Below are 57,671 nucleotides of genomic sequence, written 5' to 3'. Positions count from 1 at the left end.
CATCCAATCGTACGTGGCTTTATGAACGGCGGCTGGGAGAAAATCGTCCAAGAAAAACTTCCTGCTTATATCGAGGCTTAAGATGCCAGTCGCTGAATCTGGACATGATGTATTTCAAGCGATAGCAGATCCTACCCGCCGCAGTCTGCTAAAGCTGCTTGCTAATAAGGAAATGTCCATAGCATCCATCTCGGACTGCTACCCGATCAGTCGAACCGCTGTTAACAAGCATTTACAAGTATTGTCCGATGCGCAGCTTGTTAGCAGTCAGAAAGTCGGTCGGGAGACTCGGTACAAGCTTCAGCCAGAGCCTCTACTGGAGCTTCAAGATTGGCTTACCTTTTTTGAACAATACTGGGCTAATAAACTGTTTGCACTTAAAGAATATGTTGAAGCAGATCATAACAAGGAATGATAAACCGGGAGGCGTGAGATCGCGCTTCTCGGTTTTTTTGATGCATTGTACAAAAATATTTAAATGAAGCAGATATAATGGATTCGTATATACATATGAACTGCTATTTGCTCATTTTGAGGAATTTGGGGCGAGTTGCGGACTAGAGAGACGTTAATCATCATTATCAGGGGCAATATTGTGTACTTTCAGTCCGATAAAGCTCCATGGAGTCCGTTAGCATTCCAGATGAACATAAGGACAAGGCAGAAGCATTTTTGAAAGAAATAACGGCGTAGCATTGAGCTACACCGTTATTTCTGCATTTACAGGATAGCTTTCAACGGAAAGCATATCTCATTTATAAACTCAGTTTAAACCTTCGTTTAAATTCAGTTTATAAAAGGGAGTTAGCATCACAATACAAACTAAAACGTTGGAGGAATTGTAATGGTTAATGAACGCAAAAAAATAATTGAGCCCAACCCTGGAGATTGGGCCGTCGAGGCGCGTGGACTGGTCAAAACCTTTGGTGACAATCGCGCGGTGGATGGCGTGAATTTGAACGTGAAAGCAGGTACGATCTATGGCGTACTTGGTCCGAATGGGGCAGGAAAGACTACCGTCATTCGGATGCTGGCAACCTTACTTCGTCCCGATGCAGGTACTGGGCGAATCTTTGGCCATGATGTGGTGAAGGAGTCGCAGATTGTTAGGCAATTAATTGGTGTGACAGGACAATATGCCTCAGTCGATGAGTCATTAAGTGCTACAGAGAATCTTATTATCTTCTCTCGGCTATTAGGGCTTGGGCGCGCAGAGTCGCGGAAAAAAGCAACAGAATTACTGGAAGAGTTTGGTCTGACTGAGGCGGCTAAACGGCCTCTTCGAAATTTTTCTGGCGGTATGCGTCGCCGTCTGGATTTGGCAGCTAGCCTTATTGCACAACCACCTTTAATTTTCCTGGATGAACCGACTACAGGGCTTGATCCTCGCACTCGTTCACAGATGTGGGATACCATTCGTCGATTGGTGAATACGGGATCAACAGTTCTTTTAACGACGCAGTACCTTGAAGAAGCAGATCAACTTGCAGACCGGGTGGCAGTTATTGACCGTGGGCAAGTCGTCGCCGAGGGCACTGTGGATGAGCTGAAATCATCCGTGGGTACCACATCTTTACTATTGAAGGTCCGAGAGCTAAAGGATTTTAAACAAGCTCGTCAGCTTGTAGAACATGTTCTGCATGTCCAATCCAATGTGTCTTCGTTCGAGGAAGGGCAGATTTCTGCACCGATGGCGAACGCGGATTTAGTGACTGACCTACTTATTGCTCTGCGCGAAGCAGGCATTCCACTTGCAGAGGTGAGTGTGCAGAAACCAACACTTGATGAAGTATTCTTAACAATCACGGGTCAGGGTGTAACAGATAACGCTTCAAATGCGTCTGGGCAGTCAAACAAGAAGGAGGCAGTAAGAGTATGAGTACAAGAACTTCTGCAATAAACTCAGGAACTACAAGACAATTGAAAAACCATACGAGTCTCAGACAGAGTATACGAAATTCATTCACAATGGCGTATAGAGGTATACTAAAAATACGGCGAACACCTGAGCAATTATTCGATGTTACGCTTCAGCCTATTATTTTTACTCTGATGTTTACCTATATTTTTGGTGGAGCCATCTCTGGTGACATTGCTAGCTATTTGCCTGTTATCATTCCTGGTATTCTCGTTCAGACCGTAATTACTACTTCGATCGTTACTGGAGTTCAATTACGTGAGGATATGGATAAAGGTGTGTTTGACCGATTTAAATCACTGCCAATTGCAAGGATAGCTCCGTTAGCAGGTGCTCTATTAGCAGATACGATTCGGTATACGATAGCGACTGTGCTCACTTTCACCATGGGTTATATTATGGGATTACGGCCCGAGGGAGGGCTGGGGCATGTTGCTATAGCGGCACTTCTTGTAATTGTCTGTGCTTGGTCGATTAGCTGGATCTTTGCTTTCTTTGGTGTCATTGCAAGAACAGCCTCAAGTGTACAAGGGATCTCGATGATTGTGCTGTTCCCGCTTACGTTTCTGTCTAACGCATTCGTACCGGTAGATACAATGCCTAGCTGGCTTCAATGGTTTGTTAAAGTCAATCCGATCTCACATTTGGTGACCGCGGTGCGGGAGCTTACTAACAATGGTACCGTAGGCTGGGATTTCGTAATCTCTCTGATCGGAGCAGCTGTCATCGTTGCGATTTTTGCACCAATTACAGTTCGTGCTTATATGCGCCGGACATAATATGAAATGAAAAAACGGCAGAAATGCCGTTTTTTTGTATTAGCCGCAAAAAAGCTTCTTTTTTAATTATCGCTTCTAAAGAACGTATGGATTAAATTGGATACTGATCTATCATACAATGTTTTAGCAGCTTCCTCATTTTGAATATGTCCCCCCAAATGCAGATGAATGACGCCATGCAACGATGCCCACACCAGATTCACAACAAGGAGGGGATCTTTCTCCTCAATAAACCCTTGTTCGATGGCTTCTGTAATAAGGGCTATTACTTGTCGAAGTGCCGTGAAGATAGCATGTAAACTTTCTTCCTCCGGTTTGAACTCGCTAAAAGCCCCTCCAAACATAACCATATAATAGCTGGTGTGATTCCGTGAGAAATCCCAATAAGCTTGTCCAAGATCGCGAAGATATAAATTTAGATTGTCTTGTTTTGGAACCGCTTGAAAGGCAGCGGCCAACAATTTACACCCTTGCAGAAAAAGCTCCTTCGCTAAACCTTCCTTGTTTCCAAACAAGTTATAAATGATTTTTGTGGGACATTCCATTTTTTCAGCAACCTTGCGAATGGTTACACCTTCAGGTCCGGATTCATGCATAATGGCCGCAGCGGCTTCGATAATATTCAGTCTTAATATTTCTGCATGCTGTAGTTTTGCTTTTGGGTAGGTTGTAACGGATTGAGCATCTATAGAAGATATTTTGGACGATTTTTGCATGTAGTTTCACTTCCTTAGAACTTTACTTTAGCTTTTTCAAATAGCCGTTATTTCTAAACCTTATTTTACTGATGTAGAAGAGAAATAGCCAATAATTAAATGTAGAATTTTATTTGACAACGCAACCTCACTTGGATACAATGATTCATATTGAAACGCTGTTTCTAGATGGTCATTAAAGGGAGAGATGATAGCAATGATTACAATTCAAAATAAATGGACGTTGATTACAGGTGCTTCTTCAGGAATAGGTGAAGCGTTTGCTCGAGAACTTGCAGCCAAAGGAAGTCATTTGATATTAGTCGCCCGTTCCGAAGATAAATTGATTGCTTTAGCGGAAAAATTACAAAGAGAATTTCATATTCAAGCGGAGGTTATCGTTGCTGATTTATCGCAAGAAGGTTCTCCTAACAGGCTCTATCAACAATGTATGGAACGTGGTCTGAACGTTGATATTCTTATTAATAATGCAGGTTTTGCTACGTATGGGCTTTTTGAACAACTGTCTGGTCCAAGACAACATGAAGAGGTGATGCTAAATGTTTTGGCGGTAGTAGATCTAACCCATTTATTTTTGCCAGAGATGTTAAGAAGAAAAAGCGGAGTGATTATAAACGTTGCTTCAACAGCAGCATTTCAACCTCTCCCTAATATGGCTGTATATGGAGCGACAAAAGCTTTTGTATTATCATTTACACAAGCACTATGGGAGGAAAATCGGAAACGGGGCGTACAATTTCTTGCATTATGTCCGGGGTCTACGGAAACAGAATTTTTTAATGTTGTGGGAGCTGATGAAGCTTCTGTAGGGAAGCGAGATACTCCAGAAAATGTGGTTCAAGTGGCTCTTCGGTCGCTTCAGGCAAAGAAAATATTTGTTGTCCCAGGATTTTCAAACTATATTTCAGCTCAAATGTCACGGTTTTTCACACGTAAACAAATGCTTTATTTAGTTGGACGTATGCTCCGTACTAGACATTAATAAGTCAACATTTTGCTTCGATGATGTAAAATAAAGAGCCGTTATCTATGGATTACTCCATGATAGCGGCTTTTTTCAAAAGTTAATTGCCTAACTCCGAATTTTAACCCTACTTCTTCATGTCCTTCGATGGTACTATGATATAAAAATAGAATGATGCATATAGAAAGGACGACAGTATGAGAAACTATCTAATTTTGGGGGCAAGTAAAGGTTTGGGAGATGCATTTGTGAAAGGTTTACCTGAGTATGGTGATCGAGTGTGGATCGTCTCCAGAAGCAGACCGGGCAGTCTGGATCTTAATGATGGCATACAGCGGGTATGGATTGCAGTAGATCTATCGCAGCCAGATGCCGCACAAGTCTTATCAAAGGGAATTCAAACGGAGAAGATTGATGTTTTAGTTTATAACGTGGGTATTTGGGAGAAAGAAGGTTTTGAGGATCACTATACTTTTGACAAGGATGAGACGAGTGACATTGCCAACATTATTAATGTGAATATAACTTCAACAATTACCTGCATACAGGCTGTACTGCCTAATCTTCGCCAATCGGAAGCAGGAAAAATTATTCTAATTGGCTCCACAGCAGGACTGGATCATACCAATAACGCCCAGGTATCATTTGTAGCTTCCAAGTTCGGTCTTCGTGGCATTACACATGCATTACGTGAGCATGTTCGTAAGGATGGCATTGCAGTAACTTGTGTAAATCCGGGTGAGCTGGCAGCAGAAATTCCTTATGAGGATGGCGCAGAAAAAGCGATTGCAGAATATAGCGGCACAAGAATTCCTGTTCAGGACATTGTCTCCATTGTGAAATGTATCGTTAACCTCTCTAGCGCTTCCTGTGTCAAAGAAATTCATATTCCAGCAATGGCGGATTTGAATGCATAATAAATCTCATTTATCCGTTAAGATTTCATTAAGATTCAATACGAAGATAAATCATATAATTGGATTATAGAAAGGTTATCAAAAAAATGCTACATAAGCGCGCCAACTAGCACGACGTATTATTAGGTAGTAGTAAAAAGTGAATATATAAGGCTGTCTACCAGTAGAATCTTACTAGTAAACAGCCTATTTCTGTTGGGATTTAATAGAGAGTCGGGTGGATTTTTTTAAAAGAAGACTTATAAATTCCCAACTTTTTTTGGACATATATTGGGCTAACGAGAATATAACTATACAATAAAACACTTGTTGAAGAAGAGGAAAATACATTAACGGTTAGGAGAAATGAACGATGGAATTCGAACTAGGCAGCATTTTGAAACTAGTGAAACGTAGGCTGCTGTTCATCATTGTATTATGTATTGTTGCGGTCGGAATTGCTAGCTTCGTTAGCTACTATGTCTTAAAACCGAAATACGAGGCGACGGCTTCTATTCTTATTCAAGGGGATAGGCAACAGAAAGCAATCAATGACATTATGGCTGGGCAAAAACTAGTAACCACTTACGGAGAAATTATCCGAAGCAGTAGAATCGCTGAAGAGGTCGTTAGAAGACTGCAATTAAATATGACCCCTGAAAAACTATTAGAAAAAGTGAAGACAAGAACAAGTAGCGAGTCACTCGTGACGACGGTAATTGTATCGGATTCTAATGCTCAGAGGGCAACGAATATCGCGAATGGCTTTGGTGAGGCCTTTAATGAGAACATCCAAGCGATTATGGGGGTAGAGAATGTTGTGCTTCTTGACCGAGCCAAGGTTCCTTTCGAAGCGATCTCACCCAAGCCAGTATTCAATATGGTCGTTGCTTTCGGACTTGCATTGATTGCTGGGATCGCATTTTCCATTCTACGGGAATTGGCGGAGAAACCTGTGAAAAGCGCCAAGAATATTCAGTTGGATTTGCAGCTTCCTCTTCTGGGAACGGTGGGAAAATTGAAGCCGCGGAAACGGCGGGAGAAGACGAAATCCAATTCAGTAGAAGGAGCCAGCAGACATGAAGAAGAAAACGCCAAGATTGTATTGCCTGGAACAACCGAAATCATCTAATGGTGATCAATTCCGAACGATACGATCTAATATTCGTTATACCCGAGTTGGTGGAGAAATTCGATCTTTATTAGTTACAAGCTCACTTCCGAATGAAGGTAAATCAACAGTGGCGATGAACTTGGCCATAGCGATGGCAGAAACGGGAAGAACTGTGCTGCTGATCGATGGGGATTTGCGTACACCAACGGTGCATAAGGCATTCGATCTACCCAATTGGATCGGATTAAGTAGTATCCTAGTGGATCAAACCCGTGTGGATGATTGTATTTTCCCTATTGAGGGATCAGAAGGACTTTTTGTAATGACATCGGGTCCAATCTCCCCAAATCCAGCTGACTTACTAGGATCAACAGGAATGAAAAGGTTATTTGCAGAGCTTAGTGAGAGATTTGATACGATTGTCATCGATTCTTCTTCGGTGTTAATGCCTTTTTCGGATGCCCTTATCTTGGCAAAGATGACCGAAGGGGTACTGTTAGTCGTAAAATCCGGGAAAGTGCTCTTAAAGCATACCAACTCTGCAAAACAGATCCTTGAGCAGCAAGGAGCACATATTTTGGGAGCGGTTTTGAATTATCGAAAAAGTAGCAAACGTTACAAGATTCGCGGTGAAGATTTTGCCGATTGGGCCTCAACTTCAGGGTTGGTCTAACGCATTATGACACTTGCTTCTCTTCGTTATTTATTCGGAAATATCACATACGCAGGCGCTCAATTCGTGATTGTAATTTTGCTTAATAAATTTGGCTCATCCGAAATCGTTGGGCAATATTCGTTAGGGCTTGCGGTGACTGCTCCCATCTTCATGCTGTCGCATCTGCATCTGCGTTCGGTCTTGATCGTTGATACATCTGGAAAATATCTTTTTGGAGATTTTTTTGGCCTTCGTCTCGTGACAACCGCAGTTGCATTCACGGTTACAGCAGGTTGTTGCATCCTTAGTGGTGCTGATTGGAATACAGCTTTAGTCATATTTTTCATAGGATTGTATAGAATTGTTGAGTCGGTCAGCGATATTTTATTGGGTATCGTTCAGAAGCAGGAAAGGCTAGATCAAATCTCTTTCTCGAGAGCTGCTAAAGGATTGTTCTCCATACTTGTCTTCGCCCTCGTATTTATCCCTACTCAGAGTCTCATTCTAGCGTTATTAGTCATGATTATCGGATGGTTAGCAATAACCATTGGATATGATGCTCGCAAAGCGAGAGTGCATACGTCGCTCAGGCCACTTTTTAACAAAAGACGATTATGGGGCTTGCTGCTCGTAAGCTCACCCCTTGGCGTGGTGCTGGCGTTGATGTCACTAAATACAAATATCCCACTATACGCGATTTCATATTTTAAAGGAGAACATGACTTAGGCATATACGCTACGCTCTCATACATGATCGTTGCCTGCAATGTTGTTGTGACTGCACTCGGTGAAGCGATAACACCACGTCTTGCCCGTTGGCACGCTAGCGGACGACATAAGGAGTTCATCTCTTTACTCAGTCGAATGATTGCCATGGGTATAGGAATTAGTGCGATCGCTTGTTTGATCGGGTGGATCTTTGGTCATCAGCTACTAACTCTTCTATTCAGTCCAGATGTGGCTGCTGAAATAGGTTTATTTCATTGGTTGCTCGTTTCTACCCTATTGGTATTTGTAACGTCTTACCTGTGGTATGCCATAACGGCTACCGGGAAGTACAAAGCGCAGATTCCCTTGTTTCTGTGTTCCGTGATCACTAATGGGCTTTCTTGTCTAATGTTCGTGCCTATTTTCGGGGTGATAGGTGCTGCGGTGGGGGCTAGCTTGGCCTTATTCGTTCAGATGATAGGTAGTGTGATCGTACTTTTCTTGGTAATCCGTCAGGCAAGGAAACAGGTACAACGGGAATTGGCCGCATAGAGGCAATTTCTCATAGGAAAGTAGGGGCTTGTATGACATCTGTACTCGTTGTAGGGAAACCCTACACCATGCGTAATTTATTTCTGTTTGCGGTTATGGGTTACATCATCTGCCTTCCGGCTCAAATTGATTTCGGTGGCGCATTTCGAATCGCACCCTCTGACCTTTTCTTAATGCTTGGTTTGTTTGCAGCAGGTTTACACCTCAAATTGGACCCGAGGCAGTTCAGTTCATGGCATTGGGGGATGTTGTTTATTTTCGTCCTTGCTTCATTTGTATCCATTTGGCGCAATGGATTCATTACGCAATACGCTCTATTGCAAAAAGATTTTGGGTTTATACTCCTACTGCTCACTTACATCATGCTTGTTCAGGCTGTAGACAGCTGGGATCGGTTATATAAAATGCTACGAGCTTTTTTGATCAGTGTGCTGATCTTCAATGGCGTCGCTTTGTTCGATTTTTTTAGTGGAGTGAAGGTTCCGTTTATGGTGCAAGACGGTCGCCTCTCCGGGATGCTAATTGATCCGAATGCATACGGCGGATTACTAGTTACGGCTTTTGCCATTCATATCATGACGAGTGGAGACGGGGTGAAGCTGCTAAGGGGATGGGTGAGTACGCTAGCGACGATCACCTTAGCCGGGGGCATAATAATGACTTTTTCGCGTTCGTCATGGATAGGTTTGTTCCTTGTTCTGCTTACATTACTGCTGACTAATCCTTCTCGACTTCTCAAGATCGGCATGGGGTTTAGCGTCGCGTTTGGAGCATTGCTGTTGTATAAAGGTACAGCTTATCTGGATGTGCTTGGGAATATGGCCAGCAGACCCTCGCAGATTCAGTCGCGTCTAGACATCATTGGGAAGGCTGTGGAGTGGATCGCTCAAAGTCCATTATTAGGGATTGGACTCGGTAGCTATAACTATGAACTGCGGATTATTATCCATAATACTCCGATCTGGTTTATGACAGAATTTGGCTTGTTGGGCTTGATTGTGTACGGCGGATTCATGATCTGGTTCTTCATCGTTGGGATCCGTTCTTATCGCGCGGCAGATAGGGTGAACAGACCGATCATTATGGCATTATTGCTGTCTCACGCAGCGATGATTGGACTTTCGATGGGTATTGAAGCCTTATTCCAGCGGTATTGGTGGTTCATGATGGCTATGAACGCAGCTTGCATCCGATTAACGAATACGGGATGGAAAGGAGTGAAGCGATATCGAACCAAGGGCACTGAAAAGTCAACGGGTCGTAACCTACGACAACAAACAGAACAAGCGCAATAATAAGAGGTTCGGGAGCATACCTGCTGAAGACTGTGGGCCGGTAAGAGTTGCTTTTGTAGCCTCCATTTTTGGGCATTTTGAGAGTTTCCATCTACCTTACATGGCGTTATTGCAGCAAAAAGGTTGTGAAGTGCATGCTTACGCGCAGCCCGGGGAAGCGAGATTGCGATTAGAAGAGAAGGGGATCGTGTGCCATGATGTGCCCATTCAGCGTAGCCCTTTACAGATGCAGAACTGGGCAGCGCTAGGGATACTAACGGAAAGCTTCAAGGAGGAGGGGTTCCAGTTCATCCATGTACATACGCCAGTCGCTTCGATTCTCGGACGGATTGCGGCCCATAAAGCAGGTGTACCTTGCACATTGTATACAGCGCATGGTTTTCATTTTTTCAAGGGAGCTCCTTTTCTGAACTGGATGCTTTATTATCCGCTCGAGAGGTTAATGGCCCGCTGGACAGATGTGCTAATCACCATAAATAGAGAAGATTATGAACGCGCCCAGAAATTTTCTATACGGAAAAAGGTGACTTATGTGAGTGGTGTAGGACTTGATCTCCAGGTTTACGGCAGTGAACAGGATCATCCTGAAACTGCGTCGGAGAAGGCAGATAGGCGACGCCAACTGTTTGATCTGCCGAAGAGTGAGCATGATGAACCTCCCTTCGTCATCCTATGCGTTGCTGAATTGAACGCCAACAAGAACCAGAAGCAGTTGATCGAAGCGCTGGGTCAGTTGGGGTCTCAAGCAGGCAACATCCATCTGGCTTTTGCGGGTACAGGACCGTTCGAGCAGACTCTATTGGAACTTGCTAATCGGCTGGGTGTCAGCGATCGGGTGCATATGCTTGGGTACCGTAGAGATATTCCGGATCTACTCAGAGCATGTGATGTTGCTGCACTTGTGTCTTATCGCGAGGGGCTACCTCGGGCGATTATGGAGGCGATGGCAGTAGGAAAACCCGTTATCGGTACGCATATTCGGGGGATTCATGATTTGATCGAACATGAGTCAACAGGCATGTTGGTTCCTGTTGGTGATATTACCGCTACCGCTAAGGCTTTTACTCAATTACGTGATGATCCAGCATTAACTACGGCAATGGGAGAAGCAAACAAGGAGAGGATCATTCGTTACGGGTTGCCTGCGGTGCTCCGTGAAATGGACTCGATCTATATAGAAGCGCTAAACAAGGAGGAAAGAAAGCGGGTTCCGTCTGAAATGCATGCCAGCCTATCGGGGGATTGAATATTCACTCTCACTTAAAAGGCGAGTAAATGAATTTTTAGTTAATTAGGGAGAAAGAAGTGATGAAAATGCGGATCGTCCGTTTGGTCATGTTGGATGCAGGGATTATTGCGGCTTCAGTGTGGCTTGTGTTTTTACTTCGGTTTGATTTTCAAATCCCTGAGATGTACGTGTGGATGCTTCCGTGGGCAATATTGATTCACATTGCGGTGTATGCGGTCTTCTCATTTGGATTCAAAGTGTATAACAATATCTGGCGATACACCGGAATGAGAGAGTTACTGCAGCTTCTAAAAGTGAGTGTATTAACCCTCGTTGGAGTGATTGCTGTCAACGTATCCACCCATGCAGTAATTCCTTCCTATCGACTACCGATTTCTATCTATTTTGCAGCGGGTTATGTGTTTCTGGGCATTGTGGGGTTACGAATGGTTAAACGTCTTCTAAATGATGGATTTGAGACAACGGGTGTGAAGGATGCCTTCGAAGGTAATCTTCTAATCGTTGGGGCTGGTAAAGCTGGAATCCTCGTTACGAAAGATATCAAGCATTCAAGGTTCAAATTTATGCATCCCGTTGCCTTCATTGATGATGATGCATCTAAACAAAAGCTGGAAGTAATGGGGCTGCCGATTGTGGGTAACCGAAATTTCATTCCCGAGGCCGTGAAACAGCTGGACATTGCATTCATTATTATTGCCCTTCCGACAGCGCCACATAACGACTTAATGGAGATTATTGAGATCTGCAAATCAACAAAAGCACAGATTAAGCTAATGCCTAGTATGACAGAAATTTTGGACGGGAAAATGGCAGTCAATCGAATTCGTGAAGTGTCCGTAAATGATTTGCTGGGTAGAACTCCTGTTGAGATTAATACTGAAGAGATTCGTGAGAATTTAGGGAGTGAGTGTATTCTCATCACGGGTGCAGGAGGCTCCATTGGCTCAGAACTGTGCCGTCAGCTAGCTGCGTATCGTCCGAAGGAAATGTTGCTGCTTGGTCATGGTGAGAACAGCATTTACCTGATTGAACAAGAGCTACGCCAGTTATATCCCGATCAGAAGATTCAACCTATCATAGCTGATATTCAGGATGTGTCGCGGATCGATAGTGTTTTTCAGAATTTCCGACCTACGATTGTGTATCACGCCGCTGCGCATAAACATGTGCCCCTTATGGAGATGAATCCGGTGGAGGCGGTAAAGAACAACGTTATCGGAACAAGGAATGTAGCGGAAGCGAGTGCCAAATATGGTGCTAAGCGGTTCATTCTGATCTCTTCGGACAAAGCGGTTAATCCAACAAGTGTCATGGGAGCTACAAAGCGAGCGGCAGAAATGATTATTAATGATCAGAATTCATCTAGCAAGACGGTTTTTGCTGCTGTCCGTTTCGGTAATGTTCTCGGTAGTCGGGGAAGTGTTATTCCGTTATTCAAAAGACAGATCGAGAGTGGTGGCCCGGTTACGGTTACCCATATGGATATGGTGCGGTATTTCATGACGATCCCTGAAGCAGTGCAATTGGTTATCCAGGCGAGCGTACTGGCACAAGGTGGCGAGGTGTTCGTGCTTGATATGGGTAAGCCGGTTCGGATATACGATCTAGCAAGAGATTTAATACGTCTGTCGGGCTTAGAACCCGATAAAGATATCCCTATCGTGGTCACGGGCATTCGTCCCGGAGAGAAATTATTTGAGGAACTCCTGACAGAAGAGGAGGGATTGATGGTCACCAATAACTATCGCATCATGATCAGTCGGCCTCAAAGTGTTTCCAGATCCGAATTGAATTTGGTCCTTGGTGTGCTGGAGAATTTGTGCAAACGGTACGAATTTGTGCCAAGCAGTTATCAGATTAAGAAATTATTAAAGCAGCTTATTCCAAGCTATTCGGGCTTTCAGGAAGAACCACAGGTGGCTACTCATGAGCTTGAACGGATCAAATCCGAAGTTCATGCGGGGATCTAAGTGATGAAGTCGTTTATGAGTAGATGGAACAAGAAATTGCGTTTGCGTGGCAAGAGTGACAAGGAATTCACAAGAAAGCAAATAGTCATGCGGCGAATTGGAAGATTCGCCCTGATTGGTTTTCTGATTGTGATTGTAATTGGTGGCATTTGGATTAGAGGGGTATTAAATGCTGAGCAGCGATTTCAAAAGGCTGCCCTTAATCCATTAACGATACCTAACTCTAAAATTTCTGCAGTACCTGTGGGGAAGACGCAGTCGGATGGGACTCCGAAAAGTCCAGCAAATTCGGATGGCGTGGTACTACCATCGACTGAACCAGCAGCATCGCCGGAAGCAACCGATAAAAAAACTTCATCCTTTAATGTTGTATTAATTGGAACAGATACGTGGGGTGGGGAAATCTCGCGTGCAGACACGATAATGGTTGTGCATGTAATGCCGGAACAGCGGAAGGTGAACATCGTCTCTGTACCGCGCGATACAAGGGTTTATGTACAAAATGTTGGATACACCAAAATTAATCATGCTCATATTGTTGGTGAGTCCAAAGGTGGGAATGAGCAAGGAACGTTGACGCTCATTCAAGCGGTGAGCGACTTTATGAATATTCCCATTCATCATTACATCAAGACGAATTTCTCTGGAGTTCGTGATTTCATCGATTCAATCGGTGGGATCGACATGGTAATCGATCAGGATGTCACAATAACCCCAGAGATTACCATCAAAAAAGGCGATCAGCATTTGGATGGTGTGCATGCTCTCTACCTTGCTAGGGCGCGTTACTCTACTCCGAACGGTGACTTTAGTCGTCAAGAGGAGCAATTCAATATCGTTAGAGCTGTGGCCAATAAGCTGTTGAGCCCTGAGCATCTTCCGGATCTGGCGGGATTATTGCTCCATGAAAAGAAAGACATTATCGATACAAGCTTCAGTGACAGTGATTTGCTCAGCTTAGCTTGGTTATTCAAGGGAATAACTTCCAAGGACTTTAAATACGAGCAGATTCCAGGCAACAACAGTTTTGGTTCTGATCCGCTAGTCAGAACTAAGGTGTACTACTGGAGTGCTGATTTAAAACAGGTGAACTCACTGAAGGAACGTCTTTTTACGGATTAAGAGAAAGGCGGGAGGAGTACTAACATGTATCGCCATATGAAACGAGGCTTCGATCTTGTGGGAGCGATCGTTATGTTATGTATATTTAGTCCAGTCATGGCTGTGGTGGCGTTGTTGATTCGAATGAAGCTTGGAAGCCCAATCTTGTTCAAGCAGCAACGACCAGGGCGGGGAGAGAAACCCTTCTTTATCTACAAATTTCGGACCATGGCTGAACTGTATGACACGCAGGGTCAGCCGTTACCAGATGAGCGACGATATATCAAATTTGGCGGAATCATCCGGAAGCTAAGTCTGGATGAACTACCACAATTGGTGAATGTTGTGAAGGGAGAAATGAGTCTGATTGGTCCAAGACCCTTACTCATGCGTTATAGCCCATACTATTCCGAACAAGAGAGGTTGCGTTTCTCAGTAAGACCAGGAATTACGGGATTAGCACAGGTGTCAGGACGCAATACTTCGTCGTGGAAAGACCGGCTTTCGTATGATGTCACCTATGTCGAGAATTTAAGTTTCAGACTTGATGCGCTGATATTATGCAAGACCGTCTTGAAGGTGATTCGCCAAGATGATGTTGTAGCCAATCCAGGTCGGCATAGCCTGCCTCTGGATGAGTATAGGCTGAATAAAAAGGAGGGCCAGGCATGAGTGTGCAGTTTAGACCGCTGCATGAAGACGATATACATCATGCATGCCGGCTCTTGAAGAGCAACTTACCGGAGCATGTGTACAATCAAACGATATTTGCTTGTAAGGGTTATCCAGCATATCTACAAGCGGCTTGTAAGTGTGGAGGTCATTCGGCCACATTGTTGATTGGAGCCTATATTGGAGAAGTGCTCATTGGATTCGCGGAATGGCGAAGAATGGAACAAATATTGGTTCTGAATAATTTAAACGTGGATGCGGCGTTTCGCAAGGACGGTATTGGCGGAATGCTCATGGCGTACGGAGAGAAATTAGCCAAGAAGGACGATATTAAGAAGTTGGTACTGGATGTGTTCTCATGGAATGAACAGGCGCATGCTTGGTACCTTCGCCTTGGCTTTGTAGAAGAAGGACGTACTTATTGGTATGTGAGGGATCTGGATCGTTCATTAACGGCTAGCGCAGATGTTATTGCTTCTGGAGTGGATATAGATGATGAAGAAGTGACTTACATTATTGATGATTACCCAATGGCAGAGGCTCATCATCTAAAATACGGATTTTCTTCATTTAGGATTAGAACGAAGCAGAAGACTTCAGTTGTGGGCCGGCTAGGCGAGCAGTATTTTCGCATCCAACTGCAAAGTGGGGAGTGGGACGGCGGATATCCACTAACCGATGTGTTACTCGACCTTGACCGGGAGAGAAAGCTGTTATTGCTCTCATCCGATGCATTCTTACGTGAGAGAGACCCAGCGCTAAGCTTAAGCACTGAAAGTATACGTATGATCAAGATATTGGATTAGCAGCGAATGCTTCCAAAGTAAGTTTTGTCGAAGTACCTCAAGGAAGCGTACGCTAACATAACTTTTAGGAGGTGACGTATGAGTGATTTCATTGTGCTTAATAGCTCGCATTCTGAAGAATGGGATGCTTATTTGAATCAGATGGATAGTAAGGATATCTATTTTTCTGCAGATTTTTTTCGGCTGTTTGAGGATGATGATCATCAACAGGCAGAGCTGTTTGTTTTTAAGCAGGGTGAGAAGCTCATCATTTATCCTTACTTACTTCGCTCCATTAGCCATCTTCCCGCAGTCATCCAGCTGGGACTTGAAGGAGAATGGTATGACATCAGCACACCTTATGGATACGGGGGGCCAATATCTAATGTGCCTATAGGAGCGGAACGAACAGAGTTGTACCGACAATTCAGTGATACGTTTACAGATTACTGCAGAGAGAAAAAGATCATGACCGAGTTTGTAAGATTCCATCCTTTCATAGGCAATGCCGCTGAATACCAAAAAGGGCTTACTACGGAGCTCAATCGGAATACAGTATACATGGATTTGACAGTTGGCTCAGAGTCAGTGCTAATCCAGAACTATGGCAGCAATCATAAAAGAAATATCCGTAAATTAAAGTCAGCTCCATTCACCATTCGAAAGTCGGATCTTAAGGATCGGATCGAGCCTTTCATCGAGTTATATTACGGGACGTTAAATGATTTACAAGCAGATCCCTTTTATTATTTCCCTCGAAAATTTATAGAAGATACAAGCCTTATGCCAGAAGGACGGGTAGCGCTGTTTGAGGCGATGGATGGGGAGAGGAGTGTAGGGGCAAGTATTGTACTCCTTGATCGACCATGGATGCATTATCACTTATGCGGTTGGGATCGAGCTTATCTGCAGTGGTCACCCACCAAATTTCTCATCCACGCAGCAGCCGTGTGGGGGATGGAGAATGGATACGACAAATTCCATCTCGGTGGGGGATATAAGGGGAATGACGAGTTGTTTCAGTTCAAGCTAAGATTCGCTACTCAACTAGAACCACTAGACTATTACTTAGGTAAGCGAATATTTTTCCCCGAGGTGTATGAACGAATGATTGCACTCTGTGACACTGGGGTTGCGGGAAATTATTTTCCGCTCTACCGGCATCCATCTCTGTTGAATCAAAATATCATGGACCACGCTCTGAAGTAAGACAATAAGATATGTATTCCATTTGGATTAAAGCATCCAAATGGAGAAAGGAGCAAGGCATGAGTATTCGTCAACCACGCATTCTACCACGAATCTTGTTATCCCCACCGCATGTAAGTGGACGTGAACAGGCTTATTTGGAGGATGCAATTCACTCTGGCTGGATCGCTCCCATCGGACCACAAGTCGATGCTTTCGAGCGGGAGATGGCCGACTATACAGGTTCAAAGGGTGCACTTGCATTAAGCTCTGGAACAGCGGCAATTCATCTCGCACTACGTCTAGCTGGCGTTTCTCAAGGAGATTACGTGATTTGTTCGACGCTCACGTTCGTAGCTAGTGCCAATCCTATTTTATATTTGGGGGCTACACCTGTATTCGTAGACTCAGAACCAGAGACATGGAATATGTGTCCACTAGCCTTTCAGCGGGCCTGCCTGGATTTGAATGATAGAGGGATACTGCCTAAAGCAGCTGTTGTTGTCAATTTGTACGGGCAGAGCGCAGACATGGAACCAATTGTGGAAATCGCGAATCGTTACGGTATTGTTTTAATAGAAGATGCTGCGGAATCCCTCGGTGCCTTTTATCACGGAAAGGCTAGTGGTACTTGGGGCCGCTTCGGAATCTATTCTTTCAACGGGAATAAAATTATTACAACCTCAGGTGGAGGTATGCTTGTATCGGATGATACCGATGCATTAGATCAAGCCCGTTTCTGGTCTACCCAAGCACGTGACACTGCTCCACACTATCAGCATTCCGAAATGGGTTATAACTACCGGCTAAGTAACCTGTTGGCAGCCATAGGACGAGGGCAACTGGAGCTACTTGAGGAAAAGGTCGAACGACGTAGATATATTTCTCAAGTGTACTCAGATCGATTGGGATCCATTCCGGGTCTTCATTTCATGCCGGAAGCGCCAAATTGTCGCAGTACACGCTGGTTAAGTGCGCTAACGATTGATGAAGAAATCGCAGGCTTCTCCGCTAATCAACTCTTAAAGTGCCTGGAATTCAACAATATAGAAGCTAGACCTGTATGGAAACCTCTACATTTGCAACCTCTGTTCGAGAACGCCTTCTATTATCCATACATGGAGGGACATAGTGTATCTGATCAATTGTTCACAAAAGGTGTATGTCTACCTTCCGGTAGCTCTTTATCGGATGATGATCTGGTACGCGTAATGGATGCGATAGAGTCTTGTATTCAGAACCACTGAAAAATTACTTAGCAATCCATCCGTTAGCACCGGTTCCGCTTTCCTTCACATAAAAAGTGGCTTTCGCTACACCATCTGTTCGCATAGCCAGACTGCCAATCGGAGCGGTAATCGTTCCCTCAGGCGATCCTTCCACAATAAATACTGCAGGAAGTAATGTTCCACCAACGAGTCGGACTGCCCGTTTGAAGTTGCCATAGGTAGAGAACCATTCAGTTAAAGCATACGGATTATACAAGGTACCAAGAGAAGTACCCTGCATGGCAACCAATGTTTCGAATTCTAGAATGCGTTTTACCTTTACAGAACGGGTATCAAACGCTGCTACATTGTTCAGGTGCAGGAAGGGCTTAGCTGCACCATAAGATGACGCTAGCACGACTTGATTGGTCCCGCTGTTACGGACAATCATATTGTCGACAGTAACCATCGCGTCAGACTCTGTTGTGAATAATTGTAAGGTGCTGCCCGTTAAGTCCTGTGCATCTATCGTCCCCACATAAAGATCTCCTCCGTCGATTCGGACTCCGCTTGCTAAGGTGGAACCCGAGCCGTACATCCCTAACGAGCCGATATGCAATCTTGGTTTTCCTCCAGCAGCATTAAACGCAGCGTAGATCGCAGGGCCGCCGATTCCATCGAACCTTGCGCTTCCGATATCAATAAATTGTGAATAGATCGTTTGTAGACCGTAATTAGCTTTATGATCCGTCGAGCGAATAGACAAATGGCTGATTTTTAGCGTCAATCCATAGGACAGCAATGCTGGACTTACTGATCCACTTACACGCATATCTAGTGAACCGATGTCGAGAGTCCAAAGTCTCGTTATCTCATCTGAAAGTCCAGTTGTCATATCATTGCCGAAACCAGTTGTTGTCAAAGAGTCGAATCGTTGATAAAAGCTACGCGTTCCCTTGAAGATGTCGGGTTCTACATCGAGTGAATTGGCGCCATTAAACCCAGGTGCACCACCGCGACTGTTATTTAATACGGCTCTGTTGACATGAAGCTGGTCTACAAAATGGACTACAAAGTTCTTTCGACCAGCCGTTTCACAGTACGCATATCCGATATGCACATTAACGGATGGGATATCTTCTGTCCCTCCAATGAAAATATTATCACCATAGCAATCATGAGAGTACACCGATTCAATCGTTATATTTTGCGAAGAAGAAATGAACAAGCCATGAAGTTGATCGTTGACGGCTGTTTTAACAGTCGAAGCACTTCCGTCTATTTCGAGGCTGCCGGATATCGTGATGTTTGCGGCATTTAACATAACGAGAACTCGAGTATCCGATGGTGGGTTAGGGGCAAGCACCAATTTTGAGCCGGCTTCAAAGCTTAGGTTAGTTCCGGTTGGAATACGAAGACACCACCAATCTAGGACTGAAGGGTTACGCATGTGGCCGGAAGAGACTTTATATACACCAGGCGGAAAAATAACAACCTTGCGTTTGGCATTTCCAGCATTAATTGCATTTTGAATCGCGACGGTGTCATCTTTGGTACCATTCCCTGTAGCTCCATAAGATCGAACATTCACGTAACCGTTAGTTTCAGGATCTAATTTAATAGAAGTGACTGCTCCGTCCGCAATAACGGACGTTGTTACAGAATTATCTGGAATAGGTGCAGTTGCCATATACTTCACTCCTTTATTTTTTGATTTGAAATATAAGGCTAAGTTTCACGTTATAAATCATCCTTATATTTCTACGAGTAACGGTTGTCGTCCATAAAGGATGACAACATCGTTTCTTCTTAAGTATTTTATGTGAACTTTTCTACAGATGCATGGTACAAAGAGCACTTTACAGGGCGAAAGGAGTTTTTTATTTGAAGGTATTAGTAACTGGGGGGCTTGGTTTTATTGGGTCACATGTTGTTGACCGGCTTATAAGAGAGGGGATCGAAACTGTAATTGTAGATAATTTATCGGGTGCTTCCGGCTCATTCTATAGAAATCCTTCCGCTGTTTTATATCCGTACGACATTCGGGACGAGACTCTGGGTGAAGTCTTTATCCGTGAGAAACCGGATGCGGTCATTCATCTGGCTGCACAGATTGACGTAAGAGAATCTCAGCGCAATCCATTGTTTGATGCGAATGTGAATATTGTTGGCACACTTAACGTCCTGCGGATGTGTGAGGCCCATCAGGTTGAAAAGATCGTGTACGCCTCGTCGGCCGCTGTATACGGTAATCCTGAATATTTGAGCATTGACGAGAAACATCCCTTAAATCCTGAATCTTGTTATGGGGTATCAAAAAGTGTTCCTGAGTCTTATATTCGGATGTTTGCCAGCATGCATGGGCTGAAGTACACCATTCTTCGTCTTGCGAATGTATATGGACCTCGACAAAGCTCACATGGTGAAGCTGGTGTCGTTTCGATTTTTCTGGATCGCATAAAGCAAGGCAAGGAGCTTGTAATTTATGGGGATGGAGAACAGACCAGGGATTTTGTCTATGTTGAGGATGTTGCACAGGCGTTTGTAAATGCGGCTTGTACAGATGAGAATGCGGACAATCAGATCATAAATATTAGCTGCGGGGTGGCGACCTCCATTAATACGATTGTAGAGATGATAGGCGGTATTACAGGTCGGGAATCCCAGACAACCTATGAACAGGCTCGACCGGGAGATATTCTTCACAGCTATTTAAACAATAGTAAAGCAAACGAGTTGATGTCCTGGTCACCTCACCATGATCTTCACCAGGGACTCAAGAAGACGATTGCAGCCCGATTGACTGTAGGCAGTGCTGTGGACCATTAATCGCAAATATCGAAAGGGGTCATCCCCATGGAACGAAAATTAAATTCGGAAATGTTTGTTCTACGTAGTATAGCCTGCTTAAGTATAGCGCTGTTACATGCTTTATATCGAGTCTATGACGATGGGAACACGCCTTGGGTAGAGTCAGTGGGTCTACTGCTTACATTTGGCACACCGGTATTCGTATTTATCTCGCAATTCGTATTGTCTTTTGCATACCCGGACGGAATTCCCGCGAAATTTTGGGAGAAACGGATCAAGTATATTTTGCTTCCTTACTTTTTTTTCGGAGCTTTGTACGCAGGGTTAAAAGGATTGGATATGGCGGGCAGTGAGGGGATTCCGCTTCTTCAGGCTTTTTGGTACTTTCTCTGGCGTCATTGGTTACTTGGCGATTTTCATGGCTACTTTATCCTAATTATCTTTCAGTTTTATGCCTTGTTCCTCTTATTTCAAAAGCATGCCAAAAAATTCACTCCACGCTCTATACTGATTGCGTCATTCGTTATTAATGTGGCTTACTTAGGTTTTTTCAATTTCACCAAACCCGTAGATACGGTAGCTGCTCAATATATTTGGGATAAATTATATTGGGTTTTCTCTCCGGGGTGGATTTTCTACTTTACTGTGGCTTATTACTTGGGGCGAAATGAGGCTTGGTTCCGGGGAAAATTAAAACAGTTCCGTTTAGCTGTCTACGTGCTTCCAGTTGTAACAGGCGCGTTTGTGCTATTCGTGAATGAGCAAGGCTGGATTACGGCACATAGTTCCAAGAGAATTGATATGTTACTTTTCGCCATGAGCATGATTCTACTACTCTTCACAGTGGCTTCTTCATTGAAGAAAGTGCCGCGTGTGCTGGAGTGGAGCAGTAGATACTCCTTCGGCATATATTTGCTTCACCCGTTGTTGTTGGCTTTATTCGTCAAACTTCCTTCTTCGTTCGGGTTGCAAAACCTTGGACTATTCAGTGTGCTTCTCCAATTTGTCGGATGTGTGGTAGGATCGGCGATCATCATGAACATAGCGAATCGTATTCCAGGCGGAGCCTTTGTGTTCGGTCGAGTCGGGATTGGAATCAATCAGAGAAAACCCCCGAAACCGCTGGATAAGCCCATAAGCTCGAGTATAGGGAACATGAACTAGCTTATTTTGTAGCTAAGTTATTTTCAATACTGTATATTGCCTGCTCAGCACCATATCTTAGAACGGTTTGTTCCAATTGCATACCTAATTTCTCTAATAGTCTGCAGGAGGAGAGATTAGCAGTTTGTGTCTCAGCGATTACTTTGGATAAATTTAATTCATTGAAAGCGTAATTTAAAATTTGCTGAATAACTTCTCTGGCATACCCATGTCCCCACCATTCTGGCAGAAATTCATATGAAACTTCTGTGTTTATTCCGTCCGTATGACTATCTAAAGAAACTAATCCAATACAGCTATTAAGGGCTTTCAGCCTAACGGTCCAATAATGTGCCCCTTGGTATGAACGTTGTAATGTGTCCAAAAACTTACTATAGGTATGCTCCTCAGGGATCGCTCCACCTAAGTATTTTCTTACGTTTTCATTGATATAGATCATCTTTAAATCTTCATAGTCATTATCATTTAACCTAAATAAGCTACATCTTTGGGTCTCCAAATCTATTTCCTCCTCAACCTAATTCTATTTATCCATTTCAATATAACATCATGCTCTGATGAGCCACATCCAAAAGATGTGGTTTTTTTGGGGGAATTAGATATGAGGCATATTCACGCTTCGGACCGCATGATTTTATTTCCATAAAAACATACATTTTGGTATTGGTTTTGAGCAAAAAGCAGCATCTGAGTCCAATAATCTCGCAAAATGGACAAAATCATTAAAATAAGGGCTCCTCAGACCGATCAATAATCGAGGGGATCTGAAATAGTTGGAATTATCGGTGAATCCTATTATAATGGGTTTCTTGATTAAATGTAATTATGAATATTCAAACATTTACATCCAGAGAATAATGCATCGTGCAGAACTTTAGGAGGAAACGAGAGTGGAACTTGGAATAAGTACCTTTGTCGAGACAACGCCCGATGTCCAAACGGGTGAGACAATAAGTCATGCAGAACGACTACGTGAAGTAGTGGAGGAAATTGTACTTGCCGAAGAGGTGGGACTAGATGTATACGGAGTGGGCGAGCATCATCGTAATGATTATGCGGCTTCATCACCTGCGGTTGTGTTAGCTGCAGCTGCATCGTTGACTTCGAAAATTCGTTTGACCAGTGCCGTAATGATCCTGTCTTCAGCAGATCCCGTACGTGTATTTCAAGATTTTGCAACGCTAGATGGCATTTCGAATGGACGTGCAGAAATTATGATCGGCCGCGGCTCGTTTACAGAGTCTTTTCCATTATTCGGCTATGATCTGAAAGATTATGAAGAACTCTTTAATGAGAAGCTGGAATTGTTATTAGCCATCCAAAAGTCAGAAAAAGTAACCTGGAGTGGTAAACATCGAGCGGCCATAAACAATTTGGGGATTTACCCGCGTCCGGTTCAAGATCCGTTACCGATTTGGATTGGGAGTGCTGGTAGTCCAGAGTCTGCGATCCGCACTGGAGCATTAGGTTTACCTTTTGTATTAGCTATTATTGGAAATGTTCAACCGCTTGATTATGCGAAGCATGTGCAGCTCTACAAAAAAGCAGCGGCTGAAGCCGGATATGATCTTTCAAGCCTGCCTATTGCCTCGCACTCACACGGGTTTATTGCTGAGACTAATGAGTTAGCACTGGAGAAATTTTTCCCTTCAACGCATGCTCGGACCAATGTGCGGGCGAAGGAAAAAGGGACACCCCCATACCATCGTTCCGATTACGATGCAGCATGCAGCTTTGATGGCGCTCTGTACGTAGGTGATCCAGAAACCGTTGCGAACAAAATCATTCATCTTCGCAAGCATGTGGGAATTACGCGATTCTTTTTACATATGCCCCACGGTACAATGCCTCATGAGGATGTTATGCAGGCGATTAGACTGCTGGGAACGGAAGTAGCTCCTCGTGTTCGTGAAGAAGTAGCGCGCTGGGAAGCAAGTAATCGTTAACGAATAAGCTGCGTCCTTAGGACGTGGCTTTTTTTGTGCGGTATACTAAAATAACGAATAACGTTATATAAGGGAGGGGCAATGGAGACTATTCATTATTTATCTCAATTCAATTTGCTTCAATCGTTAGCGCTGGAAGATCTAATGGAAATGGAAGAGTTAACTCGAATAACAGTAGTTCCGAAAAATACATATATCCAGACACCGACAACCTTCTCTGAAGGATTATTTTTTGTGAAAAAAGGAAAGGTGCGTTTATACCGATTGATTGCGGATGGGAAGCAGTTTACTTCGGATATTCTGAGTGAGGGTAATGTTTTTGGTGAAATGAACGTGATTTCGTTTGGAACCAAAGATCATTACATTGAAGCCATGGAAGAGTGTCATATCTGTACAATTGATCCTGTAAGATTTGAAGAATTCGTAGCTACTCGACCTAGATTTTTGATGTCATTAATGCAAGTATTGAGTGATCGTATAAAAAGTATGAGTCAGTTAACTCAAAACCTAGCCATCGGAAATCTGCATGATAAAATATTGTGCGTTCTTTTAAAGCTATCGGATCAACTAGGCGTTAAAAGTGAGGATAATTATTATAAAATCAATGTTCCACTGTCACATCAAGAAATCGCCAATTTGATTGGTGCGAGCAGAGAAGCGGTTACTGTGGCATTGCAAGAATTGGTAAAAGCTGAGGTGCTTCAGACTGGGTTCAAAACTATACGTATCCATCATGATAAGATTTTGGAAAGAAATTTATAAAGATTATGAGTTGTAAATGAGATTACATCTTTATGGTTAGAAATACCCGTATCCTAGATATAAGAAGAAGGTTATCCAAGCCTTTAAAATCATAGGTGAAGGGAAGATTTCTATGGAGCATAGGAAGGGAGCTCGAAAAGTTAGCGATATTCCTGCTGATGTTGTTGGACTATTGCATAAAGGACAATTACAGACTGTAAATCTAACGGAATGGCTTGCTGTGGACCATATGGTCTTGATAGAAAATGTACTGGACGAGCTAGGTTTTGGACAGGAATCCGAACCAATTTTACAAAGGCTTCGCGATTCATCGGAAAAGAAAATCATGAAGCTCATACCGGCTATCGCGCGGGAGTGGCAACAGGTATTGGAGTGCAAATCAGAGATGGAACAAGTCCGAGTATTCTCAGCATTAGCACAGCATCGTTCCGATAGTGTCCGCTGTTGGGCTGCCTATATGATCGGTCTAAATCAATCTTTAAGTCTATCACAAAAGCTAATGGATATCCGTCCCTTTGCAGCGGATGTTCATTTTGGGGTACGTGAGATTTCATGGATGGCTTTAAGGGAATCGGTTATTGCAGAATTGGATGAATCCATTAAGTTCTTAGAGAGCTGGGTTCATGATCAAGATACGAACATAAGGAGATATGCAATCGAATTGACGCGGCCACATGGGGTATGGGCGAAGCATATTACTGCGCTAAAAGAAAACCCAGCAATAGCACTTCCATTATTAGAACCACTTAAGTCAGATCCGGCAAAATACGTTCAGGATTCTGTAAGTAATTGGTTGAACGATGCGAGTAAAAGCAATCCAGACTGGGTGCAACAGCTTAGTGAGAAGTGGTTAATTTCTTCGGATTCCAAGGAAACGAAACGGATTGTAAAACGGGCAACAAGGAGTATTACTGATCTACGTTGAAAATGAAGTATCGTTTTAGAATGGATGATAAACGTCAAACACTATGGCTAATTAGCTAATAAGTGTTGGCGTTTTTTTATTGTACCGAAGAAGGAGGCTTGGATAATTAAAGATATCTAATAGTTCTGATTTATTATTTAAACCTAGAAGCGTATAAAAATTTATATTGTTAATCTGGAATCCATCTGTTATACTCAAAAACACAAAATGTTATAAAATCTAACATTGAATTGAGTTGAGGAGGATTTGACTATGAAAAGACAAACATTTCTGAAGGTTGGTGTCATTTTATCAGCGGTTTTGCTAGCAGGATCGTCAACGGGTGTTATTTTTGCTGACACGATGGAAAGCGCGTATAAACCGAAAACGCATGTTCTAAAAGCGAATTCGGAGACCGTTCGCTGGGGGAATATTGGTAAAGGTGATCCAGCTTTAACAGTACAATCGGGAGATATTGTGACGGTCGAGGCCATTACGCATCATTCCGGTGATGATTACGATCGGATGATTAAAGGGGATGCGGGTGTTGAAGATATTTTTCACTGGATAGAAGGGGAGAAGAACGAAGCGCTTCGTGGACCAGGCGTACATATTATGACGGGACCTATCGCAGTAGAAGGCGCTGAGCCAGGGGATGTTCTGGAAGTGAAGATTCTGGACATGAAGCTGAGACCTAATGGAAATGACAAATATGCAGGCAAAACCTATGGCGTGAATGCCGCGGCGAACTGGGGTTATCTATTCGGAGATATGGTGGAGGAGCCGAAAAAACGTGAAGTGGTCACCATCTATGAGATGGATACTGAAGGTGGGACGGATTATGCAACAGCTGTTTATAACTACAAATGGACAGTGCAAACCGATCCGGATGGTCAAGTGCACCCGATAATCGACTACCCAGGTGTAATTGTAGACCATAATACGATTGATAAGAACTTTGATGTATTGAAAGGTATAAAGATTCCAGTACGTCTCCACTTCGGCACGATGGGTGTGGCGCCTAAAGAAGCGGATATTGTAGATTCAGTACCTCCTTCATACAATGGTGGCAACGTTGATGATTGGCGGATTACTGAAGGTGCAACGATGTATTATCCTGTATCCGTACCGGGTGCGCTACTGTCAATTGGTGACCCGCATGCCGGCCAAGGGGATTCAGAGATTAACGGAACTGCGATCGAGACATCAGTTACTGGTGATATACAAGTTATTCTTCATAAAAAAGCAACGCTTAACCAAAAACTGAGTGGGTTAAGTTTCCCATTACTTGAAAATGAATACGAATGGGTTGTGCATGGCTTCAGCTACGCCAATTATTTGGAGGAGCTGGGGGCTAGTGCTCAGACGGATATTTTCAAAAACTCGTCCATCGACAAAGCAATGAAGGATGCCGCACATAAAACAAAAGATTTTTTAATGGCTGGAATGGAATTGAGCGAGGATGAAGCGTACTCACTGATGTCTGTGTCCGCGGATTTTGGAATTACACAGGTGGTGGATGGAAACTGGGGTGTGCATGCTTTGATCGATAAAGGCCAATTCGGTGATTCGGAGCGCAAGGCAGTGGGATTACGTAGCAGCTTTGAAAGCTTTGGTGCGAAGGTGAGCTGGAAGCCGACTACTCAGACAGTAACTATAAGCTACAATAATAATGTTCTAGAGATGAAAGTCGGGGCGACGACAGGAATGTACAATGGAGAGATCGTTAAGCTCGTTGTTCCAATAGAAGTTGTAAAAGAGAAGGTTCAGGTCAGCGAATATTTCGCGAAATTTTATAAAGCTAAGTTATCTAAAACAGAGTAGGTTGAATTAGCAATCATTTCATAAACATAATAAGATCCAAACGAGAGAAGAACCGTCTTAAAGTCGGTTCTTTTTTTTATATATTTAGACCATCCTGATTTTTGTGGCGTTTTAATAAGATTTGGTTTTCTACACGGACTAGACCATCCAGACAGTAGATGGATTCATGCATAAACCGTTCCATCTCTTCAAGGTTCTCAACTAGAATGTGAATGTGAAGAATGCACGGCCCTGTCATTTCATAAAGTACGGCTACGCGTTCATTTTCTTTTAGGACTCTGACAATATGATTTAAATGGGCAGGCTCCACTTCAAGCTCTAGATACGCCGAAATTTTCTTTCCTAATTTTTCTGCGTTGATGACGATTGAGAATTGCTCAATAATTCCTTGATTGACGAGCCGATCAATACGATCCTTAACCGCGACACTTGATAAATTAACTTCTTTAGCTAGATCGGTGTAGGAAATTCTGCTGTTTTGAGTTAGGCGTTCTAAAATATGATTATCGATTGGATCAAGCATACGGAGTCGTTCACCTCTTTTTTCGTAATTGTAACAGAAAAAAATAGGTAATGCCTAGTAGTGCGTCACAGCAGGAGTGTGTCTCAGCATTCTCAGCTTAAGATGTTGACATTGAAGAATTATTTCACTATACTGGCTGTAATCTTATATACGATATACGTTGAAGAAGCCCAGTAGTAGCTTAGTCCCTGTTTCAGAAAGCCGGGGGTTGATGAAACCCGGTACACACTAAGAGTACGAATTACACTTTGGAGTATCTCGGCTAACACCGAGCGGAATGGCGAACGATATCTCGTCACGAGTGGCATCAATGCTGTGTTTTAGCATTAGCGTTTCATTGGTGCAATCTGGGTGGTAACACGGTTATTCAATCGTCCCTATGTCTACAATAGACAAGGGGACGATTTTTTTGTTTTTAAATATAAGGATTTATAAGTTTCTCTTCATCAACTATCCTTATATTCGCTTGGCGGACTGATGATTCGTTATAGGATATCTACTAATTTAAGGGGTGTTAGGCAATGAATATTATCGATGAACTAGAATGGCGCGATGCCATCAATCAACAAACCGATGCCGAAGGGCTTAGAGAATTGACCAACCAGAAATCCGTTTCGGTGTACTGCGGTGTAGACCCGACGGGTGACAGTATGCATATTGGTCACTTGATTCCGTTCATGGTACTCAAAAGATTCCAGCTTGCAGGACATCGTCCGGTTATGCTAATTGGCGGTGCTACAGGTACGATAGGTGATCCAAGTGGACGACAATCCGAGCGTTCATTGCAGACACTGGAGCAAATCCAAGCTAACGTAGATGCGCTTACCGCACAAATGAAAAAACTGTTCGTTACTGATGGCGACAATCAAATTCGTATGGTGAATAACTATGATTGGACGCATAAAATCAATGTGATCGAATTTTTGCGTGACTATGGTAAGAACTTCAGCATCAATTCGATGCTTGCCAAAGATGTTGTAGCGAGCAGATTGGACAGCGGAATTTCCTTTACTGAATTCTCTTACCAAATCCTGCAATCCCTAGATTACCTGCATCTGTACCAGCATGAAGATGTGCAGCTGCAAATTGGTGGCTCCGATCAATGGGGCAACATTACAAGTGGTCTGGATCTGATCCGTAGAAAAGAAGGACCTGAAGCAAAAGCATTCGGTCTAACGATCCCGCTTATGTTGAAAGCTGATGGAACAAAATTCGGTAAATCAGCTGGAGGAGCAATCTGGCTCGATCCAAACAAAACGACTGCGTTTGAGTTCTACCAGTTCTGGGCGAACACTGATGACCGTGATGTTGTGAAATACTTGAAGTACTTTACATTCCTATCTAAAGAGCAAATTGATGCACTTGCGGAAAAAGTTCAGACTGAACCGCATAAACGCGAAGCACAAAAAACACTTGCTGAAGAAATGACCAGATTCGTGCATGGTGAAGAATTGCTGGAGCAGGCTAAACGTATTACTGCTGCTCTGTTCAGTGGAGATATCAAATCCCTAACTGCTGATGAGATCGAGCAAGGCTTCAAGGAAATGCCGACCTACGAAACTACACTGGAATCTAAAAATATCGTAGAGTGGTTGGTTGATCTCGGTATCGAGCCGTCTAAGCGTCAAGCACGTGAGGATATCACCAAAGGAGCAATCTCCATGAATGGTGAGAAAGTTAGCGACGTAGCACTGGAAGTTACAGCTAGCGAAGCTATCGGCGGCCGGTTTATCATTATCCGTAAGGGTAAGAAAAACTACAGCTTGGTGAAATTGTCCTAAAAATAAGAGCCTTCCTTATGAATAAGGGAGGTTTTTTGTTGTATTTTAAGTATAGAGGCGGATCATTTGCATATTAAGTGAAATTTGAAAGGTGAAATAGCGAAAATTATGGTAAGCTTAGGATTCGTGTGATTTATGGATTAACATGATATTCTACAACTATAACAGAAAATTAGGAGTGGTAATTTGAGAAGACAAAAACCAATGACCATGGAAGAATTGATGAATGAGTTACAAGGACAGAAAACGTATCAAGAAGATCCCAATCACATCTCTTTCGAGAAATTGTTTAATGAAGCGTTTATGAGTAAGTATTCCAATTACAAAAGTTTCGATGAGTTTGTAACCAAAGGAAACTTTCAAGTAAAGACAGAAGAAGATGTTGCTGACATACCTGATGAACTTTTTGATCGTCATGTAGTTAGAGAAACTAAATTTGCGGATTGGAAATCAATGTTGGAAACAGCGAATAAGGAATACGTCCGTAATTAAAGAAACAGTGTCTGGTAATGCTCTATTTATCTTCAAAGAAAATACACTCCCCATTGTTTTAACAGACAATGGGGAGTGTATTTTTTTATCTCTAGATATTCGACAAACTATGATGTTTTACTCATCGTTGATGTACATACCTATGATTTAATTGAAGAAATAGGAAATAGCTTTCACAAAGTAAAGTTTGTATTTACATAGGAGGGGCAGAATCGTATGACAACTTGCATACAGACCTCGAGGCCTGAGACTCTTCATGTCATGTGGAAAACCGTCTCGGAGGATTGTAATTTAACCTGTGATTATTGCTATTACAGCACAGCAGGGGGACATCCTCATCATCCGATCCGAGTGATGGATACGGATCTTCTGGAGCGGTTTATCGCTCAGTACATGAAAAGATCATCTGGTATAGCGACTTTCTCTTGGCAAGGAGGGGAGCCGCTATTAGCCGGACTTCCATATTTTGAACGCGTGATCTCACTCCAAGCTAAGTACGCTCCACCTCATACGATGATCAGTAATGCGCTGCAGACCAACGGAACGCTAATTCATGAGAAATGGGCGAAATTTTTTAAACGGTACAACTATTTGGTTGGGATTAGTGTGGACGGTCCTGAGCCTATTCATGATGCACATCGTATAACGGGTTCGGGGAAAGGTAGTTATGATCTAGTTATGCGTGGGATTCGTCATCTACAGAATGAGGGTGTGGATTATAGTATTCTGACGGTGATTCATGAAGATAATGTGATGAAACCAGACGAATTGATGGCATTCTACCAGGAACAACAATTTCCTTATATTCAGTTTATCCCTTGCATGGATTTTGTTTCACAGAAGAGTGATATGCCTGGCCGCTTTCGAATTACACCTGAACAATACGGAGCGTTTCTATGCCGTACATTTGATCTGTGGTACAACGAGGGGTATCCGGAGCTTCCCATTCGTATTTTTGAGAATATGCTTCTAGTATTCATGCATCATGAGGCGGAGTTATGCGTCCACAACTCATGCTGCCCGAAGATGATGGTGCTTGAAACGAACGGGGATGCCTATCCTTGTGATTTCTTTATTGATGAAGAGCACAAGTTAGGAAATATCGGCCATACCGACCTTGAAGCATTGCTTACCAGCCCCATATATGATGACTTTTTGTTAATGAAACCCAATATGAATGAATCATGCTATAAGTGTGAGTATCTTAGCTTTTGCAATGGGGGGTGCCCGCGCAACCGGAATTGGCTTGATGTTAATGATCGTACTGAGGTTGATTATTTTTGCCGCAGCTACAAAATGTTTTACTCGTATGCTTATGAACGGATGATGTTGCTTGCGAACCGACTTAGATCGGAGCAGATGCTGGAGTTCAGGAAAAGTGCAAAACCACTTCCAGGTCGAAATGATCCATGTCTATGCGGAAGTGGGAAAAAATTTAAGAGTTGCTGTCAACCACTATAGGTCAAATTAAATAAGGTTGTTCCAACACTCATGCAAATGACTGTGGGACAACCTTTTTGTTATGCTAAAGAACCATTTGATTTCTTACCATTATAGCGGCTCCAGTCACCACAGCTTCTTCTTTTAAAGTACCTAGAGTGAAGTGAGGTTGGTATTCAGGATAACGGTAAGTGTTTCGCTGTGCCACTTCAACCGCCGTTTGGAAGAACAACTCGTGAGAGTGGATGAGCGCACCACCTAGAATGATGGTCTCAGGATGTAACAGGTTGATAACGTTGGCGAGGCCAATCCCGAAGTGAATGGCGGCTTGAGTAAATAATTCACGCGCATGTGGATTACCGTCTCTAAAGGCTTGTACCAATACATCATAAGTTAGTTTCTCAGGCGCCACTTTATATCTTTGGAGGATCAGATCGTTGTCCATTTTCGCCTCTGAGCGCGCACTTTGTTCTAGCGCCTGCACAGATACGAATGCTTCCAGAGCCCCGTAGTTCCCGTCATTATTTAATCGGGGTCCATCTGTCTGGATGATCATTTGACCAATGGCATCTTCCATATCCATCGTGCCATGAACAATACTTCCATGCGACATCATCGCATAGCGGAGTCCTGCTCCAGCATGAACATAGAGCATATGTTGAATGTTAGCGTGACGGATGGACCATCGTTCTCCAAGGAGTGCGGAATTGGCACCGTTGTCGAGTAAAGCTTTGAAGCCCGTTCGTTCCTCCACCAGTTTGCAAATCGGCAGATTGTTCCAGCCTGAAGAAGGGAAGTGCAGCGGTTTTAGGATCAAGCCATTTTCCCGATCAAGTGGCCCCACAGCCCCTATTCCTATCCCGATGATTTGACTGTCCACTAACTGATGGTCCCTAAGGAAAGCGCGTATTTGATTACTGATATGATCTATAAATCTTTCAGGTGTGAATGCCTGATCCATTCGCCAGTGAACAATTGATTTTGGGTTCATTTGCATATCAAATAAACCAAGGGAAGAATACAGTCTGGAAATCTCTAAACCGATGATGTAGCCGTAGGAAGGATTGATCTGGTATAAAATAGGTCTTCTGCCTCCGCTAGATTCCCCGAATCCGCATTCTATCAGCAAGCCTTCTTCCGTCATCTCATCTAATATTCGGGTCATTGTGCTTTTGGTAAGTGAAAATGTCTGTAGAAGATCTAACTTGGAAACAGTGCCTTGTTCGGCGATTCGGTCGTATAGGAGTTTTTTTGGTGATGGAATGTGTGTCGAGCGCTTTTCCACGATATACCTCCAAGCTATATATAGGATGAACTAGTAAGATCGTATTTTATAAAGTTTGTATTTATTAACATTAATATAGTATAACGCATAAACCATAGATTGTATTTTACCGTTCAAAAAACTTAATTCCATTTTGGGAAAAAGTGATATAATGAAATTACGACAGAAAATATAAGGGTGGAATCCATGAGAACAACTATGAAAACAAATGTGACTACGAATACAGACCTAAGGATAAGTCTATTGTTCCAGTTGTTTTGGGTATTTGTTCGAATCGGTCCCGTAACTTTCGGGGGAGGTTATGCGATGATCCCTATGATCGAACGGGAAATTTCCACTAAACGGAAATGGCTGGCTGAAGAGGAGATGGATGAAATTCTATCTTTAGCTGGCGCAGCACCAGGTGGGGTAGGTGTAAATGCGGCGGCATTCATTGGTTATCGTCTTGCTGGTGTGAAGGGTGCGATTGCTGCAATCGCTGGGATTACGATTCCAACCTTTATCATTGTTTGTTTGCTTAGCGCCGTTTACTCACAACTGGCCGACCAACCAAAAGTTATTGCCGCCATGAAGGGGATTCATGGTGCTGTTATTGCTTTGATCCTAGTAGCAGCATATCGAATGGCCAAGAACGCTATATTTGACAAGACTACGGCTGTTACAGCGTTGGTTATACCGATTGTTTTATTAGTTTCCGGAATCAATCCCATTTACGTGATCGCAGTTGGATTGATTATCGGTTTTGTATATATGCCAATCAAACAGCTCTTAGGGCTCCAAGTTCGGACAGAGAAGGAGTCCTTGAAAGCTTCTGATGAAGAATCGAATTATCCGGAGTATTACATCTAGGGGGAAGCGATGTGAATTGGAGTTTATTTTTCACTTTTATAAAAATTGGCCTTCTTTCTTTTGGAGGAGGGTACGCCATCATTCCGATGATTCAGCATGAAGCTATGGCTGGGGGGTGGTTATCCGAAGGGGAATTCCAAGAGGTAGTTTCCATCGCAGGGATGTCACCCGGGCCTGTTGCAACGAACAGTGCAACCTTGATCGGATATCGTATAGCCGGAATCGAAGGAGCGATTGTGTCAACATTAGGCATGGTTCTGCCCTCATTAATCATCATCATTGTTATTTCCGTCTTCTTTTATCGGGTGAGGGACAGTCAATGGATTAAAACGTTATTTTATGGTTTGCGACCAGTGATTACAGGCTTGATTGCCTATGCTGCGATTCGATTTGGATTAAATAGCATGGAACACGCTTTCATTAGTTGGCAGACCATTGGCACGTTGATCATTGTATTCGCTGCACTTTATGGTTTAATGAAATATAAGCTGCATCCGCTCACCATTATCGTTGCCTCTGGCATTCTTGGTGTAGCCTTTTTTTAGACAGGGCCGGGACGATCCCAGATTGGAGGTAAGTACATGTCAGAGAATATACGGGCTTGCTGTTCAGCTAGTCGAAATCAAGTCGAGAAACAAGGTTTCATCGATGTTTGTAAGGAGAACACAACTATCCAAAGACCAGAAGGGGATAAAGATTTCTCGGACATGATCCTTATTCCTGGAGGCACTTTTCTTATGGGGACGGATGACAAAGAAGGGTTCCCCGCAGACGGAGAAGGGCCTGCTAGGAATGTTACCTTATCTCCCTTTTTGATTGATGCAACGGCAGTTACGAATAAGCAGTTTGCTGCTTTTATCAAGGAAACAAACTACGTTACAGATGCGGAGCGTTTCGGTTGGTCTTATGTGTTTCATTCTTTTGTTTCCATGGAGACAGGGAAAAAAGTGACCCAAGTAGCTACTCAAACTCCCTGGTGGTGGGTGGTAGAGGGAGCGAATTGGTGTCATCCGGAAGGTCAGGATTCTCAAATAGACGAACGCCTTGATCATCCGGTGATCCACATATCTTGGCATGATGCTGATGCATATTGCAGCTGGGCCGGCAAACGTCTGCCTACGGAAGCAGAGTGGGAGTATGCCGCACGAGGGGGTCTAGTTCAGAAACGATATCCTTGGGGGGACGAATTAAAACCGGGCGGTGAGCATCGCTGCAATATTTGGCAAGGAAAGTTCCCTGATAAAAATCATGCCAGCGACGGTTATGCAGGTACGGCACCTGTGAAATCCTATCTACCTAACGGATATGGTCTTTATAATATGTCAGGAAACGTGTGGGAATGGTGCGAGGATTGGTTTACTAAGGCCTATCATTTAACTTCCGAATCCGAGAATCCGAGAGGCCCGGTAAGTGGTGTAGCAAGGTCGATGCGCGGAGGATCGTATTTGTGCCATAAATCTTATTGTAACCGTTATCGGGTGGCGGCCAGGAGCAAAAATACACCAGACAGCTCTGCAGGAAATATTGGCTTTCGATGTGCGGCTGATTATACCGGTTGAGAATACATAAAGACTACTACATTAGAAGGAGGAACTTCTTTGTCCTCTATCATTCATAGTCAGTTTGATATCACCGTGCTGGACGTCATAAAAATTCAATATCAGAAGCGGGTCTTATTCGATTACGTCCAGTCTTGTTATACCGTCTCGTACATCCAAAAAGGTGAGGTATTGACGACATCCTCCGAGGGAGAATATGTTGCTTCTGCCGGAGACGTGATGATCCACCGTCCTAATGAGCCTTTTAATGTGATCTCCAAAATGGAAGGCGTACATTATCTGTTTAATATTAACGCTAAAGTTAAAGACGGAGATGATTTCTTCAAGTTATTCCCGCTAGGCAAGGTGATTCGGATTCGGGATCAAAGCGAATATGAGCGAAGGTTTGACGAGCTGCGAAGCCTGTGGTTGCAGGAGGAGGAAGATTTCAGAAATGTTCAGGTCGGTTCATTGGCATTTTTTCTCCTTTATGAAATTATGGAGAGCACCAAGCTTGGCGGGCGCCGCTCATCACGAGATCCCTATGTCACGGACCGCTTTAACGAGGCGTTGAAATATATGGAGGAGAGACTTGATCAGGAGATTAGTAGAGAGGAGCTTTCCAAGCTATATCATATGAATCCTGTTTATTTTAGCCGGGCGTTTCAGAAAATATATAAATTGACACCTATGCAAATGTTACGAAAATTACGGCTGCAGCAAGCTAAACAAATGTTGGAGTATACGGATTATACCATCGAGCATATCTCCCAGAGATGTGGTTATTATGATGCTTCGCATTTCAGTAAGGTATTTCGTGGCGAATACGGCAGGGGTCCGGCAGAGTACCGAAAAAGTATCGAATATACAAAAACAAACATCGCTACTCCATAGCGGAGCTTTCCATATTCATTTACTCTATAAGCATGAGCAGATCATTCTGAACTGCCCGAATCGATGCGTAACCATTTCGATTAAAAGGAAAGGCAGGTTATAACTCATGAGAATCTTGTATTTGGATTTGGATTCGCTTCGCCCGGACCATCTGGGATGTTATGGCTATCATCGGAATACCTCCCCGAATATCGATTCAATCGCTAAAGAAGGTGTCACCTTTACCAACTACTATTGTTCAGATGCGCCGTGTCTACCGTCCCGTTCTGCTTTAATGTCGGGACGATTTGGCATTCATAATGGGATTGTAGGACATGGCGGGACCGCTGCTGATATGCGTAGAGAAGGGGCGAAACGCGAATTTAATGACCGGCTGGGAATGGAGAGTCTTCCCGCTATATTAAGGCAAGCAGCCATGAAAACCGCGTCGATTAGCACCTTCGCCGAACGGCACTCGGCCTGGACCTTTAATGCCGGTTTTCAAGAAGTGTTCAATGTTGGTGGAAGGGGGCATGAGACGGCAGAGCAGGTACTTCCTGTGGCACTTAAATGGCTTGAGGATAATGGGGAGTCCGAAAATTGGTTTCTGCACCTGAATTTCTGGGATCCGCATACGCCTTATCGTACACCCGAGAGCTACGGTAATCCGTTCGAGAGGGAGCCTTTACCCGATTGGATCACGGAAGACGCGTTTGAGCTTCACCGGAGTAAAAAGGGGCAGCATAGTATTGAAGATATGAATGCACTCGCGAAATCGCATTATCATCAGCATTTTAGGCATCATCTGGAGATAGAGAATCGTGATGACCTGCGAGTTATCTTTGACAACTATGATGCTGGAGTTAAGTATCTGGACGAGCATCTCGGGAAAGTATTTTCTAAGCTGAGAGAACTTGGCGTGATGGAAGATACGGCTATTTTGATCTCAGCGGATCACGGAGAGAGCCTGGGCGAGCTAGGGATTTACTCCGAGCACGGCACGGCAGACGAGGCGACTTGCCGAATTCCGATGATTATTCGCTGGCCAGGCGGCAAGAAGGGAATAGTGGAGGATGGGCTACATTATCACCTTGATCTCGGACCGACATTAGCAAGCCTTCTGAATTTGAAAGGGGCTCCTTCTTGGGATGGTGAAAGTTATGCTGATACCATTCTGGAGGGACAATCAGGAGGGCGTGAGTATCTCGTAATCTCACAATGCGCGCATGTGTGTCAACGCAGCATCCGATTTGAGGATTGGTTATATATACGCACCTATCATGACGGACACCATGGATTTCCGAAAGAAATGTTGTTTGATTTGAAGCATGATCCTTACGAACAACATAATCTCGCCGAAGTGCGTAAAGACATTTGTATGAAGGCTGTCTATCTGTTGAATGAATGGCATGACAATATGATGAGCTCCATGGACTGTGATATCGATCCATTATGGACGGTACTTATGGAAGGTGGACCCTATCATGCGAAAGAGTATGCGAGCTCATCCTCACAGGATGCTTAGCGTTGTCCCTTTAAATGAGGAAAGAAAGACAACTGAGAAGGAGGCTGCCCCTGAATGGGCAACCTCCTTTTTTATTCTCTGGCTTCTTGCTGATCAATTAAAGCCCCGGGAAGCCTCAAAACGGTTTTCGTCCCGCTACCTTCCTTACTATACAGCAGAACGCCGCAGGGATCACCGTACTTAAGATTTAGACGGTTATTGACGTTTAGGAGCCCTATATGATCACCGGATTCTATGTTCTTACCAGCCAGCAGCTCGGTTAGCTGTTCCAGTCTCGCAGCAACGATGCCTACACCATTATCTTCTACAGCGATTTCAAGCAGTCCCGCTTCGCTTTTCTCTACTGTGATCAGCAAGACTCCCTGACCTTGAGCCTCAAGTCCATGACCAAGCGCATTTTCGACAATAGGTTGAAGGATCATTTTAGGTACGGGAATGTGTAACCATTCCTGTGGACAGAACAGCTTGTAACTGAATTTGTCAGGGAAACGGCCTTGGTAAATCCTCACACAAGATTCTGCGATTTTCAGCTCTTCCCCAAGAGTTACCTCCTCTTTGCCCTTGATGCTGTACTTGAGCATTGTGCTTAAGGCGGTAGTCATTTCGTAGATTTCCCGATTTCCTTTTACGATCGCAACGCCTTTGATTGTATCTAAAGTATTGCTTAAGAAATGGGGATTGATTTGACTTTGCAAATACGAGTATTCGGCACGTTGCTTTTCCAGATCTGTCTGGTAAAGCTGGGTGTTTGCATCGATTAATTGGTCCGTCAAATCGTGAATCCGCGTTGTCATATCATTGAACTGTCGAGAGATGATTTCAATTTCAGCATAGCCTTTTAAATCGACCTTGTTGTTCAATATTCCTAGACTTCCGCCTTTTAATTGATTCATATAGCGCATAAGCCTAGACAACGGTCTTAAGAGATTCATCATGAGTACAGAGTAGGGAATAGAGACGACCAATAAGATTAATGTTAGAAGAGCATAGCTGACCTTCTTTAACTTCTCCAGTTCTTTCATTAAATTATGGACAGGAACAGCGGTTATAATTTTTCCAGAGATCTCCGGTAAGATAAAGGACTGAATTGCATATTTCTTCAAGTTAACTGTTTCGACGATTGACTCTCCATCCCTTCCAGTTGCCCGAGTTTGAAACTGCTGGAGCATGTCATCCGGCTCATCACTATTTGAGTAGATCAGCCCTTTATCATCCATCATAAAAAAGCTGGTTCCGACTAATCGAGGGTACTCTGAAATTTCAGTTTGAATAGCCTTCATATCCACAATAACTGCGATGTAGCCGATTTTTTCGCCATATAGGGACGTGTCACCTGAAGCAAAGATGTTCATCCCGAACAGTAATTTTCTCTTGTCGATGACCTTGTCTGGAGGACTGTATCCGCGATAATGAACGATTCCATCATCCCCAGCCGTCTTCATAAGATCGACGGCATATTTGGTTCTTCCCGCTAAGGAAATACGTGTGTTAGAGCTGCCGATAACTATAATATCTAAAATGTCCGTATTCATATTTCGCGCGATACTCAATAGTCCCTCTACCTTTTGGGATAGGTCGTAGCCTCGAAGCTTATCATTCTCGACTAGGAACTTTTGGACGGTCGAATCGTATCCTACATTCATCATCATGGAAGAAACGTTGGCATAGTTGTTAGAAATCCGTTGCTTGAGAAGGGAGACCAGCTCCGTATTGTATTGCGTATTTTGATTAATGATGGTCTCGCTTGATAGTTGGTAGACTCGTGAAACGATGATTGGGATAATGGCAACAATAAATAAACCAAATAACAGAACCTGAGTACGGATGGATAATCTCTTAAATGTCTTCATTGCTTTGTTCCCTATATTGCGTAGGTGTCATTTTGAGATGCCGCTTAAAAATTCGTGTGAAGTAGAAATAATCCTGAAAACCGCATTTCTCACCGATTTGGTAAATGGAAAGGTCGGTCTCGACCAGCATTTTACAAGCGTATTCAATTCTTAAACGACTGATATGTTCGATGATGGTCTCGCCGACTTCTTTCTTGAATAGTTGGCATAAGTAATTTGGACTTAAGAAGAACTGATTGGCTAAATGCTGAATCGAAATTTCTTGATTGAAGTGGTTGCGGATGTATAACATGATTTCTTTGACTTTGTGGTTTGAAATTCGTGAAATATCAGTTTCGTTTCTGTTCATAAAAATATCAAGTGTCATAAGAATCAAATCATCGATCATAGCTTCAGCCGTACCGTATCGATAATAGAGCTGTTCATATCCTTCAAAAAAACGGCCGTTAACCCGAGTCCCTTCCCGAGGAAATAAGTAGAGGATCGATGTGTAGAGCAAATAGGCTTCTTTAATGGTGAACGTTCCCTCTTTGAATAATTTCTTTATCGATTCCATGGCTGCTATAAAACCGAGCCGGTCTTTATTATGAAGAATCCGGGAGATCTCTTTGAGCTTCTCGTCGATCGGTATTTCCTGTTGTGGATTCACCCGATAACATCCAGGCATCCCCGTTGTGAACATACTGAACGCAGCATGAGAAGCGGATTCTAAAGCCGCATCCAGTTGATGTATATCCGAAATAGGAGGACCGATCCCGACCCCGCATTCTTGTACAACCTCTGTAGGTTCAAGACCCCGAAGGAAGACTTCGTATTGGCACTCTTCGAATAAGTAACCATAACGTCGGCGGCTCATCGGGAAGACCAAGGAAGAGAATTGCCCGACATCTGCGGGCGAACTTAACCCTTGGATAACAATGGGGATATGAGGGCGATCTTCCGACAAGGGTATTCGTTTCTCGTCCAACCGTAAGCTAATTCGTTCAAGATCTCCGGAACAAACCGCTTCATATAGTTCGAAGTCATGGACAGGGATTTCTTTAACCACCTTCGATTCGTGTTGCTGGGCTATTCGGTTAAGCATTCCTTCAATTTCTTCGATTTCAAAAGGTTTCAGGCAGTATCCGAACGTGCCATAATTCATCGCTTTTTGTGCATAAGCGAACTCTGCATGTCCGCTGAGTACGATGAAAATTGTATCAGGTGCGATGGCTTTGCCACGTTGAATGAGCTCTAGCCCATTCATTACAGGCATTTTAATATCTGTTAGAACAAGGGTGGGGCGAAGCGATTGAATTAATTGCAGGGCTTCTTGCCCGTTTTCGGCATCGTCGATCACTTCAAAGCCGTATTTCTTCCAATTCACTCCTGCTTTAATTCCCTCTACAATCCACTTCTCATCATCTGCAATAATCACTGAACGCATAAGTGAATCCCCCTTTCTATATGGAGCTCTTAGATTTATCCTAGCGATTGTGGATCAAGGGGGGTATGGACTATCTTACGCTCACTATGTCCGATATTACGTGTCACAGGAAGGTCACCCACAAAGGTGTGAAAAATCCACATGACCGGAGTTGTATCCTCTATACAAGAGAATTTACACTCCCGATATAATTTACCATATAAACCGCTTACAAGCATAAACAATCTCATACAGAAAGGTGGGGAGAAGATTGGCTGATTCTGTAACCGCTCGTACGCCTAAGCGAAGCTTAAAGACTCGTACTCCTAAGCAAAGCCTAGGAAAAACGATTTTACAGTACAAGTATTTTTACCTCATGGTTCTACCGGTGTTAATCTGGTACGCCCTCTTCAGCTATGCTCCCATGTACGGTGTAACGTTAGCATTCAAATCCTTTGATTACAGTAAGGGGATCCTGGGAAGTCCCTGGATTGGCTTAGAGAATTTTCAAACGCTGTTGACCGACCCCGATTTTCGCAGGGCATTTTGGAATACGGTCATTATCAGCTTGATGAAGCTGATCACTCATTTTCCGATGCCCATTATCCTGGCGATTGTTTTATATGAGTTTTCCAGGACAAAAATGAAGCGGTTTTTTCAGACGATCCTGACGTTTCCACATTTTATTTCGTGGGTTGTGCTGTCAGGGATTATCATCAATATTTTAAGCAAGGACGGGATTTATAACCAGATCATCATGTTGTTTGGCGGGGATCCAAATTCTCCGCTTGTAGATGAAAGTGCATTTAGACCCGTTCTGTATATCACACATGTGTGGCGAGAGATCGGTTGGGATTCAATCATTTACTTAGCGGCGCTTGCAGGGATCAATCCTGAGCTGTTTGAAGCGGCGGAAGTGGACGGAGCGAACCGGTTTCGCCGTCTGTTAAACATCGCATGGCCGGGCTTGAAGAGTACCGTCGCAGTTTTGTTAATTCTTCAAGTTGGACAATTATTGACGCAAGGTTCGAGCTTCGAGCAAATATTCAATCTGTATAGTTCACCGGTATATTCGGTTGCCGACACGATCGATACATACATTTATCGGACTTCATTCACGATTGGGGGCGACTTTGGATATATGACCGCCGTGGGTGTCGTCAAGTCCATTATCAGCCTAATCCTTTTATGGGCGGCCAATACGTTCGCTAAGAAGATGGGCGAGGAAGGACTTTATTAATTTGTAGGAAAAGGGGAGAAGCAAGTGACCGACACAACGGTTAAAAAGAGAAAAAAATGGAGTGTCTTCGATATCGTCGCATTCGTGGTTCTGGGGCTTCTAGCACTAGTAACATTTTTTCCCTTCTATAATGTTCTTATTATCTCAGTTGCAAAGTTCGAAGCGATTAGTAAAAGCGACTTTTATATTTTTCCGCTTTCGTTTGACCTGTCGGCATACAAGCTGTTGCTTCAGGATATGAAGTTTTGGACTTCGATTTTAAATTCTGTCATCGTAACGGCGGTTGGCGTGTTGTTCAGCATGACGATCTCTGTAGCGGGAGCATACGCATTATCCAAGCGGGGCATGCCGGGAAGAAACATAATGCTTAGTTTGATCTTGTTCACTATGTTTTTCAATGGCGGTTTAATTCCCTTTTATCTAGTCGTTAAAGATCTAGGATTCGTAAACAATATACTCGTCATGATCATACCCGCCGGTCTCAATACGTTTTACCTGATCATTATGAAAAACTATTTCAACACGATTCCAGAAAGTCTGGAAGAGTCAGCTAAGCTGGATGGGGCAAATGATCTGTACATCCTTTACAAAATCATTATTCCGATCTCTGCCCCATTCATGGCGACCTTTGCTTTGTTCTATGCTGTGGAAAGATGGAATGAATGGTGGTACGCGTTGATCTTTATCAGTGACGCTTCAAAGGCCCCGCTTCAGATTTATTTACGTGAGACACTCATTACTTCGAATTCCTTGCTAAGTCAAATGGCACAGACGATGGCCGAGCAGGAGCAGACGGGGAAGGTCTACACACCTGCACTTCAAATGGCAGCAATTGTAGTTTCGAGTATTCCGATTATTGTTGTTTATCCATTCCTGCAGAAGCATTTTAATAAAGGCATTATGGTTGGTTCGATAAAAGGATAAGAAAGATTTTAAATAGATTGATTCTATCCTAAAATAGTATAAAGGGAGGTTTCAAGCATGCTTAGAAAGAAAATGATGACACTGGCATTATGCATAACTTTATTGGCTTCGGTGCTCACGGCTTGTGGTGGAGGCAATAACGACAAAGGGCAGGCGGCATCAAACGGTGAAGTATCTCCGGATTCTTCTAATTCCACGGACAACCCTTACAAGGATCCAATGACCATTTCTCTTGGTTTCTGGGACGCGGATGCTGAAATTGCTAACATCGAAAAAGACCCGATCGCCAAACAATTATTAGAAAAATTCAACATTACATTAAAACCTGTCAATATGACCTGGGATGACTATACCCAGAAGATTCAAATGTGGGCTGCTTCCGGTCAATTGCCTGATATTTTCGCGATCGACGCTGTCGGTACGCAATATCAGCGTAAATGGGTTGAACAAGGTGTTGTCAAAGCACTTCCGGATCTTTCTAAGTATCCTAACCTTGCAAAATACTTCGAATCGCCGGACATTAAAGGTTTAGGTGTAGACGGAAAGTATTATACCGTTCCTCGCCGGATGTTCCCGAGTGTCGATTGGAGCGCGCTGGATCGTATGGTGTTCTATCGATGGGATCTTGCTCAAAAAGCTGGAATCACAAAAGAACCCGAGACCTGGGAAGAGTTTGAAGCTATGCTTGATGCAATCGTCAAGTCGGATCCGGAAGGTAAGCATATTACCGGTCTTACGACGACAACTACCAAGATGCTGGGCGGATTCTTCTGGTTGTACGGTAACCCGGTCGCCACGAGTGATGGAAGCGGCAGTGACTTTAAATGGATCAAAGAGGACGGTAAGTTTATACCTGCTGTATTTTCGAAAAATGCACTTCCGGCGTTACAAAACATGAAGAATATGTACGAAAAAGGTTTGATCGATCCAGACATCGCGCTTGTAAAGCCTGCAGAGTCTTATGACAATTTCGTAGCAGGTAAAGCAGCTGCTCTTCTAAGCGGTGGCGGCTTTATAAATTTAAATAGCGATATGTATGAAAAACGCTGGAAAACAGCTTATCCGGATAAAGATATCATGGAGAGCGTAAAGGCACTCAAGCCACTTATTGGACCTGATGGTGAACGCTCACATGCTATTTTTAAAACGTACTGGTCGGAAAGTTATTTCAGCAATAAGGTTGACGATAAAAAGATGGATCGCATCATGGCACTCTATGATTATGTGTTGTCTCCTGAAGGTAAGGACCTGTTGACTTATGGCATTGAAGGTGTCGATTACAAGATCGAAAATGGGCAGAAGGTTGTCATTGAAAAGGGTTCATTAAATGAGAAGTATCCTGCTAGCAGATTTCTAAAAAATTTGGTGGCTTATGAAACTTCAGATAGCTATAACATGGATAACCCGACGATCGCTAACGAAGGGATCCGCAAAGAAGCTGTCGATTATATCGATTGGATTCAGAACAATACGAAGGTTCCAGAATACGACATTCGGTTAACGTATTTGTCCACCCCAACAAAGGATAAATTTACTGTGCTGGACCATGATGATCTGCTTAAGATCATGCTTTCCAAAGAACCCGTTGAGAGTTACTGGAATAACATTGTGAACGATTATAAGGCTAAAGGTCTTGATAAAATGATAGAAGAAGTAAATGCGAAGGCCAAAGAACAAGGTATTGAATAATTGATGGATAGAGAAGATCCGGGCTGAAGCAGCCCGGATCTTCCGTTTAATGATTTGAAGAAGAACCAAGAATGTGCGGCGCTACTGATCGCATACTTATAATAAGATTAGGAGGGGAAAGTCTATGATACATAGCATTCACTTGACAGGGTTAACCGAGAAACAGTTAGCAGCTGTTTCAGAAGTAGCGGGAATATTGAGTATCCGAATAGAACGGTCAGGGATTCCAGTAAATTGTAAGAAACAAGGGAAGGGCATTCGAATATCTTACGATGAGATTCAGGCCACTATTGAGTATGAACAGGAACATCAGTTGATCCGGGCACTCAGCCGATTGCTAGAGAATTTACGTCGTGGTGAGAGAGTTGGAATTAATGAAATGTCGGTTTATGAACAGCTAGGTTTCATGGTAGACTGCTCAAGAAATGCTGTTCTTAACCATGAAGGATATAAGGAATTGATTCGGCGCTTAGCGCTTATGGGATATTCAACGGTTCAACTGTATACGGAAGACACCTACGAACTTGAGGGGTATCCTTATTTCGGTTATTTAAGAGGTCGATATACAGGGGAGCAAATTCGGGAGATGGACCAGTATGCCGCGTTATTTGGTATAGAATTAGTTCCTTGTATCCAGACGCTGGCTCATCTGGGCCAAGCATTGAAATGGCAAGCACATGCACCGCTAGTGGATTTCCAAGACATTCTCCTCATTGATGATCCGAGAACTTACGAGTTAATTGATCGAATGTTCGCTTTCATGGCGACCCATGTAAGCAGTCGTCGCATAAATATTGGGATGGACGAAGCGCATATGATGGGACTTGGTAAATATCTAGACAAGCATGGGTATCAAGATCGATCCTCCTTGATGTTAAAACACTTTAGTACTGTTATGGAAATCGCCAGGAAATATGGTTTCCGTACGATGATGTGGAGCGACATGTTTTTCCGTCTGGTCAGTTCCGGAGAATATTACGATGCTGAAAGTCCAATCAGCCCCGATATTGTTAAGCTGATTCCTGAAGATGTTACCTTGATCTATTGGGATTACTATTCGGAAACGCAGGAGAAATACGACGGAATGTTACGCAAACATAAGCAGCTGAATGATCATATTGGATTTGCAGGTGGTGCTTGGAAATGGATGGGCTTCGCTCCAAACAATGAATTCAGCTACAAAGTCAGTCTGCTGGCTCATGATAGCTGTGTTAAGCATGGAATTCAAGAAGTGCTGATTACCGCATGGGGAGATAATGGTGCTGAAGCTTCCGTCTTCTCGGTTCTTCCTACCCTTCAACTTTGGGCGGAGCTGTGCTACACGGGATGTTTCGTGGAGAATCATGTCAAAGAAAGATTCAGTAGCTGCGTGCAAGGCCATTATGATGACTTTATGGCACTCGATGCGGCTAACCTGGTTCCAGGTAATTCGGTTCCGGGGGGGTGTTCCATCAATCCGGCTAAATACTTGCTTTATCAAGACATTTTGTGTGGTTTGTTCGATCGACATGTTATTCCTAGCGTGTATTCGAAGCATTATCAGCAAAGTGCGAAAATGCTCGAACAGGCGATTACTCGGAATTCGCCTTGGCAATCCTTATTCTCTGTACAAGCCAGCTTGTGTCGCTTGCTTGCGATAAAGAGCGAAATTGGGATTTCCATACGTGATGCTTATCATCGAGGGAATGTTGAGGAATTGGCTCATCTTGCCAAGGTGACTTTGCCAGAACTATCAGATTTAGCCGTTCGATTTATGGATGACTATCGGGTGCAATGGGAGCTGGAAAATAAGGTGTTTGGTCTTGATGTTTTTGATCTTCGTATGGGAGGTATGCTTCAGAGGATTAGGACGGCTATTCATCGAATCAGTAGTTATGTCGAAGGGAAAGTGGAACAGATAGCTGAATTAGAAGAGGAGCTACTGACGTTCGACGGTCTCGTTGACGATGACGGCCCAAGGGCGATAAGTGCGAATTTGTGGCACACGATCGCAACACCGTCCGTCATCGCAGGAGTATAAGAAGGGAGTGAGGTTATGACTGACACAAATCTGGACCATCAAAATGGCTCAAAGCGGCCCAACCTTATGCTTATCACAGTGGATCAGATGCGTTTTGATTGCCTGAGCATCATGGGACATCCCGTCGTTGAGACACCCAACCTGGATTCTCTTGCATCAAGAGGGATATTATTTGAACACGCTTACTCAGCTACCCCGAGTTGTATTCCCGCGAGGGCTGGTATCATGACAGGAATGGGCCAACGATCACATGGGCGGGTGGGGTATCAGGATAAGGTTGAATGGAATTACGCCCATACGATTGCCGGAGAGCTTGCTCAAGCTGGTTATCATACGCAGTGTGTTGGCAAGATGCATGTGTATCCTGCACGTAATCTATGTGGATTCCATAATGTTGTGCTTCATGATGGATATCTTCACTACAATCGGGACAAGAGCCAAGCCATATATGATGAACACTATGATCAAGTGGACGATTATTTACAATGGCTGCGAAGACAAACCAATACCAATTCGGATATCACTGACTTAGGACTTGATTGCAATGCCTCAACGGTTGCCCGCCCCTGGCATTTGCCGGAATCGATGCATCCAACGAATTGGTGCGTAACCGAATCGCTAGACTTCTTACGAAGAAGAGACCCTGGAAAACCATTTTTCCTATGGTCCTCCTTCGTTCGCCCACATTCCCCCTTGGATCCGCCGCAAAGTTATCTAGATATGTACATGGATTTGGAAATTCCTGATCCTCCAGTCGGAGATTGGGTGGACGAGAATGCAGCTTTAAACAGTGCTAAGGATCCAACATCTTCGTTCACTCATTTGCCAAAGCGCAGATTGGATCGTGCCCGTGCCGCATATTATGCACTAATAACGCATCTTGACGACCAAATTGGGAGGTTGATCAATGGGCTGCAGGAATATGGAGTTTTAAATGAAACTTTGATTCTATTTACTTCTGATCATGGTGAAATGATGGGGGATCATCATTACTTCCGCAAATCTCTTCCTTATGAAGGGAGTGCTAAGATTCCTTTCATAGTGTTTGATCCGGGAGAAACGTTTGGACTTCTTGCAGGCTCCCGGCTTGATTCCATTGTAGAGCTTCGCGATATTATGCCGACGTTTCTTGAAGCCGCTGGCGTCCAAATACCAGTTACAGTAGAAGGGCAAAGTGTGTTGCCGCTGTGTAAGGGAGATCAGATAGTGTGGCGGTCTTATATTCATGGGGAGCAAGCCTATGGAGAAAAGTCTCACCACTTTTTAACGGATGGAAGAGAGAAATTCATATGGTATTCTCAGACAGGCGAAGAGCAGTACTTTAACCTAGTGACCGATCCCTTAGAGAAGGTTAATGCAATCGGATGTACCGATAATTTAGAGCGTATACGTGAATGGAGAGAGCGTCTTATTCACGAGCTGGAGGGACGAGAGGAAGGGTTTGTAAACAACGGCGAATTGATTGCCGGACGTCCAATTTCTCATATTCTAAAGGCATCCGAATTGGGGAAATGATCTTAACGAAGGACAACCTGAACATTCAGGTTGTCCTTCGTCTGTTACGGAAAGATTAAGGAGTTTAGCATGTGTTTTGATTTACCAGCTACTCCGGCGCTGAGGCAATGGGTCCTGATCTTGAATCATTCGATGGACGAGCAATTCTACCATCGAACGGCGAATTTCACTATAATCGGAATCTTCAAAACGATTGTGGTTTTCATGAGGATCCTCTTTCAAATCATACAATTCACCGTAGGTCTCACCTGCGAAGATCACCAGCTTATAGCGTGTTGTACGCAAACACTTAGCGTTAATGCCGCGATCATGAGCAATATAAGCGGTTAGGGCAGAATTACGCACATGGGACTCTCTTCCAGCCAGCACCTCCATCTGTGACACACCTTGAATTCCGTAGGGAGTTTTGAGACCTGCGGCTGCAAGCAGTGTGGGGACAATATCAACATGTTCCATTAAAGCAGGGACCCGTTGCCCGGAAGCAATCCCAGGACCGCGTACGATCATCGGGATTCGTGTTAACCCTTCATAAAACCACGGCCCCTTGTAAATTAGTCCATGGTCACCGAGCAGTTCTCCGTGGTCGCTGGTGAAGAGGATGACTACATCATCGTATATTTCTTTTTGACGCCAAGCTTTTATAATACGTCCGATCTGCTCATCAATGAAGGTAATCATCGCATAATAATTTCGAGTGAGTCGTTTCATATGCGCTTCATTAAGAGAATGCTCCTCACCGCCACCAGGCCAATATCCTCCCTGACTCTGACGCAGCAGATGAGGAGGACGAAGATGCACGTCGTCTGCCTCGCTGGCTGGAGATGGAATGTCAGTGTCAGCGTACATATCCGCGTAAGCTTTTGGAGGGTCAAAGGGGTGATGTGGATCGACGAAACTGGTCCATAAAAATAGCGGTTGTTCGGTTTTGTGAGAGAGGATCACATCGATGCTCCGTTCAGCAATCCAGTATGACTGGTGTAGCTCTGGAGGGATTTCACTCTCCCACACATCGTTTTGAGCATTAGAAGCTCTGTAACGGTCCTTGCTGAAACGTTCTGCCGCTTCAGGGTTGCGCTCTCTAAGCCACTCCATATATTTCCCGATACAATTGTCTTCCGTAATATGATGTTCATCAAATCCGTAGTACGTTCCATCGGAAGCTCTTCCGCGGTCACGATAAGCAGGCTCTTCATATTCTTGTGAAAAGTCCCCCTTCATTTGTGGACGGAAGTGCATCTTTCCTATACCGATGGTTTTATAATTCGCTGTCTTTAAATGATCGCATAAGGTAAGTTCGTCTTCTCTAAGCGCAGTACCGATGTTCCAAGCACCGTGAACATGCGGGTACCTTCCAGTAAAGATGGAGGAGCGTGAGGGCGTGCAAACGGGACTAGCGCAGTAAGCTCCAGTGAAGAGCGTGCCTTCTGAAGCAAGCTTGTCAAGCTCAGGTGTTAGTACGGAAGCGTTCTCGATACCTAGTGCATCCGCACGCATTTGATCTGTGGTTATTAACCAAATATGAGTTCTTTTTGACATCCGTAAAACCTCCTATGAATATAGTTTATAGCATCACAAAAGCCTATAGCAACCAATGAATTCTCCATATATTTCATTAGAATTGTCCATATGGGTTGATATTTTTATTACCTATAATTGAATAGTCTATCTCAATGTTGGAGGAGAAATTATATGCGGAAGTTATCCATATCAGGGGATCATTTTATATTAGACGAACAACCCATCCGGTTACTTTCTGGTGCGCTTCATTATTTCCGGATCGTTCCGGAATATTGGCAGGATCGTTTGCTGAAGCTGAAGGCTTGCGGATTGAATACTGTTGAAACTTATATTCCTTGGAATTTACACGAACCAGAGGAGGGGAGCTTCAATTTTGCCGGCTTTGCTGACATCGAGGCTTTCGTTAGACTTGCCGGAGCGCTTGGTTTGCACGTGATTTTGCGGCCAAGTCCTTATATTTGTGCGGAATGGGAATTTGGTGGATTGCCAGCTTGGTTACTTGCGGACGATAACATCCAGCTGCGTTGTAATGATAACGTCTATTTGTCTAAGGTGGATGCCTATTTCGATGAGTTGCTTCCACGTCTGCGGCCTTTGTTAAGCACTAACGGTGGACCTGTGCTTGCCCTTCAGGTAGAGAACGAATATGGAAGCTTTGGGAGTGATAAGACTTACCTGCATGATCTAAAAGCAGGAATGATCGCCCGCGGCATGGACGTTCTGCTGTTTACTTCAGATGGAGCTGAAGATCATATGCTTCAAGGCGGTATGATCGACGGAGTGTTCGCCACCGTAAATTTCGGTTCACGGGCAAAGGAAGCCTTTGCTAAATTACGTGAATATCAGCCTACGGGGCCGTTGATGTGCATGGAATTCTGGAATGGATGGTTTGACCACTGGATGAAACCGCATAATACCCGCCCCGAATCCGAAGTAGCGGAGACTTTGGATGAAATGCTGGCTCTAGGAGCCTCTGTTAACTTCTACATGTTTCATGGGGGGACGAATTTTGGATTTATGAATGGGGCAAATCTTTTTGACAAATATGAGCCCATCGTAACCAGCTACGATTATGATACACTGCTGGACGAATCGGGTAAGCCAACTGCAAAATTTTATGAAGCTCGAAAAATTATTGAGAAATATGTAACGTTGCCGCCACTGGAATTACCGCCGTTAATAAAGTCACAAGCTTATGGGAAAGTGTTGATGACAGAAGCAGCACCACTGTTCACTCAGTTAGACGTTTTGTCTCGTCCAGAACGTAGAGCATGTCCCGAGCCAATGGAGAAACTGGGTCAAGATTATGGATTTATCTTGTATTCAACGAAGATCAGTGGACCCCGCAGCAGTACGGAGCTCGTTCTTCAAGAAGTTCGCGATCGTGCGCTTGTATTCGCGAATGGGGCCTTTGTCGGTACAGTTGAACGCTGGGATCCGCGAGGAATTTCATTAGAGGTCCCGATTGAGGGACTGCAAATCGACATTCTTGTGGAGAACATGGGACGCGTAAATTATGGCCCTCTGCTTCGTGATCCGAAGGGCATAACCTGTGGCGTTAGACTCGGCTATCAATTTTTGCATGATTGGACCATTCGTTCCTTGCCATTAACAGATCTTAAAAGATTATCATTCACATCGATAGATTGCGAAGAACGTCAGCGGCCCACTTTCTACCGGGGGAGCTTTCAAGTCAGTAAGCCTGAGGATACTTTTTTGCGGCTGGACGGATGGAGTAAAGGTCAAGTTTTTATAAACGGCTTTAATCTAGGTCGTTACTGGGAGGAGGGTCCGACAAAAACGCTTTACATACCGGCACCGCTTTTGCGTCAAGGCGGGAACGAACTAATCTTGTTTGAATTACATGGCGTAATGGAGCCAGTGGTTACTTTTGTAGATACACCAGAGCTCACATGATATTTAAATATTTAATGGGTGAGTAAGTATCATAATTCTATAGTATGGGTCTGATGATTTTTAATATATAATCAAAACAGCCCAACAATTTATAGGAACTGAAAATGCACGATTAGGGTGGTTTAGAGGAGGATTTTAAATGAGTTATGATTTGATGGCGTTCGAGACGTCTAAAGCACCGCAAGAGAGAGCAGCGTTTATGAAGTGGTATGAGCAGCAAGTGCAGTGGTCGGAAGACCATGCCTATAATGATCCATCAGTTTTATCGGAGGCGCTGCAACGCTTTTATAGTGAGTTGTCCGAGCAATTTCCTAATATGAATGTAGAGGATGAGATTTTTGAGGCGATGGAGGAAGCCGGAACGGATAACCGGTTGACTGACTACTCGCTTGGCACATCCGTCATCTATGCGGCGTTCGCGTATTCCGTAGCTGACGAAGCTTACGCGGCGATGCGGGAGTTGGCGATAAAACACAAAGTAGGATTTTTTGATGTAAGCAGCAACGAAGGCGATATTATTTTTCCTTGAAGCAAAATGATTTAGAGTGTAGACAGCTGGTTGCTCTCCTAGTTGTTAATGAAGTAGTGGCAACCAGCATGTTTTCTATCTTCATTACTCTACTACAGACGGAATAATACAATCCTTAATCAGAGGCCACCGGTCACGAGGCTGAAGTGTGAATTCTGAGGCGATAGCTACGACAAGTTTTTTTTCTGGAATGCAGCAAATGACATTACCACCATCCCCTAACGCTGAGTAGGTGTAAATCCCATCTTCTTCGCGTAGCCACCACAAATAACCGTAATGATTAGGGTTCATCGCTGTTGATTCTTCAATCCATGTCTCCGAAATAATCTGATTATTCTCCCATTTTCCACGGTTCAAATATAATAAACCAAAACGCGCCATATCACGTGGAGACAACGTAAGTCCCCATCCTCCTGTGGTGATACGATTGGGGTCTTCCACCCATCCCTTCACATTTACCCCAAATAAATCATCAAACCCAAATGATTTCATCTCATAATCCGGGATTTCCGTCACGCCGATAGGTCTGAATAATCGCTCGTTAGCGAACTCACGGGCACTTTGTCCTGTGGAACGAGTGATGACAGCTGACAGTAAGTGCGCCCCTGCGGTGGAATATTTAAAATCACCAACATTCCCTTGGTGGCCAAGGATATCAAGTGTGTATTTGACCCAGTCGGACGATTTACAGAGTTGCTCCAGTGGCTCGTGCCAGTCTTCAAAAGCATAGGGAGCTGTCATGGTGAGTAAATGGCGTATAGTGATTTCTCGTTTTTGTAGATTGGCAGCAGCATCGTCTGGAACATAGTCGGGGAAAAAATCCAGCACCTCCTGATCAACATCCTTGATAAATCCGGCATCAATGGCAATACCAATGAGGGCGGATAAGATGCTTTTCGTTACAGAAGCCACATGATGCAGATCATTCGGACCATAGCCATTGAAGTATTGTTCATAGGCAATATATCCATTTCTCACCACTAGAATTCCGTTTATATTACTATAGTCGGTTTTAATCTTAGCTTCTAGTTCTGAAAGTTGTTCAGCATCCATTCCTAAGGTAACCGGATCTGAAGTTTGCCAGTCTTTTGTAGGCCAGTAGTTTCTGTGCATATCGATAACTCCTTTAATTAAATTTTTGTGTGAATATGAGTGTGGCTACGATCTTTTCTTAACTGGAAAATACACCTCAGTAACAAGATCCTCAGGATGAGTAGTTTGCGTGGGGTCTGTTATATATTTTTCATAGGGTGAGTTCACCATTTCATAACCTTCATTTTCAATCCATTCTGTGAGCTTCGCATAAACCGATGTTAATTCTGAATAAGGGCCCTTATAAACAGACTTCGCACACAGCCCTTCACGTAATTCTCTCGTTCCATTTACGATCTCCTCAATAGGTAGGGCAAACTCTGTATCATTCCCGGCAGGATTATATTCCTCACTGTGATAAATTGTTATTGGCGTGCCCAGCAAGGTCAGCTTTTCAGTGGCAATAGTTTCATACAGTTTGCTAAAATACTTACCATATCCAAACGCATAATCATCACTGCTCAACATTTGACGTGTATATAGGATATTCATTGGTTTGGTTTCAACAAGTTGCACTTCTATCTTATTTAGGTAGGACATCATCGATATTCCTTTTTCTAAATTTAGAACATCACTATTAAGTTGCTTTAACGTATATTCGTAAGTTCGTAGTTTCTCTTGTAGTTTTCTTTTTTTGAGATTTAGGGCTGTACTAAGCTTCTCTTCAAAATGATCCTGCTCCCATTCCAGAATATCTTTGATTTCTTCTAGTGAGAAATGATAAGATTTCAAACGATTGATAAAGAGTATTTTTGTTAGTTGTTTGATGGAATAATACCTATAACCGTTCTCGGGATTAATCTCATCGGGATGAATTAATCCAATTTCATCATAATACCGCAGCGTTTTGGTTGACACTTCGCATATCTTCGAGAATTCTCCTATGGACAGCAACAATCTCATCTCCATTTCTTCGATATTTAATGATATATAAACTTTGAATTTCGGTGGTTTGTTCAATTCCACTATGCACCTTCCCCTAAGGGTAAAGTCAATAGCCAGACTTCTTATCTGGAAATAGGTTTAATGTTGTGTCTTCACAAATCGGTTTAGATCATTTAAATATTGATCTTCCACCAATTGTCGTGGAAAGAAAACAGCGGTTAAATAAGTCCTTAAGGGGGATGCGGCATTCTTCTTTGACAGCATAGAGTGGTCAGCGTTGGGAAAATAAGAGACTGAGAGCAAGCTGGCAGGTATTTTTTCACGATAAATACGTTCGGTTTCCTCAATATCTACATTGATATCTTGACCGCCGAGTACTAAATGGACAGGAGCATTGAAGTAACTAAGGTCTTCTGTGGCATCAGACTGATAGTTTTTGGCAATAAATCCCCAGCGTTCCTTAGAAATCAAGTCCTCGGATTGTGCAATACGCAAGTAATCCTCGTAAGATGCTCGTTCGTTAAGTAATTGTAATACTTGAGCATTATAATGTTCTTTCGCTTGGATCTCATTTTCCGAGAAGCCTTCTTGTTTCATTTCTAATCTTGTATTGTATTTACCTTGAGAAATCCAGTTCACCGCAGGCGATACAAGAATACTGAACGCGAGATCAGGAACTTCTTTTACAATCTTGGGAATCACCCAACCGGCCTGACTTGCTCCCCACAAACCAATAGACTTCTTATCAATCATTGGTAAGTTCTTCGCCCAGTTAATCGCAGATATCGTTTCCTGAGCACGATCTTCCATGCTTTGCTCCAACCAGTTACCAGAGGAACCACCAATACCAGGCTTGTTAAGAGACAAAGAAGCATATCCGGCAGATGCGAATTTCTCCCATAAAGGTTTATATCCGTCATCGTATGTGTCATTTATGGGACCATCACCATGAACAAAAACTATTAGCCCTACGTTTCCAGAATAGTGCTGGGGTAGAATTAAAGTTCCTGTTAGTTTACCCTGAGGGGTTTCGATTTCTATCTTTTGCTCATTCATTGCATATGAATGCTGATTTAATACGAATAAGACTGAAGCTGCCATTAAGCCAATGATCAAGCATGCGGTTAATTTAATATTTTTTTTCATTTATTGAGCTCCTAGGATGTAGTGGTAAACGCCTCGTCATGTAATGCCAATTAGCCTCTTTAAAAAGAAGGTGTCTAATCCCGCTATAGTTTGATTGATCGATAGCAAAGTCCATCTGTTGGTACATATGAATAGCTCGTTTATTATTTTTAGCAACATGTAGCGTTAATTTGTCCACTTCGGAGTGACTGTTTACAAAATCTATTGCCCAACTAAGCAACTGCTTACCGATTCCTTTATTACGGTGGCTAGATCGAACGGCCAAATGATCGACATAACATTCTTTTGCGCGAGGCTGATAATTCAAAAAATGTAACCCAACCATTAACTTACATACATTTAGATATCCAAATTGCTTAAATAATTGTGAAAAGGAACTATGGTGAGGTGATATAAATTTACTTCTGTCTGAGGCTTGGCTGTCCTTCCACTTAATGCTGAGCGTACCGACAACCTCTCCATTTTCTTTAGCTACGATTTGTTGTGATGATGCGGACGGTTGATCATGCTCCCAGAGCCCAAAAAGTAGTTCAGCAATATCATCGTCCTCTAGTGAGATGAGGGAGTGGAACTTACCGTGGAACGCATCCACTAAAAGATTGCACACTGCTTTATGATCTTGTTCTTGGTAGTGAGCGATTGTTATCTTATTCGGACTTATCATGCTACACCGTCAGGGTCATGCTTGATATTAATTTGGATTTCATAATGAAGCTTGTCATTGTTAAATAGGGATAGATATGATTTTTCCAAAAGGATTAATGGTCCCAGAATTGTATAGTGATGTTGTGTTAAATAGTGTTCAAATTGAGCAATCTCACGTTCAATATCCTGATTATCCGTCACGAAAAATGCTTTATATAAGTAGCTGCCTTTTTCTAGGATGATGTCCGGTAAGTGAGTGCTTTCAAAACATAAGGTTACTTGTTCAGTATCGTATAAATAATGCAGATCTGTTTCAAATAAATGAGTCGGTTGCGGCTTTTTTTCATACAGACTTCGAGCGGTGAGTGACTCATCTTGCTCTATTTCCATCCATTTTTTTAAATGACGAGTATCCAATTGTTTAATGTGATATTTGTCTTCTAGAATGTCGGAGTGCTCGTATTCCTTAAGTACTTTTTGTAAAAACTGCTGCAACAACATTAGCTGGTTTATTTCAGAGTTTATTTTACTTAGAGACTGCTCCAAAAGTTGATGGTAGTCATTTTTGGTGAAGTTATTCATGCTTTTGTTAATCGTACTGACAGGCACGTTCAATTTGCGGAGTAATAGGATCTGGGCCAACTGATAAATCTCATTAATTCCGTACATCCGGTATTGATTGCTATCGGTATAGGCTGGAAATAAAATCTCTTTCTCTTCAAAATATCGGATTTGATGTACGGATACATTCATAAGTTTTGAAAGTTCACCAATCGTAATGTAATGATTCAATGGAGGTGCTCCTAACTATATTGGTATTTGTTGATTTAACTATAAACCTTAGGTCTGACCCAAGGTCAAGCATGGATCTCAGTTTCGTGTAATCGCTAATCACCATTCCATTAATTTGTCGAAACATGAAGGAAAACAGAAAATTTTATAGAATTATCTATCGTTATCTATCCTATATAATCCAAGTGTTGCACGATGCCCCAAGCGTTTGCGCAGCTTAACATCACCATAGAAAAGGGGCCTACGATGCTCAAAAGGACGTTACTTATTTATTTAATTGCTTTCATCTCATTAGCAACAATCCCACTATCCATTTTTATAGATAATGATCAACATGAGAATTATCTGCAAGTTCAGAAGGGGAGCATGGATCTTTCAACTTGGGATTATGGGCAACAAAAGATCATCAAGTTAGATGGTGAGTGGGAATTTTATTGGAACCAGCTGCTAATGCCTGAGCATTTTATAGAATCAAGCACAGACAAACCTGCTCCTACTGCATTAATGGAGGTCCCCTCACGATGGAATGGCAAAGTGGTTGATGGACAACCTTTACCTGCATTCGGTTCTGCTACTTATCGGATGGTGCTGAAAAACTTACCTGTAAACGGTGTATTCGCTTTGAAAAAAACGAATATCCGCTTTTCGAGTGCGATTTATGTGAATGGGCATTTACTCATTAAGGATGGAAACCCCACTATGAGTACTGCCGATTACCAGTCAGGGAATATTCCGCAGATTGGGCTTTTTTCGTCTGAAAAAGGTGATGTAGAGATTATCATTCAAGTTTCTAACTATGAATATGTAAATGCAGGTATTCCGGTATCTCTTACTTTTGGCGAGGAAGCCGCTATGCTAGAGAACCAGCAGAAGAGTACGGCTCGTGAATTTAGTACAGTTGCAATATTGGGAACATTATCACTTATTTTTGTCATCTGCTTTGTGGCGGCTGCTTTATACCGTAAGAAGGATTACTCCTTACTTGTATTTGCTATTATTTGTTTACTGCTTGCGATC

52 protein-coding genes and 1 other annotated feature (2 of these 53 only partly in view) are annotated in these 57,671 nt (G+C 43.2%); of the genes, 39 read left to right on the top strand and 13 right to left on the bottom strand.

All coding sequences use genetic code 11. The features are described 5' to 3' along the window. From MHI27_RS17905 to MHI27_RS17890, 4 genes are all read left to right on the top strand, one after another. Positions 1-81 carry the 3' portion of an SRPBCC domain-containing protein gene (locus MHI27_RS17905; protein WP_042128610.1) on the top strand. It extends 342 nt beyond the left edge of the window, so 81 of the gene's 423 nt are visible here — the last part of the coding sequence; its start codon lies off the left edge, out of view; it ends in the stop codon at positions 79-81. Between the two features lies 1 nt (position 82). After that, positions 83-415: a metalloregulator ArsR/SmtB family transcription factor gene (locus MHI27_RS17900; protein WP_339241856.1), complete on the top strand. Its 333-nt coding sequence runs from the start codon at positions 83-85 to the stop codon at positions 413-415. A 429-nt stretch (positions 416-844) separates the two neighbouring features. Continuing rightward, positions 845-1,879 (top strand): ATP-binding cassette domain-containing protein, encoded by a 1,035-nt coding sequence (locus tag MHI27_RS17895; RefSeq protein WP_405174361.1) that lies wholly within the window; start codon positions 845-847, stop codon positions 1,877-1,879. Continuing rightward, complete coding sequence (locus MHI27_RS17890) at positions 1,876-2,697, top strand: ABC transporter permease (RefSeq protein ID WP_076286724.1); 822 nt, start codon at positions 1,876-1,878, stop codon at positions 2,695-2,697. The genes MHI27_RS17895 and MHI27_RS17890 overlap by 4 nt, the downstream gene beginning before the upstream one ends. A gap of 62 nt (positions 2,698-2,759) precedes the next feature. On the opposite strand, the gene MHI27_RS17885 is transcribed toward MHI27_RS17890, so the two are convergent. Then, positions 2,760-3,413 carry a TetR/AcrR family transcriptional regulator gene (locus MHI27_RS17885; protein ID WP_405174360.1) on the bottom strand — a complete coding sequence of 218 codons (654 nt, stop codon included), beginning with the start codon at positions 3,411-3,413 and terminating at the stop codon, positions 2,760-2,762. Between the two features lie 196 nt (positions 3,414-3,609). On the opposite strand from MHI27_RS17885, the gene MHI27_RS17880 reads away from it, so the two are divergent. The 13 genes from MHI27_RS17880 (at position 3,610) to MHI27_RS17820 (ending at position 17,809) form a co-directional block, all read left to right on the top strand. Further along, complete coding sequence (locus MHI27_RS17880; RefSeq protein ID WP_405174359.1) at positions 3,610-4,395, top strand: SDR family NAD(P)-dependent oxidoreductase; 786 nt, start codon at positions 3,610-3,612, stop codon at positions 4,393-4,395. A gap of 179 nt (positions 4,396-4,574) precedes the next feature. Further along, a complete protein-coding gene (locus MHI27_RS17875) occupies positions 4,575-5,294 on the top strand; it encodes an SDR family oxidoreductase (RefSeq protein ID WP_076286727.1) in 720 nt (239 codons plus the stop codon). 352 nt (positions 5,295-5,646) lie between these two features. Then, a complete protein-coding gene (locus tag MHI27_RS17870) occupies positions 5,647-6,405 on the top strand; it encodes a YveK family protein (protein ID WP_042189097.1) in 759 nt (252 codons plus the stop codon). Next, positions 6,353-7,060, top strand: coding sequence for a CpsD/CapB family tyrosine-protein kinase (locus MHI27_RS17865; RefSeq protein WP_405174358.1), 708 nt, complete (start codon positions 6,353-6,355; stop codon positions 7,058-7,060). Before MHI27_RS17870 ends, MHI27_RS17865 begins: the two co-directional genes overlap by 53 nt. A gap of 6 nt (positions 7,061-7,066) precedes the next feature. Beyond that, positions 7,067-8,302 carry an oligosaccharide flippase family protein gene (locus tag MHI27_RS17860; protein WP_405174357.1) on the top strand — a complete coding sequence of 412 codons (1,236 nt, stop codon included), beginning with the start codon at positions 7,067-7,069 and terminating at the stop codon, positions 8,300-8,302. Between the two features lie 32 nt (positions 8,303-8,334). After that, positions 8,335-9,597, top strand: coding sequence for an O-antigen ligase family protein (locus tag MHI27_RS17855; RefSeq protein WP_339265298.1), 1,263 nt, complete (start codon positions 8,335-8,337; stop codon positions 9,595-9,597). Next, positions 9,530-10,843: a glycosyltransferase family 4 protein gene (locus tag MHI27_RS17850; protein WP_405176760.1), complete on the top strand. Its 1,314-nt coding sequence runs from the start codon at positions 9,530-9,532 to the stop codon at positions 10,841-10,843. The genes MHI27_RS17855 and MHI27_RS17850 overlap by 68 nt, the downstream gene beginning before the upstream one ends. Before the next feature lie 62 nt (positions 10,844-10,905). Next, positions 10,906-12,816 carry a nucleoside-diphosphate sugar epimerase/dehydratase gene (locus MHI27_RS17845; RefSeq protein ID WP_283907780.1) on the top strand — a complete coding sequence of 637 codons (1,911 nt, stop codon included), beginning with the start codon at positions 10,906-10,908 and terminating at the stop codon, positions 12,814-12,816. Positions 12,817-12,819: 3 nt separating this feature from the next. Next, positions 12,820-13,938: an LCP family protein gene (locus tag MHI27_RS17840; protein WP_405174356.1), complete on the top strand. Its 1,119-nt coding sequence runs from the start codon at positions 12,820-12,822 to the stop codon at positions 13,936-13,938. Between the two features lie 24 nt (positions 13,939-13,962). After that, complete coding sequence (locus tag MHI27_RS17835; protein WP_143759584.1) at positions 13,963-14,589, top strand: sugar transferase; 627 nt, start codon at positions 13,963-13,965, stop codon at positions 14,587-14,589. Continuing rightward, complete coding sequence (locus MHI27_RS17830; protein WP_076286732.1) at positions 14,586-15,395, top strand: N-acetyltransferase; 810 nt, start codon at positions 14,586-14,588, stop codon at positions 15,393-15,395. The genes MHI27_RS17835 and MHI27_RS17830 overlap by 4 nt, the downstream gene beginning before the upstream one ends. 78 nt (positions 15,396-15,473) lie before the next feature. Then, positions 15,474-16,583: a GNAT family N-acetyltransferase gene (locus tag MHI27_RS17825; protein ID WP_076286733.1), complete on the top strand. Its 1,110-nt coding sequence runs from the start codon at positions 15,474-15,476 to the stop codon at positions 16,581-16,583. A 59-nt stretch (positions 16,584-16,642) separates the two neighbouring features. After that, positions 16,643-17,809, top strand: coding sequence for a DegT/DnrJ/EryC1/StrS aminotransferase family protein (locus tag MHI27_RS17820; RefSeq protein ID WP_149647127.1), 1,167 nt, complete (start codon positions 16,643-16,645; stop codon positions 17,807-17,809). A 4-nt stretch (positions 17,810-17,813) separates the two neighbouring features. Here MHI27_RS17820 and MHI27_RS17815 read toward each other — a convergent pair whose 3' ends face one another. Further along, complete coding sequence (locus tag MHI27_RS17815; protein WP_405174355.1) at positions 17,814-19,460, bottom strand: glycosyl hydrolase family 28-related protein; 1,647 nt, start codon at positions 19,458-19,460, stop codon at positions 17,814-17,816. A gap of 194 nt (positions 19,461-19,654) precedes the next feature. Between MHI27_RS17815 and MHI27_RS17810 the strand changes: the two genes are divergently transcribed. Continuing rightward, complete coding sequence (locus MHI27_RS17810; protein ID WP_340970564.1) at positions 19,655-20,599, top strand: NAD-dependent epimerase/dehydratase family protein; 945 nt, start codon at positions 19,655-19,657, stop codon at positions 20,597-20,599. 27 nt (positions 20,600-20,626) lie between these two features. Continuing rightward, complete coding sequence (locus tag MHI27_RS17805; RefSeq protein ID WP_405174354.1) at positions 20,627-21,745, top strand: acyltransferase family protein; 1,119 nt, start codon at positions 20,627-20,629, stop codon at positions 21,743-21,745. A gap of 1 nt (position 21,746) precedes the next feature. On the opposite strand, the gene MHI27_RS17800 is transcribed toward MHI27_RS17805, so the two are convergent. Continuing rightward, entirely contained in the window at positions 21,747-22,244 is a 498-nt protein-coding gene (locus MHI27_RS17800) for a GNAT family N-acetyltransferase (protein ID WP_405174353.1), read from the bottom strand. 391 nt (positions 22,245-22,635) lie between these two features. On the opposite strand from MHI27_RS17800, the gene MHI27_RS17795 reads away from it, so the two are divergent. The 4 genes from MHI27_RS17795 (at position 22,636) to MHI27_RS17780 (ending at position 27,181) form a co-directional block, all read left to right on the top strand. Continuing rightward, entirely contained in the window at positions 22,636-23,691 is a 1,056-nt protein-coding gene (locus MHI27_RS17795) for an LLM class flavin-dependent oxidoreductase (protein WP_339796376.1), read from the top strand. An 81-nt stretch (positions 23,692-23,772) separates the two neighbouring features. Then, positions 23,773-24,453 carry a Crp/Fnr family transcriptional regulator gene (locus MHI27_RS17790; protein WP_405174352.1) on the top strand — a complete coding sequence of 227 codons (681 nt, stop codon included), beginning with the start codon at positions 23,773-23,775 and terminating at the stop codon, positions 24,451-24,453. A gap of 112 nt (positions 24,454-24,565) precedes the next feature. Continuing rightward, positions 24,566-25,378: a DNA alkylation repair protein gene (locus MHI27_RS17785; RefSeq protein WP_405174351.1), complete on the top strand. Its 813-nt coding sequence runs from the start codon at positions 24,566-24,568 to the stop codon at positions 25,376-25,378. 252 nt (positions 25,379-25,630) lie between these two features. Further along, positions 25,631-27,181, top strand: a complete 1,551-nt coding sequence (locus tag MHI27_RS17780) for an acetamidase/formamidase family protein (protein WP_405174350.1) — start codon at positions 25,631-25,633, stop codon at positions 27,179-27,181. Positions 27,182-27,257: 76 nt separating this feature from the next. On the opposite strand, the gene MHI27_RS17775 is transcribed toward MHI27_RS17780, so the two are convergent. Next, on the bottom strand, positions 27,258-27,704 hold the full coding sequence (locus MHI27_RS17775) for an Lrp/AsnC family transcriptional regulator (RefSeq protein ID WP_076286742.1): 447 nt from the start codon (positions 27,702-27,704) through the stop codon (positions 27,258-27,260). Between the two features lie 151 nt (positions 27,705-27,855). Further along, positions 27,856-28,086 (top strand) — a binding site (T-box leader). A gap of 139 nt (positions 28,087-28,225) precedes the next feature. Between MHI27_RS17775 and tyrS the strand changes: the two genes are divergently transcribed. From tyrS to MHI27_RS17760, 3 genes are all read left to right on the top strand, one after another. Then, positions 28,226-29,485, top strand: coding sequence for a tyrosine--tRNA ligase (gene tyrS, locus MHI27_RS17770; protein ID WP_060624193.1), 1,260 nt, complete (start codon positions 28,226-28,228; stop codon positions 29,483-29,485). A gap of 204 nt (positions 29,486-29,689) precedes the next feature. Then, positions 29,690-29,977: a hypothetical protein gene (locus MHI27_RS17765; protein ID WP_042189061.1), complete on the top strand. Its 288-nt coding sequence runs from the start codon at positions 29,690-29,692 to the stop codon at positions 29,975-29,977. 216 nt (positions 29,978-30,193) lie between these two features. Next, entirely contained in the window at positions 30,194-31,438 is a 1,245-nt protein-coding gene (locus MHI27_RS17760) for an anaerobic sulfatase maturase (RefSeq protein WP_405174349.1), read from the top strand. A 64-nt stretch (positions 31,439-31,502) separates the two neighbouring features. Here MHI27_RS17760 and MHI27_RS17755 read toward each other — a convergent pair whose 3' ends face one another. Further along, positions 31,503-32,702 carry an ROK family protein gene (locus MHI27_RS17755; RefSeq protein ID WP_405174348.1) on the bottom strand — a complete coding sequence of 400 codons (1,200 nt, stop codon included), beginning with the start codon at positions 32,700-32,702 and terminating at the stop codon, positions 31,503-31,505. Between the two features lie 186 nt (positions 32,703-32,888). Here MHI27_RS17755 and MHI27_RS17750 point away from each other — a divergent pair, with 186 nt between their 5' ends. From MHI27_RS17750 to MHI27_RS17730, 5 genes are all read left to right on the top strand, one after another. After that, a complete protein-coding gene (locus MHI27_RS17750) occupies positions 32,889-33,551 on the top strand; it encodes a chromate transporter (protein ID WP_405174347.1) in 663 nt (220 codons plus the stop codon). A gap of 11 nt (positions 33,552-33,562) precedes the next feature. Next, the gene (locus tag MHI27_RS17745; protein ID WP_405174346.1) at positions 33,563-34,096 is read left to right on the top strand and encodes a chromate transporter; all 534 of its coding nucleotides are present in this window, start codon (positions 33,563-33,565) and stop codon (positions 34,094-34,096) included. A gap of 36 nt (positions 34,097-34,132) precedes the next feature. Then, entirely contained in the window at positions 34,133-35,110 is a 978-nt protein-coding gene (locus tag MHI27_RS17740) for a formylglycine-generating enzyme family protein (protein WP_405174345.1), read from the top strand. Positions 35,111-35,149: 39 nt separating this feature from the next. Then, positions 35,150-35,983 (top strand): AraC family transcriptional regulator, encoded by an 834-nt coding sequence (locus MHI27_RS17735; RefSeq protein WP_341145615.1) that lies wholly within the window; start codon positions 35,150-35,152, stop codon positions 35,981-35,983. A 106-nt stretch (positions 35,984-36,089) separates the two neighbouring features. Then, a complete protein-coding gene (locus MHI27_RS17730; protein ID WP_405174344.1) occupies positions 36,090-37,487 on the top strand; it encodes a sulfatase in 1,398 nt (465 codons plus the stop codon). A gap of 71 nt (positions 37,488-37,558) precedes the next feature. On the opposite strand, the gene MHI27_RS17725 is transcribed toward MHI27_RS17730, so the two are convergent. Together MHI27_RS17725 and MHI27_RS17720 are read right to left on the bottom strand one after the other, a co-directional pair. Beyond that, on the bottom strand, positions 37,559-39,337 hold the full coding sequence (locus MHI27_RS17725) for a sensor histidine kinase (protein ID WP_405174343.1): 1,779 nt from the start codon (positions 39,335-39,337) through the stop codon (positions 37,559-37,561). Beyond that, positions 39,324-40,763: a helix-turn-helix domain-containing protein gene (locus tag MHI27_RS17720; RefSeq protein ID WP_405174342.1), complete on the bottom strand. Its 1,440-nt coding sequence runs from the start codon at positions 40,761-40,763 to the stop codon at positions 39,324-39,326. Before MHI27_RS17720 ends, MHI27_RS17725 begins: the two co-directional genes overlap by 14 nt. 250 nt (positions 40,764-41,013) lie before the next feature. Between MHI27_RS17720 and MHI27_RS17715 the strand changes: the two genes are divergently transcribed. The 5 genes from MHI27_RS17715 (at position 41,014) to MHI27_RS17695 (ending at position 48,130) form a co-directional block, all read left to right on the top strand. Further along, positions 41,014-41,982, top strand: coding sequence for an ABC transporter permease subunit (locus MHI27_RS17715; RefSeq protein ID WP_341128518.1), 969 nt, complete (start codon positions 41,014-41,016; stop codon positions 41,980-41,982). Between the two features lie 24 nt (positions 41,983-42,006). Beyond that, the gene (locus MHI27_RS17710) at positions 42,007-42,906 is read left to right on the top strand and encodes a carbohydrate ABC transporter permease (protein ID WP_052404326.1); all 900 of its coding nucleotides are present in this window, start codon (positions 42,007-42,009) and stop codon (positions 42,904-42,906) included. A 57-nt stretch (positions 42,907-42,963) separates the two neighbouring features. Next, positions 42,964-44,595 (top strand): extracellular solute-binding protein, encoded by a 1,632-nt coding sequence (locus MHI27_RS17705; RefSeq protein ID WP_405174341.1) that lies wholly within the window; start codon positions 42,964-42,966, stop codon positions 44,593-44,595. Positions 44,596-44,719: 124 nt separating this feature from the next. Then, positions 44,720-46,615, top strand: coding sequence for a family 20 glycosylhydrolase (locus MHI27_RS17700; RefSeq protein WP_405174340.1), 1,896 nt, complete (start codon positions 44,720-44,722; stop codon positions 46,613-46,615). Positions 46,616-46,630: 15 nt separating this feature from the next. After that, positions 46,631-48,130: an arylsulfatase gene (locus MHI27_RS17695; RefSeq protein ID WP_405174339.1), complete on the top strand. Its 1,500-nt coding sequence runs from the start codon at positions 46,631-46,633 to the stop codon at positions 48,128-48,130. Between the two features lie 81 nt (positions 48,131-48,211). Here MHI27_RS17695 and MHI27_RS17690 read toward each other — a convergent pair whose 3' ends face one another. Then, on the bottom strand, positions 48,212-49,666 hold the full coding sequence (locus MHI27_RS17690) for a sulfatase (RefSeq protein WP_405174338.1): 1,455 nt from the start codon (positions 49,664-49,666) through the stop codon (positions 48,212-48,214). Between the two features lie 153 nt (positions 49,667-49,819). Here MHI27_RS17690 and MHI27_RS17685 point away from each other — a divergent pair, with 153 nt between their 5' ends. Both MHI27_RS17685 and MHI27_RS17680 read left to right on the top strand, forming a co-directional pair. Next, positions 49,820-51,565 carry a glycoside hydrolase family 35 protein gene (locus MHI27_RS17685; RefSeq protein ID WP_405174337.1) on the top strand — a complete coding sequence of 582 codons (1,746 nt, stop codon included), beginning with the start codon at positions 49,820-49,822 and terminating at the stop codon, positions 51,563-51,565. 139 nt (positions 51,566-51,704) lie between these two features. Beyond that, entirely contained in the window at positions 51,705-52,094 is a 390-nt protein-coding gene (locus tag MHI27_RS17680) for a hypothetical protein (RefSeq protein ID WP_405174336.1), read from the top strand. Positions 52,095-52,178: 84 nt separating this feature from the next. Here MHI27_RS17680 and MHI27_RS17675 read toward each other — a convergent pair whose 3' ends face one another. From MHI27_RS17675 to MHI27_RS17655, 5 genes are all read right to left on the bottom strand, one after another. After that, the gene (locus tag MHI27_RS17675) at positions 52,179-53,207 is read right to left on the bottom strand and encodes a serine hydrolase domain-containing protein (RefSeq protein WP_405174335.1); all 1,029 of its coding nucleotides are present in this window, start codon (positions 53,205-53,207) and stop codon (positions 52,179-52,181) included. 45 nt (positions 53,208-53,252) lie between these two features. After that, positions 53,253-54,080: a MerR family transcriptional regulator gene (locus tag MHI27_RS17670; RefSeq protein WP_341129568.1), complete on the bottom strand. Its 828-nt coding sequence runs from the start codon at positions 54,078-54,080 to the stop codon at positions 53,253-53,255. 129 nt (positions 54,081-54,209) lie between these two features. Then, the gene (locus tag MHI27_RS17665) at positions 54,210-55,217 is read right to left on the bottom strand and encodes an alpha/beta hydrolase family protein (RefSeq protein WP_405174334.1); all 1,008 of its coding nucleotides are present in this window, start codon (positions 55,215-55,217) and stop codon (positions 54,210-54,212) included. Further along, the gene (locus MHI27_RS17660; RefSeq protein WP_405174333.1) at positions 55,201-55,881 is read right to left on the bottom strand and encodes a GNAT family N-acetyltransferase; all 681 of its coding nucleotides are present in this window, start codon (positions 55,879-55,881) and stop codon (positions 55,201-55,203) included. The genes MHI27_RS17665 and MHI27_RS17660 overlap by 17 nt, the downstream gene beginning before the upstream one ends. After that, complete coding sequence (locus MHI27_RS17655) at positions 55,878-56,654, bottom strand: MerR family transcriptional regulator (RefSeq protein ID WP_405174332.1); 777 nt, start codon at positions 56,652-56,654, stop codon at positions 55,878-55,880. The genes MHI27_RS17660 and MHI27_RS17655 overlap by 4 nt, the downstream gene beginning before the upstream one ends. 246 nt (positions 56,655-56,900) lie before the next feature. Between MHI27_RS17655 and MHI27_RS17650 the strand changes: the two genes are divergently transcribed. Then, on the top strand, positions 56,901-57,671 hold the start of the coding sequence (locus tag MHI27_RS17650) for an ATP-binding protein (protein WP_405174331.1). 2,340 nt of this gene lie beyond the right edge of the window; 771 of the gene's 3,111 nt are visible here — the first part of the coding sequence; the start codon lies at positions 56,901-56,903; the stop codon falls past the right edge of the window.

The organism is Paenibacillus sp. FSL H8-0261, assembly GCF_045040645.1.
Classification (GTDB): domain Bacteria; phylum Bacillota; class Bacilli; order Paenibacillales; family Paenibacillaceae; genus Paenibacillus_AQ.
The sequence above is the reverse complement of the archived record's forward strand: the minus strand, read 5'-3'. Positions and strand labels throughout refer to the sequence as shown.

Coding starts and splice junctions, on each gene's coding strand:
- MHI27_RS17665 (WP_405174334.1), bottom strand. CDS start 55,217: ATGAAAAAAAATATTAAATTAACCGCATGCTTGATCATTGGCTTAATG.
- MHI27_RS17835 (WP_143759584.1), top strand. CDS start 13,963: ATGTATCGCCATATGAAACGAGGCTTCGATCTTGTGGGAGCGATCGTT.
- MHI27_RS17680 (WP_405174336.1), top strand. CDS start 51,705: ATGAGTTATGATTTGATGGCGTTCGAGACGTCTAAAGCACCGCAAGAG.
- MHI27_RS17880 (WP_405174359.1), top strand. CDS start 3,610: ATGATTACAATTCAAAATAAATGGACGTTGATTACAGGTGCTTCTTCA.
- MHI27_RS17870 (WP_042189097.1), top strand. CDS start 5,647: ATGGAATTCGAACTAGGCAGCATTTTGAAACTAGTGAAACGTAGGCTG.
- MHI27_RS17875 (WP_076286727.1), top strand. CDS start 4,575: ATGAGAAACTATCTAATTTTGGGGGCAAGTAAAGGTTTGGGAGATGCA.
- MHI27_RS17730 (WP_405174344.1), top strand. CDS start 36,090: ATGAGAATCTTGTATTTGGATTTGGATTCGCTTCGCCCGGACCATCTG.
- MHI27_RS17790 (WP_405174352.1), top strand. CDS start 23,773: ATGGAGACTATTCATTATTTATCTCAATTCAATTTGCTTCAATCGTTA.
- MHI27_RS17815 (WP_405174355.1), bottom strand. CDS start 19,460: ATGGCAACTGCACCTATTCCAGATAATTCTGTAACAACGTCCGTTATT.
- MHI27_RS17840 (WP_405174356.1), top strand. CDS start 12,820: ATGAAGTCGTTTATGAGTAGATGGAACAAGAAATTGCGTTTGCGTGGC.
- MHI27_RS17765 (WP_042189061.1), top strand. CDS start 29,690: ATGACCATGGAAGAATTGATGAATGAGTTACAAGGACAGAAAACGTAT.
- MHI27_RS17895 (WP_405174361.1), top strand. CDS start 845: ATGGTTAATGAACGCAAAAAAATAATTGAGCCCAACCCTGGAGATTGG.
- MHI27_RS17865 (WP_405174358.1), top strand. CDS start 6,353: ATGAAGAAGAAAACGCCAAGATTGTATTGCCTGGAACAACCGAAATCA.
- MHI27_RS17690 (WP_405174338.1), bottom strand. CDS start 49,666: ATGTCAAAAAGAACTCATATTTGGTTAATAACCACAGATCAAATGCGT.
- MHI27_RS17890 (WP_076286724.1), top strand. CDS start 1,876: ATGAGTACAAGAACTTCTGCAATAAACTCAGGAACTACAAGACAATTG.
- MHI27_RS17805 (WP_405174354.1), top strand. CDS start 20,627: ATGGAACGAAAATTAAATTCGGAAATGTTTGTTCTACGTAGTATAGCC.
- MHI27_RS17775 (WP_076286742.1), bottom strand. CDS start 27,704: ATGCTTGATCCAATCGATAATCATATTTTAGAACGCCTAACTCAAAAC.
- MHI27_RS17825 (WP_076286733.1), top strand. CDS start 15,474: ATGAGTGATTTCATTGTGCTTAATAGCTCGCATTCTGAAGAATGGGAT.
- MHI27_RS17700 (WP_405174340.1), top strand. CDS start 44,720: ATGATACATAGCATTCACTTGACAGGGTTAACCGAGAAACAGTTAGCA.
- MHI27_RS17845 (WP_283907780.1), top strand. CDS start 10,906: ATGAAAATGCGGATCGTCCGTTTGGTCATGTTGGATGCAGGGATTATT.
- MHI27_RS17820 (WP_149647127.1), top strand. CDS start 16,643: ATGAGTATTCGTCAACCACGCATTCTACCACGAATCTTGTTATCCCCA.
- MHI27_RS17900 (WP_339241856.1), top strand. CDS start 83: ATGCCAGTCGCTGAATCTGGACATGATGTATTTCAAGCGATAGCAGAT.
- MHI27_RS17740 (WP_405174345.1), top strand. CDS start 34,133: ATGTCAGAGAATATACGGGCTTGCTGTTCAGCTAGTCGAAATCAAGTC.
- MHI27_RS17720 (WP_405174342.1), bottom strand. CDS start 40,763: ATGCGTTCAGTGATTATTGCAGATGATGAGAAGTGGATTGTAGAGGGA.
- MHI27_RS17705 (WP_405174341.1), top strand. CDS start 42,964: ATGCTTAGAAAGAAAATGATGACACTGGCATTATGCATAACTTTATTG.
- MHI27_RS17785 (WP_405174351.1), top strand. CDS start 24,566: ATGGAGCATAGGAAGGGAGCTCGAAAAGTTAGCGATATTCCTGCTGAT.
- MHI27_RS17855 (WP_339265298.1), top strand. CDS start 8,335: ATGACATCTGTACTCGTTGTAGGGAAACCCTACACCATGCGTAATTTA.
- MHI27_RS17750 (WP_405174347.1), top strand. CDS start 32,889: ATGAGAACAACTATGAAAACAAATGTGACTACGAATACAGACCTAAGG.
- MHI27_RS17760 (WP_405174349.1), top strand. CDS start 30,194: ATGACAACTTGCATACAGACCTCGAGGCCTGAGACTCTTCATGTCATG.
- MHI27_RS17675 (WP_405174335.1), bottom strand. CDS start 53,207: ATGCACAGAAACTACTGGCCTACAAAAGACTGGCAAACTTCAGATCCG.
- MHI27_RS17695 (WP_405174339.1), top strand. CDS start 46,631: ATGACTGACACAAATCTGGACCATCAAAATGGCTCAAAGCGGCCCAAC.
- MHI27_RS17780 (WP_405174350.1), top strand. CDS start 25,631: ATGAAAAGACAAACATTTCTGAAGGTTGGTGTCATTTTATCAGCGGTT.
- tyrS (WP_060624193.1), top strand. CDS start 28,226: ATGAATATTATCGATGAACTAGAATGGCGCGATGCCATCAATCAACAA.
- MHI27_RS17860 (WP_405174357.1), top strand. CDS start 7,067: ATGACACTTGCTTCTCTTCGTTATTTATTCGGAAATATCACATACGCA.
- MHI27_RS17685 (WP_405174337.1), top strand. CDS start 49,820: ATGCGGAAGTTATCCATATCAGGGGATCATTTTATATTAGACGAACAA.
- MHI27_RS17660 (WP_405174333.1), bottom strand. CDS start 55,881: ATGATAAGTCCGAATAAGATAACAATCGCTCACTACCAAGAACAAGAT.
- MHI27_RS17725 (WP_405174343.1), bottom strand. CDS start 39,337: ATGAAGACATTTAAGAGATTATCCATCCGTACTCAGGTTCTGTTATTT.
- MHI27_RS17885 (WP_405174360.1), bottom strand. CDS start 3,413: ATGCAAAAATCGTCCAAAATATCTTCTATAGATGCTCAATCCGTTACA.
- MHI27_RS17830 (WP_076286732.1), top strand. CDS start 14,586: ATGAGTGTGCAGTTTAGACCGCTGCATGAAGACGATATACATCATGCA.